A 48,939-nucleotide genomic window follows, 5' to 3' on the forward strand; every position below is an offset into this window, starting at 1 on the left:
GGCCTTACCGGCACCGCACCGGCGGTCAGCGGGCGGGGTGATTGCGAATTTCCGCGACGTAGGCGCGGGAGACGGTGCAGGTCAGCAGGTCCAGCATGTCGACCAGGAAGCTGCGATCGGCCACCGGATCGGTGGTTCCGGTGCCGCCGGCCGGGTCGATGCGGTTCAGGGTCAATTTCACCCCGTCGTGAATCGCGTGCTGCACCATATCGATCGGAATTCCGTCACGCGCCCACACCGCCGCGGCGTATTCCAGTCGCCGCAGCGCGCGCGTCGCCCCGGTGGGCGCGTCACCGAGCAGGATGAGCGCCAGTTCGAATCCCATCCGCATGACTATCGCGGGATCGGAATGCGTTGCACTCCTGGCATTTCCGGAATCGAATCCATCGCCCTCCGCGGATTCCGCATCCCAGGAGTCGTAGGCCGGCATCGCGCTCCTTCCGTGCGCCCGATCCCCATCGCACTGACGAAGGTATCGGTGACGCGCGGCGATTACGAGCAGTCGGCGCGGGTTGGCCCAAACATCCGAACCACAGGGGTCCGACGTTGTGAGATTTCCCAATAATCGGTCGAATTCGGGCGTTGCGTCCGCAATTCGGACGAGGTCGTCCGGCATTCGGGAATCGGCGGATATTCCGGCGAATCCGTTCGTCACGGTGGCTCCGGCCGCATTCGACTGGCGCCGAAACCGTGATAGCCTGAATGTGATACATGCTAGCGTGATTATCACGCGAAGGAAAGCGATTGGGGCGGAAGAGATTTCGTCGGGCGTATGATCATCACGCAGCAGTGCCTCGTTTCGTCGACCTCCCGGGCCGCGCGCCGCGCCGATACGCTGGCACCCATGGGAGCCCGATTACGTACCGCGCGAAAATTGCTGCTGGGCCGCGAGATCGACCACATGATCAGCGCGGCGGGGGTGAATCAGGCGGAGGCCGCCCGGATCATCGACACCAGCCAGAGCCGGATCGCGATGTTGATCAACGGCGCCAGCTCGATCACCGTCGGCGATCTCGAACGGCTCGCGGTCGCACTGGGTTTCACCGACCCCGGTTATCTGGAAAGCCTCGAGGCATTACGCCGGGACAACCACAAACGCGGCTTCTGGAACACCGGTCATCGCCGCGCCTATCTCGAGGAATTACGTCTGCTGGTGGATCTCGAGGCGCATGCCAGCCTGCTGCGGGTCACCGAGGCCGAGATCGTGCCCGGACTGATCCAATGCGAGTCCTATATCCGAGCCCTGCACGAACCCCCGCACGACGCGCAACCGGCGTCCACCGATCCCTGTGCGGTCACCGTGGAGGATTCGGTACGCGCGCGGCTGGCTCGCCAGGAAGTCCTCACCGGCCCCGATGCACCGCGATTCCACGCCGTGCTCTCGGAATCGTGCCTGCGCCGCGAATACGGCGGCCGCGCGGTGATGGCCGACCAACTGGAATACCTGCTCGAACTGTCGCATCGGCCCAACATCATCCTGCAGGTGCTGCCGTTCACCGTTGCCACCCGGGGCGCGGGAATGGAGGACCGCTTCACGCTGGTGCGGGTTCCCTCCCCCGGCGCGGCGGGCGACCTGGACATGGCGATCGTGGAGAGCCAGGGCGACATTCGCTATATCGACGACAAACCCGCGGTACGCGCCCGGGAGACCGTCTGGGACCGATTATCCGCGGCCGCAGCGGATCCCGATCGGTCGCGCGCGTTCATCGACCGGATCGCGCGTTCGTTCCGACGCGAGAGCGTCACCGGGACGTGACCCACCGTCCGTAATCTGCAAAGCCTAAGGAGTGCCGGGCAGCTATGAGCGACAACGACTTTCCCTCACGCGATATCGACACCAGCCGGCCCTCGGCGGCGCGGATGTACCACTACTACCTGTCCGGCCAGGCGCTGTTCGACGTCGACAAGGTCTTCGGTGAGCGGGTGTTCGCGGTGTTCCCGCACGCCGGCGCCTGGGCGCGGCACAATCGCGAATTCCTGCGCCGCGCGGTCGATTTCATGGCATCACGCGGGATCCGGCAGTTCCTCGACATCGGCGCGGGGCTCCCGACGGCGGACAACACCCATGAGATCGCACGGGCGCACGAGCCGCGGACCCGGGTGGTGTACGTCGACAACAACACCGAGGCGGTGGCGCGCTGGCTCGACCTGCTGCGCGGCACCGACGCCCTCGCCACCACCGCGGTCCTCGATGCCGATCTGCGATGTCCCGACGACATTTTCGACCATCCCGAAACCCGGCGCCTGATCGATCCGGATCAGCCGCTCGGACTGCTCATCGTCGATGTGTGGCCGTTCGTACCCGACAGCGACCGCCCGTACCGGCTCATGGCCCAGCTGCGTGATCGCCTCCCGCGCGGCAGCTGCGTGGCGATGAGCCATGCCGGCCTCGACGACGCGCCCGAGGATGTCAAGCGCGGAATGGCCGCCGCTGCGGAGCTCTACAAGCAGACCTCGGATCCGTTGACGCTGCGCCGCCGTGACGATTTCGCCGCCTTCTACGACGGCCTCGAACTCCTGAACCCCGGGATCGTGCACGCCCCGGATTGGCGACCCTCCGCACCGGTGGACATGGAGGATCCGGCACGGCCGTGTAATTTCGCGGCCGTCGGCTACAAGCCTTAGCCGGCACGGTCGGCGCGGCGGTCCGCGCATCGGTGCGCCGGCAGCTTTACTCCGTAGAAAGGGCATCCGATGACGCGGCCACCGACCTTCACCGTAGGCGAATTCCGAAAAGCCTCAGCCAGTTCCCCGCACCAGAACTGCGTGCGCGTCGCACGCAAACACGGATGGACCGCCGTCTGGGACGACAAGCGCGCAACCGCCGCCACCACCGCCGGCACGGCCGTTATCGGCACCGAGATACTGCTGCTGCGCGACGAACAGTTCGACAGCTACCAGGCCGGTATCCGCGCCGGGCGCACCGAGCGATTACCGATCACGCAGTTCCGGCGCCCCGACGGACGCTATGTGCTGCGTGCCGAAACCGACCGTCCCACAGCGGATGTGGAGCTGATCTTCGATCGAGCCGAGCTCGACGCCTTCCACCACGGTGTGCGGACCCACGAATTCGATCTGCACAGATTCACCGCACCGGCATTCGACGACACCGAATGCGATACTCGCGCAACGGGTCTCACGGATCGAATACCGGCCTAGCGGTTCACACGTTCCGGTGCCCGCCCATGCGGGCACCGCCACTCTCGAAAACCTCCGCGTCGCAAGGTATCCGGTTCAGTTCGAGCCGGCGGCGTCGTCCAGGTGCACCCGTACCCGGACCCGGCCCTTGTCGTCGCGCGTGGCCACGGCGCGACCACGGCGGTCGCCACCGTCCAGGTGCAGCGTGATGGGGCCGCCCTCGCCGGTGAAGTTGCGCCACCAGCTCTTGCGATCGGGCATCGCGACACCGATGACGATCGAATCGCCGGAACGCCGGTAGTTCACCGGTGTGCTGAACGTCTTACCGGACTTGCGCCCGACATAGCTGATCTCGACGAATCCCTTCCGCATCAGCGGGCCGAGAATCGGCGCCTCCGTCAGCGTGAGTACCACCGAATTGAAGCCGCGCACGGCCGATTTCACGTCCACCTGTTGCCTCCTGCCTGGCCCGACCGAGAGTTTTCACTCTACCGGCGGCCGGTGACATCGCCGGGCGGGCGAGGCCGTTCACCCCAGGCCCGGCCCGGAGCGGATCTCGGCCCCGAGCGGATGCCCGGCACGCCCCGGGGGCCGGCCGTATCCCCGGCACCCGGCCGCGCCGCGGCCTCCCGCGGCGGCGTCGATGACGCGGTCGGTCAATCGCTGCTGTCCGCGCACGGGCGGCTCCTCCACCGGTTCCGGCAGGGCCACCGCCAGACCGGCGCCGATTCCGAGCGCCGGCCCCGCGACCGCGCCCGGTGCGAACGCGGCGACCACCGCAGCGCGCCACGCGGGCCACGGGGAATTCGCGCGCAGCATCGCCCACCAGACACCGATGCCGTCGGCGGCCGCGTCACAGAGACGTAGGTGCGGTGCGGCGGCGTAACCGGCGGCAAGGATCAGGGCCGCACCGGCGGCACAGTCGAGCAGGTAGTGGTTCGCGGTCCCCATCACCACGAGTGTGATCAGAATCGGATAGCCGGCCCCGGCCCACCGGGTGAGCGGAGTGCGGCCGAAGCGGTACAGCATCAGCCCACACCACAGCGCCCAGCCGACGTGCAGACTCGGCATCGCCGCGAAATCGTTGGTGAGCGAATCCAACCCGCGCGGTGTGCTGGCATCGCCCTGCCACCAGCCCACCGAGGCGTGCAGGGCCATCACATCGATGAAGCCGTGGGAGTCCTCCAGCAGGCGCGGCGGCGCGGTGGGCAATGCGACGAAACCGAGCAGGCCCGCGACCGTCGCGATGCCCAGTTGGGTGCGGGCCACCCGGTACTGCTCGCGATGCGCCCACCACATCCAGACCAGGATCGCGGGAGTCACGACGTAGTGCAGCGTGGCGTAGGCGAAGTCGGCCGGTATCGCGATCCAGGAATGGCCGGCGAAGATCCGGTTCAGCCACAGTTCCGGGTCCAGCCGCAGCCGGTCCTCGATGCGCAGCAGCGCGTGCGCGTCGCGGCGGGCGTGATCGAGACCGCTGCCGACCAGCAGCCGGGCCCCGTCGTAGGCGAAATACACCACGACGACCAGCACCACTTCCCGCAACCAGCCCCCGGCTCGCGCCGGAACCTGCGCGAACGGACCCGAGATGGTTGTTACAGCCACGACCCGACCTCCACGACGAGGGCTGACGTACAACGTACGGTACGTCGTACGTGCATACTACAATGGCGTCGAGACCGGATTTCATCCCGACCGGAGACGTTGCCGTGACATCTGAGCCCGCCCGACGAACCCGCACCGGGGGCGGCCGACGCCGAGTACCGCGCCATACGCTGAGCGCCGAGGCGATCGTGGACGCCGCGCTGCGCATGCTCGACGACACCGACTGCGAGGGCATCTCCATGCGCGCCCTCGCCGCCGAACTGGGCGTCGGCACGATGACGCTCTACACCTACTTCCGCAGCAAGGACGAACTGCTGCAGGCCGCACGCGACCAGGTGCTCGACAGCTTCCATCCCCCCGCCGTCTCCGGTGACTGGGCCGAGCGCGTGCGGGCGTGCTGCCAGGCGCTGTACCGGCTGCTCGTGGAACGTCCGGCGGTGCTTCGGGTACTCGCGGTGAAACCCGACGGCGACGGCGATTTCGCCGATACCGCCACGGCCGCACTGGAATTGGTGCTCTCCCAGTTACGGGCCGCCGGGCTGGGCCGGCAGGAGACCGCGCGCGGTTACGTGGTGCTGTTGCAGTACACCTTCGGATCGGCGCTGCGCCACGTGTTCGCTCCGGCGCGGCGCAACGGCGAGAACATCCCCAGCCGCCTGCAGATGCTGGATCCGGTCGCCCATCCGACGATCGCCGATCTGATGCCGGAGCTGGTGATCACGCACGGCGGCGGCGAGGAGCAATATCTGTACGGCCTGGACCTCATCCTCGACGGGTTGCGCAAGGCCGCCGCGGCGGCCCGCTAGCCCTCGGTCATCGATCCCGGATTTGTAGGATTGCCGGAAAGTAGCAGGAGCTGCTTCGGCAATCGGGAGGCTCGATGATCGACCGGAACCGCACGGCGACACCGGTGCGCGGCCGCTGGGGAATGCTGGCGGTGCTGTGCGCGAGCCTGCTCCTCGTCGCGATGGACGCCACCGTGCTCAACGTCGCGCTGCCCTCGCTGATCGAGGATCTGCAGCCGGGCGCGGTCGCCCAGTTGTGGATCGTCGACATCTACGGTCTGGTCCTGGGTGGCCTGCTCATCACCTTCGGCGCGATCGGCGACCGGATCGGCCGCAAGCGGCTGTTCTTGACCGGATTCGCGCTGTTCGGCGTCGCTTCGGTGGTCGCGGCCACCGCTCAGGTCACCGCTCAGCTCATCGGCGGGCGGGTGCTGCTGGCGGTGGGTGGCGCGATGGTGATGCCCTCGACGCTCTCGCTGATCCGCAACATCTTCGACGATCCGCACGAGCGAACCCGGGCCATCGCGATCTGGGCGGCCATCGCCGGGGTCGGCGCGGCAGTGGGACCGATCGTGGGTGGCGTCCTGGTCGAACATTTCGGCTGGGCCGCGGCGTTCTGGATCAATGTGCCGGTGGTGGTGCTCACGCTGGTGGCCGGCCTCGGTTTGCTGCCCGAATACCGAGCGCCGTCGACCAGCCCGTTCGACTGGCCGAGTGTGCCGCTGTCGGTGCTCGGCATCGTCGGATTCGTCTGGGGCGTCAAACATCTCGCGCGCGGTGAGGACATCGTGGTGAACGTGTGCGTCCTGCTGGCCGGGCTCGCCATGCTGTTCTGGTTCGCGCGGCGGCAACTGCGGCTGACCGATCCGCTGCTCGACATCCGGTTGTTCCGCCGCCCGGTCTTCCTCGCCGCGGCCCTGGCGACACTGATGGCGATGATCGCGATCGGCGCCGCCCTGTTCCTGATCTCGTTGTGGCTGCAGTACATTCACGGCTACTCCCCCGCCGAGGCCGGTATCCGTACGGCGCCCGCCGCGGCCGCGACCCTGATCGGCTCGCTGACCACACCGGCGCTGCTGCGCCGGACCGGGGTACGCGGGGTGATGGTGACGAGCCTGCTCATCCTCGCCGCCGGGTTCGCGGTGCTGGCGATCTCGCCCGAGCCCACCAGCTACGCCGTGGTGGCGCTGGTGCTGGTCTGCCTGGGCATCGGCGACGGAATCGCGGTCACCGCCGCCGCGGCGGTTCTGGTTTCCTCGGTGCCGGCCGAACGCGCCGGGCAGGGCGGCGCGGTCGAGGAGACCAGCTACGAATTGGGCAACGGTCTGGGGGTGGCGCTGCTCGGCAGTGTGCACGGCGCGCTGTTCACTCACTACATGAGCGACGTCCCGCTGGCCGGGGCTCAGGGCGAGACGGCTCGTGAATCGGCCGGCGGCGCGATCGCGGTGGCCGGCGACATCGGCGGCGAATTAGGGGCGCGAGTGCACGAGATGGCCTCGGCGGCATTCGATTCCGCGCTCACGATCACCTCGTACGCGGCCGCGGTGGTGGTGGCGGCGGTCGCGGTCCTCACCGCGATCCTGATCCCGCGGCACACCAGCGTGACACCGCGGCACTGACACACGAGGCGCGGTCAGCCGCGCTTGCGACGATGACGGCGATGGGTGGTGTCGCAGAGCGGGTAGATTCCGGAGCGGCGGCAGGTGCACACCGCGACCACGAACCGATCGCAGCGCACCACGCGGCCGTCGTCGGTCACCAGCTCCACCGGCCCCTCGACGAGTGCCGGACCGTCCTTGGTCAGCGTGACCCGGGTGCGGCGGGCCGCGCCGGGCGTGGGGTCGTCATTCTCGATCGGCACGGATCACCACCAGCTCCTCTTGCCGCGCCCCGGGTTCGATGAGGCGCTGTTGCTCCAGCCAGTCCGCGCGCCGGCTCAGCACGGGCCCGAATTCGCACGTTTCGCGGACGACGATCGCGGCCTTGAGCCCACCGTCGCGCAGCTGGCGCACCGTCAGATCCGGATCGCACAGCGACGAGTGCACGATCAGCGCGATCCCCTTGGTCCGCAACAGCTCCGGCATCAACCGGCACAGCGGATCGAGCAGTGCCCGGCCGCGCGGTCCACCCTCCCAGGCGCGGGCGCGCCCGCGGGCGGGAATCTCTGCGGGCCCCGGCACATACGGCGGGTTCGCCAGCACCGCGTCGAAAGTGCGCCGATGAAGAACCCGGCCGAAATCGCCGTGCAGCAGCTCGAGCGGCACCCCGTGCAGCCTGCTGTTGAGCCACGCCGAGGCCAGCGCGCGGCGCGAGATGTCCACCGCGGTGACCGCGGACGCCCCGGACCGTCCCGCCTCGATGGCAACGGCACCGGTGCCGGTACACACGTCCACCACCTGGGCCCCCTCCGGGATGGCGGCGGCCCCCAGCGCTCTGATCAGCAGCCCGGTATCGGCTGTCGGGGCGTAGACACCCGGTGCGCGGAACAGTTTCATGATCGCCGAATACCCGCCTTCCGATGATCAACCCGCGCGATCTCGCGGGATCGCGTCCGGGTCGCGCAGTGAGCTGTTCCCCGCCGACCAGCTGTCGAGCATGTGCCGGTCGATGGCGTTCTCCAGCAAGGTCGTCGCCTGGATGCCGAAAACCATCGGTGCGATCAGCTCGGGCTCGCGGGTCGAGAGATCTCCGATGACGTCGCGGCGCATCACCTGTTCGTGCACCGCGTCGGCCTCGACATGTTCGGCGTAGAAGCGCACGCACGCCGGATGCGCGTCCAACCGCCGCAGCGTGTCGACCATCCGGCGCGAAGCGGGGGGCGAGCTGATCTCCACGCTCGCGAAATGGCCGACCAACTCGCCCCGGAACTGCCGGTGCAGGCCGAACAGCGACATCATGTTCACCAGCGCCAGCATCGGCGCGGGGACGGCGTCGAGGTAGTGCAGGTAGGTATCGTCGAGGCCGGCACCGGCCAGCAGATCGGCGAACAACTGCGCGTGGACGTTCTCACCGCGACCGGCGCCGAACTCGTCGTATTCGACCGCGACCAGCGCGGCCTTCGCCTGACCGCGCAGACGGGGGATCACCCACGCGTAGGGGTCGGCCTCCTTGTGGTGATAGATCGAGCGGTGCGCGAAGTATTCGCACACCTGCCACCACTGGCCCTGTTCGTGCAGGAAATGCCCGACGCCCGCGCCCTCGACCGGCTCGACGAGCAGATCGTCGAGTTCGCCGTCGAGGTCGTCGCCGCCGGGCACGTCGCGGCGCATCGCGGCCAGGAACCGGTCCTCGAGGTGGGCGCGCATCCGCAGCAACTTCGGGTCCCATTCCCACCGGGGGTCGACGGAATCGAAACCGCGGTAGTGCAATTCGTAGCACAGGTGCAACGCCAGCTGCAGGTCCTCACCGTACGGATCGGTGTTCGCGGTGTCGAAATCGACATGGCAGGCGGTGCCGCCGAGCAGGGCGCAGATACCTGCGGAGAGTTCGCCGCGCGGCTGCGGTAACGGCGGCGCGCCGGTATTCGCCGTCACCGGCGCCGGGGTGGGCCGATGCCGGGACGCCGAGAGAGGGCGGTGGCCGGATGTTCGGCGCACGCCGGGGTGCGGAATCTCCATAGGCGCCGCATACCCGGTGCCTGCAGCCTCAATCGGCGGTCCGCACCGGTTCGATCGGCGGCGCCGGCCGGCCAGGTTCGACCGCGGATCGGCGGGTATGCGCGAATCAGAGCATCCTGTCGCCCGTCGAAAGGAGCACACTGTGAACGACCCGACCGGTTCCCGAGCTCCCGGGGACGACCTCACCGCCATCGCGATCAGTTGCACGTTGAAGAAGTCACCGGATCGATCGAGCAGCGAGCTGATCGCCGAGCAGGTCCTGCGCGAACTGTCGAACCACGGCGTCACCGGCAAGACCGTGCGTGCCGTCGACCTCGACATCCGCCCCGGTATCACCGCGGACGAAGGCGACGGCGATCAGTGGCCACAGCTGCGCGAGCAGATCAGCACCGCCGATATCGTGCTGATCGCCACGCCCACCTGGCTGGGCCATATGTCCTCGGTCGCTCAGCGCGTACTGGAACGCCTCGACGCCGAACTCTCGGTCACCGACGACGAGAACCGGCCCGCCATGGTGGGCAAGGTGGGCATCGCCGCCGTGGTCGGCAACGAGGACGGCGCACACAAGATCTGCGCCGATACGTTCCAGGCGCTCAACGACATCGGCTTCACCGTGCCGGCCCAGGGCTGCACGTACTGGAACGGCGAGGCGATGAGCGGCGTCGACTATCTGGACCTGGACAACACTCCCGAGGCCGTCGCGACGACCACCGCGGCCATGGCGCGCAATGCCGCGCATCTGGCGCGGACCCTGAAGGCGGCGCCCTACCCGGCCTACCCGTCGTCGTAGCGCGGCGGCCACCGCGCGGCCGATCATCATCCGTTCGAGGAGTCGATATGTACACCGACAACGCCGGACCGCGACTGGGTGCCGGCGAGCCTCCGATTCCGGAACCGGTTCCGCCGCAGCCGGTTCCGGATCCCACGCCCGAGCATCCGATTCCGGCCCCGGACCCGGATCCGCGCCCGCCGATTCCGGAACCCGATCCCGTGCCGGGCCGCCCGCCCGAACCGGGCCGGCCGATTCCGGGGCCCAGCCCCGACCCCGTTCCCGGTCATCCGCCGCCCGATCCCGGTCGGCCGGTCCCGCCGGAACCGATCCCCGAGCCGCCTCCGGATCCCGGGCGGCCCATCCCCGGGCCCGCGCCCGATCCCGGCCCGGACGTACCCGGCCGCGACCCGCGGCCCCCGGTTCCGCAGGCCGGTGTTTCGCCCGCTGCCGGCCGGGCACCCGCCGGACATGACATCCGATGAGCAGACCCCTGGAACGCATCCGCAGGTCACCGCCGAGGATCTGCGGATGCTGCTGGACGCGGGCAGCCCCGGTACCCGCCTGGTGTTGTCGGAGGGCCGGGTAAGGCTGGCCACCGACAGCGGCGAGGACGGACTGGAGCTGATCCGGCGTCCCGAACTGGCCGACCGCATCGGCGACCACCCCGATCAGCACGAACTGGCCGAACAGGCCGAACTACTCAACACGCTGATTCGCCTGCAGGGCGCCTGAACGCCCGCGAGCCCGAGAAGGAGACGAGATGAGCCGACCCGACCGAGAGCCCGCCGTCCTGGTGGTGACCTCGCAGACCGGTGTGGAACGCGACGAGCTGCTGGAACCACTGAAGCAGTTGCGCGACAACGGTATTCGCGTCACCCATGCTGCCCCGTCCACCGATGCGGTGCAGACCTTCGTCCACGACACCGAGGCCGACACCACCGTCGACCCCGATACCGATCTGGCCTCGGTGTCGGTGAGCGATTTCGACGCGCTGGTGGTGCCCGGCGGCACCGTCAACGCCGACAAGTTGCGCACCACGAAGGAGGCCGTCGACCTGGCGCGCGGATTCGCCGACGCCGGAAAGACGATCGCCGCGATCTGCCACGGCCCCTGGCTGCTGGTAGAGGCCGACTTGGTCCGCGGCAAGACCATGACCTCGTATCCGTCGCTGCAGACCGATGTGCGCAACGCGGGCGCGCAGTGGGTCGACGAGCAGGTGGTCCGGACGCAGGACGGCTGGACGCTGATCACCTCCCGCAATCCGCGCGATCTGGACGCGTTCTGTTCGGCGATCGAGACCGAAGTGGGCGCGAAGTGACGAGAGGACGGTGAAGGCGCGGTCATGGTGAAGGCTCCGGGCGCAGCGGAATTCGTGCCGGACACCACCGATCTCGAGCGACTGCGCGAGGCCGCCTGCGGATGTCACGGCTGCGATCTGTACAAGCATGCGAACCGGACCGTCTTCGGGGAGGGCCCGCCGCACGCTCCGATGGTGATGATCGGCGAGCAACCCGGCGACCGCGAGGATCTGGCCGGACATCCGTTCGTCGGCCCCGCCGGAGCGCTGCTGAACCGCGCCCTCGCCGATGCCGGAATCGACCGCGACGCCGTCTATCTCACCAACGCGGTGAAACATTTCAAATTCACCGAGCGCGGTAAGCGCCGCATCCATCAGAAACCCGGGCGCACCGAGATCGTCGCGTGTACGCCCTGGCTGACCGCCGAACTCGACGCGATCCGTCCACAGCTGGTGGTCTGCCTGGGTGCGGTGGCGGCGCAGGCCGTCTTCGGCCCCGAGTTCCGGATCACCCGCGACCGCGGGCGGCTGATCCCGCACGACGATCTCCGGGCGCTGGCCACCATCCATCCGGCCGCCGCGCTACGCGCTCCCGATCGTGCCGAGGCCTACGACGGTCTGGTCGCCGACCTCACCGAGGCGGCCACCGCACTGTGACACGAGACGGCCGCCGCCGGTTGCCCGGCGGCGGCCGTTGCTGCTGGAGTGGAGCAGTCGGAGTGCGTCAGCTCAGCTTCAAGGAGCGGCCGATGATCTCCTTCATGATCTCCGTGGTGCCGCCGTAGATGGTCTGCACGCGTGCGTCCATGTACGCCTTGGCGATCGGGTATTCGCGCATGTAGCCGTAACCACCGTGCAACTGAAGGCATTTGGTGATGAGGTCGAGCTGTTCCTCGGTGCTCCACCACTTGGCCATCGCGGCATCCTCGGCCGAGAGGGTGCCGGCGTTGAGGGCCTCGATGAAGCGGTCGACCAGCACGCGCACCGCGGTGGTCTTGGTGGCCAGCTCAGCCAGGACGAACCGCGTGTTCTGCTGGGCGCCGATCGGTTTGCCGAAGGCCTTGCGGTCGCGCACGTACTGGATGGTGGTCTCCAGGCAGCCTTCCATCGCGGCGGCGGCCATCACGGCGATCGACATCCGCTCCTGCGGCAGGTTCTGCATCAGGTGGATGAAGCCCATGCCCTCGGTGCCGAGCAGGTTCTTGGCGGGAACCCGCACGTCGGTGAAGCTGAGCTCCGCGGTGTCCTGCGCCTTGAGCCCGATCTTGTCCAGGTTGCGGCCGCGCTCGAAGCCGGGCATGCCGCGCTCGACGACGAGCAGCGAGAAGCCCATCGCCCCCTTCTCGGGATCGGTCTGCGCGACCACGATCACGATGTCGGAGTTGATGCCGTTGGTGATGAAAGTCTTGGCGCCGTTGAGGACCCAGTCGTCGCCGTCGCGGACCGCGCGGGTCTTGATGCCCTGCAGATCCGAACCGGTGCCCGGCTCGGTCATGGCGATGGCGGTGATGATCTCACCGGAACAGAACCCGGGCAGCCAGCGCTGCTTCTGCTCGTCGTTGGCCAGCTCCAGCAGATACGGCGCGATCACGTCGTTGTGCAGCGAGAAGCCCAGCCCCGAGTACTGGCCCTTGGTGGTCTCCTCGGTGATCACCGCGTTGTAGCGGAAATCCTTGACCCCGCCGCCGCCGAACTCCTCGGGCACCGCCATGCCGAGGAACCCCTGCTTACCGGCCTCCAGCCACAGCTGCCGATCCACGACCCCGGACTGCTCCCACTCGGCATGGTGCGGCGCGACATGCTGATCCAGAAATTTACGGTAGGACTCCCGGAACAGATCGTGTTCGGGTTCGAAAAGGGTGCGCTCCACGCCAACCTCCTAGTGACCACATCGGCAATCGCCTGCCCCCTACGGTACCCGGAAGGGGAATCGCGGTTCACTTCAGATCCGAAAAAAGTCGCTTACCTGTGCGAAAAGCTTCGGAGGGTGGTCTCTGCGCACCCTGAACGCGGGTAAACCTCTAGAGCCCCACGGCACCGCGTACCCGGCCCCAGAGCGTGCGGCCGCGGTCACGGTCGCGCTCGGCCAGCAGGGCGGTGATCTCCTCCTCCAGCGCCTTGTGCACCACCTGCTGCAATTCCTCGGCGGCGGCGTCCAGATCGGTGGCGTCCTGCCACGGCGTGGTCTCGATGGGCGTACCGATCGAGTAGTAGAACCGTTCGGGCCGCGGCACGACGGTGGGGCCGATGCCGCGCATGAGCGGCGGGGTGAGGTTGGCGCGGATGCCGAGCGCCTCGACGGTCCAGCGCAGCGGGCTCATCACCGGATGGTCGCCGTCGAAGACCACGTCGAACACATCGTCGGCGCCGATCATCGCGGTCGGCAGGATCGGCGCGCCGGCCTCGATCGCCATCCGCGCGAAGCCGGTGCGCCCCTCCCACTTCAGGTGGTACTTCTCGCCCTTGCGGCGCATCGCCTCGCGGCCACCGCCCGGAAAGACGATGACCGCCTCACCGTTGTCGAGCAGGGTGCGGCAGTTGTCGCGCGAGCCGCGCACGCTGCCGATCCGGTGCACGAGTTCGCGCACCGGCGGTACCCGCATCAGCACGTTCTCCGCCAGGCCGCGCACCACCCGGCCGGTGCGGTGGTAGATCTCGTGCACCAGCAGCGGCGCGTCCACACCGCCGAGCAGCGTGTGGTTGCCGACGAGCATGACCGGACCCGTCTCGGGAATGTTGTCCAAGCCGTGAAAGACCGGACTGTTCCACAGCCGCACCGGCGTCGACAACGCGTCGAAAATCCGAAGATCGATGGCGGGCACCGTCATTCGCAACGGCGCGCCGTCACTGAGCTGCCGTACGGACTCCGCCGGCGAGCGCTCGGCGACGGAGTCGTCGGGCATGACATCGACAGGCGTGGACTCGGTCCCGGACATTTGCACCCTCCCTGCAGCCGTTCGGTGAAAGACGCGATTCTACCGAAAACGACTGTGGCACACAGACTACGAAAGCTTCAGTGCGGAGGCCCCGCTGCTTCCGCACTGCCGATGGTGCCCGCGTGCGCATACTGCGACAGGGTCGGCGCGAGCGCCCGGGGAACCCGGGCCCGCACCCGCGTACCACCCTCCTCGTGCGAGGAGCTGATGATGCGGCCGTCGGAGTGGATGCGCGCGAGCAGATCACCACGAGTGTACGGGAGCAGCACACTCACCTCGACATCGAGCCCGCCGAGGATCTCGCCCAGCCGTTCGCGCAACTGGTCGATTCCGCGTCCGGTGCGGGCCGAGACGAACACCGCCCCGGGCAACTGGGCCCGCAGATGCGCCAGCTGCGTCGCGTCCAGCGCGTCGATCTTGTTCACCACCAGCAACTCCGGCGGCCCGGATCCCTCGCCCTGCTCACGCAGCACATCGGTGATCACCTCACGCACGGCCTTGATCTGCTGATCGGGCAGCGCGTCGGAACCGTCGACCACGTGCAGCAGCAGATCGGCGCCGGTGACCTCCTCGAGTGTGGAGCGGAACGCCTCCACCAGCTGAGTCGGCAGATGCCGGACGAATCCGACGGTGTCGGTGAAGACGACCTCGCGGCCGTCGTCGAGCGCCGCCCGCCGGGTGGTGGGATCCAAGGTGGCGAACAGGGCGTCCTGCACCAGGATGCCCGCACCGGTCAGGGCGTTCATCAGGCTGGATTTTCCGGCGTTGGTGTAGCCGACGATCGCGACCGCCGGAATGCCGCTGGAGGTGCGCCGCGACCGTTTGGTGTCGCGTGCGGTCTTCATCTCCTTGATCTCGCGGCGCAGTTTGGCCATGCGCTCGCGGATCCGGCGGCGATCGGTTTCGATCTTGGTCTCACCGGGGCCACGGGTACCCACACCACCGCCCGCACCACCGGCCCGGCCACCGGCCTGCCGCGACATCGACTCACCCCAGCCGCGCAGTCGCGGCAGCATGTACTCCATCTGTGCCAGCGACACCTGCGCCTTGCCCTCGCGGGAGGTGGCGTGCTGGGCGAAGATGTCGAGAATCAGCGCGGTGCGGTCGATGACCTTCACCTTGACGACCTTCTCCAACGCGTTCAGCTGCGCGGGGGTCAGCTCACCGTCGCAGATCACCGTATCCGCGCCGGTCTCGAGCACCACCGAGCGCAGTTCGTCGGCCTTACCCGAGCCGATGTAGGTGGCCGGATCGGGCTTGTCGCGGCGCTGGATCAGCGCGTCGAGCACCTGGGAGCCGGCGGTTTCGGCGAGCGCGGCCAGTTCGGCCATGCTGGCGTCGGCCTGCGCGGCGCTGCCCTCGGTCCAGACGCCGACCAGCACGACCCGCTCGAGTCGCAGCTGCCGGTACTCGACCTCGGTGATGTCGGTGAGCTCGGTCGAGAGCCCGGCGACACGACGCAACGCGCTGCGTTCGTCGAGTTGCAGCTCACCGACCGTGGGCTCGGTCGCCCAGCCGTTGCCGGAATAACCGCCGCCCTCGGTTTCGTCGGCGTCGTAATCGGTCACGCCGGTATCGGCGTCGTCATCGCCGATGCTGTAGTCCTGGTCCGCGTAGCCGTCCGTGTCCGAGTCGAGTTGCTCGAGCGGGGTGAACTCGTACGTTTGTGATTTCCTCATACACCTCCATGGTCCCACGCCACAACCACCCGGCGCACTCGGATATTTCCGGCCCCCGCCGGGAACGGCCCGGTACGGCGCAGTTCACCCGGATTCAGGCGCCGGCCCACCATTCGCCGGCGAGATGTCCGGAACCGACCAGCACCGAGGGGCCACGCAACCACGCCTGCCCGTGATCGATGCCGACGGTGACCGCGCCGCCGGGTACCCGGACCCGCACCTGCGCGGACTCCGTCGCCGGGTCGATGCCCGCACGCGTGAGCGCGGCGGCCGCCGCGGCGACCGTGCCGGTGCCACAGGAGCGGGTTTCACCGACACCCCGTTCGTAGACCCGCATATCCACCGCGCCGTCCTCGCCGAGCGCGGTCAGGATCTCCACGTTCACGCCCTGCGGGAACAGCTCCGGATCGAATCCGGGTGGCACGGTGAGGTCGAGTGCGGCAAGACCGTCGGCGGTGAGCCCGGGATCGACACAGGCCAGATGCGGATTGCCGACGTCGACCCCGACCCCGGGCAGCGCGCTGCCGGCGACGGTGGCAGTGGAATCGCCGAGCATCCGCACCCGGCCCATCCCGACGGTCACCTCGCCGAGTACCTCGTCGAAGGAGTGCACGACCACCGACCGCGCACCCGCACGGGTTCCGACCACGAATTCGGTCTCCTGCTGCAAGCCGGTGGCGAGCAGATAGTGGGCGAAGACGCGGACGCCGTTGCCGCACATCTCCGCGATCGATCCGTCGGCGTTGCGGTAGTCCATGAACCAGTCCGCCGCGGCCACACCGTCGGGCAGTCCGGCCAGCTCGCCCCGCTCCACCAGCGCCCCCGCGCGGGCGACGCGCAGCACACCGTCGGCGCCGATACCCTGGCGCCGGTCACACAGCACGGCGACGGTCTCGGGCGCCAGGCGCAGGCGCGCGTCGGAGTCCGGCAGCACCACGAAATCGTTCTGGGTCCCGTGGCCCTTGCTGAACTCGATATCGGCCGCGCCGGACACCCGCTGCTGCTCGCTCATCGACGTCGATCCTCCACCTGTCCCGCACTATTCGCCGGCCGCGCCGGCGTTCACCTTCGATACCGACACCCGGCGCTGCCGGGATATTTCGTACAGCACGACCGATACGGCGCAGGGGGTGACCGGCATTGCACCCGCCGGAATCCGCACCATCTCGTCGCATGCGTCGCGCCACCGCGCGTCGAGCTCGCCATCGTCGGCGAACACCATGATCGTCGCATCCGCGAAGGTGTGCGCATCGACCGGCCGCTCGCCGGGTCCGGTCCCGACACCGACCAGCCGGGCCGGGGCTTTCGCGCCCGCCCGCAATTCGGCGACGGCCGCCGGCCCGGACACGCGCACCACCGGCACCGCGAACAGCGCACCGGCCGAGGCGCGGACACACCGCGGGTCGTATTCGTCCGCGCCCGATCCGCTGATCACGACCGCGGCGGCACCGAAGGCGTGCGCGGTGCGGAGCACGCTGCCCAGCCGCAGCGCGGAGGACGGACGATCGATCACGACCACCGGATGTGCCGGATCGAGGCGGATCTGCGACGGGTCCCGCCCGCGGGTGTGCGCCAGGGCCACCAGTTCCGGTGTGCCGGTATCGGGTTCGGCGAGTTCGTCGAGGGCGTCGCCCACCAGTCCGATCGCCGGCACCGCGTCGTTGTCGAGTATCTCGCGCGCCCACGGCGGCAGCGGAGCCCCGAGGCGGTACAGCACCGCTTCCAGGGGCCAGTTGTTCGCGACTGCCGCGGTAATCGGTTCCCGGCCGTGCACGAGAAAGCGGCCGTCGCTACGGCGCCGGGCACGGTTGCCGAGATAGGCGCGCCACTCCCCCACGGAGGCGTTGCGGGTGGTCGATGGGCGGGTCACTGCCGAATCGATTCCTGTTCGTCGAGCACATGGGCCAGTACCGAATCCGCCAGCCGCGGATCGGCGCCGTCGACCCAGTGCACGCGCGGGTCGCGGCGGAACCACGAGCGTTGCCGGCGCACGTAACGGCGGGTGCCGATCAGCGTGCGCTCACGCGCATGACTCAGGTCGTATTCGTTGTCGAGATGGGCCAGGACTTGTGCGTATCCGATCGCCCGGCGTGCGGTCAGGCCCGAGCGCAGGCCGCGGCCGATCAGTGCTCGCACCTCGTCGACGAGACCCTGCGCGAACATGGTCTCGGTGCGCGTCTCGATGCGCGCGTCGAGTTCGGCGGTCTCGCGGTCGACGCCGATGATCGTCGTGTTCCAGCGCGGCGTGCCGCGTTGCGGCTGCGAGGCCGCGAAGGGGCGGCCGGTGAGTTCGACCACCTCGAGCGCGCGCACGATCCGCCGCCCGTCGGTGGGCAGAATGGTCTGCGCCGCAACGGGATCGGCGGCCCGCAAGGCGGCGTGGACGGCCGCGACCCCCTCGCGTTCGAGAACCCCCTCCCACTTCTCGCGGACGCGGATGTCGGTGGCCGGGAACTCCCACTCGTCGAGCAGCGCCTGCACGTACATCATCGAACCGCCCACGATGACCGGCACGCGGCCGCGCGCGAGGATGTCCTCGACATCGGCGGAGGCCGCGGCCTGATAAGCGGCGACGGTGGCCGTTTCGGTCACCTCCAGCACGTCGAGCTGGTGGTGCGGGATGCCGCGGCGCTGCTGCGGCGGCAGTTTGGCGGTGCCGATATCCATGCCGCGATACAGCTGCATCGCGTCGATGTTGACGATCTCACCGTCCAGGCGAGTCGCCAATTCCAGCGCCAGATCGGACTTTCCGGTCGCGGTCGGGCCGATGACGGCGATGGGCGCCCTCATCGCGCACCCGCCGGATACCAGACCGACGCGTGATATCCGACACCGAAAGGCGCTGCGCGATACAGGGTTTCGACCTTCGGGTCGGCGGTGTCGATGCCGAACAGACCGGCCAGCACCTGAAAGCCGGGACGGCCGGCCACCTCGAGGTCGGCGCACAGCCGCGGGTCCAGCGCGCCGAGTGCCGCGCGGTCACCGGCGTCGAGAGCGTCGTCGATCCGCCGTTGTTCGCCCTCGGCCCGGGGATCGAGATATCCGGGTGAGATGGTCGACAAAGTCGCGGCGCCGTCGGCCACGACCAGCACGCCGTGTGGACGAGGGTCGGCGTCCAGCTCGCCGCGCAGCCGGGATCCCAGGTCCACACAGTGCGACGGGTCGGCGCCGGGGTCGACCGGCTGGGCCCGCGCCTCGATGTCGTCGCCGTCCTCGGCCGCGATCCGGCCACGCAGCCAGGCGCCCACCAGCAGTGCGGTCGGCCAGTCGAGTCGCGGCTCACCGCCGGGTTCGGTCGCCGACAAGGTGACCCGGACGTCGGCGCCGAAGCCGCGCAAACTACCCACACCGACCGGCGGCTCGGTCCCCGCGCCCACGATGGTCCAGTGCCGGGCCTGCCGGGCCAGCATCCGCCCGGCCGTCAGCACGGCCTCGCGCAGCGGCGGCACCTGCGCGGCCGGATGGGTGGAGTCGGTCAGCGGCGTCGCACCGCCCAGTTCGGGAATCAGCACGAGCGGCGAGGGAATCAACGCGGCGACACGAAACACTCGTCAACGGTAGCGGCCGCCGGGAAAACGGCGGCCGAGGCCGTCGCTCACCACGGGTGAGCGTGTTCCCACCACTCTCAACCGTCACTCGCTGCACGCCACCGTTCGCAAGAGAGGGCAATTCTGTCTATTGGCTGGTTGAATGGGATCTGCTAGGGCGTAACCAGGCAGCCGTGACGCGCGGCAGGGATGAGGAGCGATGACCGACAACAGCGGAACCGAGAAGGCAGTGCATCCGGAAACCGGCGCGGCGCAGCAGTCCAGCAATCCCGCCGCGAAGCGTCCGACTCCGGCCGATGCCGCCCCGAAACCCGGTGCGGCACCACGCCCCGGAGTACCCAAGCCGGGGGCGCCCAAACCCCCCTCGGCGCAGCGGACCGAACCGGGAGCCAAACCCGCGGCGACGCACCACGTCAAACCGGCTCCCGTCCCGGGGCCCGCCCACGAGCATCCGCATCCGGTGGTCGTGCCGACCGTCAGCGATCCCAGTGAGTGGGGCCGGGTCGACGACGACGGCACCGCCTGGGTCAAGACCGCCGGCGGCGAACGCGTCGTCGGTTCGTGGCAGGCCGGTGACGCCGCCGAGGGGCTGGCGCATTTCGGTCGTCGCTTCGACGATCTGGCCACCGAGGTCGCACTGCTCGAGGCTCGCCTCGCGGCCGGCACGGACGCCCGCAAGACCAAGGCCGCGGCCGTCGCGCTCGCCGACTCCCTGCCCACCGCGGCGGTGATCGGTGACGTGGACGGTCTGGCCCAGCGCCTGCAGGCGATCATCGAACATTCCGACGAGGCGGCCGCCCACGCCAAGGAGGAGAAGGAACGCACCCGGCACGAGCACACCGAGCGCAAGGAGGCGCTGTGTGCGGAGGCCGAGCAGATCGCCGCCGAATCCACCCAGTGGAAGGCGGCCGGTGACCGGCTGCGGGAAATCCTCGAGGAGTGGAAGTCCATCCGCGGGGTGGACCGCAAGGTCGACGATGCGCTGTGGCGGCGCTTCTCCAAGGCGCGCGAGGCGTTCAACCGCCGCCGGGGCGCGCACTTCGCCGAACTCGATCGCGAACGCGCCGCCGCGAAGGCTCGCAAAGAGGAGCTGTGCGCGCGCGCCGAGGAGCTGTCCGATTCCACCGATTGGGTGGGCACCGCCGCGGTCTTCCGCGATCTGCTGACCGAATGGAAGGCGGCCGGGCGCGCGCCCCGCGAGGCCGACGAGCAGTTGTGGCGGCGGTTCAAGAGCGCCCAGGACGTGTTCTTCGCCGCGCGCAATGCCGCCGCGTCCGAACGCGATGCCGAATTCGGGCAGAACGCGGAGGCCAAGGAAGAACTGCTGCGCCACTACGAGGACCGCATCCCCGAGCACATCGAACCCGATTCCGCCACACTGGATTCCGCCCGTGTGGCCCTGCGCGAACTGCAGGAGCGGTGGGATGCGATCGGCAAGGTGCCGCGCGAGCGCATGCACGAACTCGAGGGCAAACTGCGGGCGCTGGAGAAGCGGGTGCGCGAGGCGGTGGACGCCCAGTGGCGGCGCACCGATCCGGAGGCGATGGCGCGCGCGGCACAGTTCCGCGAGCGGGTCGCCCAATTCGAGGAACAGGCAGCCAAGGCCGAGGCCGCGGGCCGCCCGCGCGATGCCGAGAAGGCGCTCGAACAGGCCAAGCAGTGGCGGGAATGGGCCGATGCCGCCGAGGGCGCGGTCAGCCGGCGCTGAGACGTTCGTCGACGGCCGGCGGTGCCGAGTTCGCCGCCGGCCGGTGTGAGCCGCCCCTGCCCGCAGCGATCCGGACGAGGAGCCGACCATGGATGTCCGCGAGATCAATCGAGGCGTCATCGAGCAGTTCCGGGCCGGGGGCCCGATCGAGGGGATGCACCGGGAGCGTCTGGTGCTGCTCACCACCACCGGCCGCCGGTCCGGGACGCCGCACACCACGCCGATGATGTTCCATCCCGACGGCGACCGGCTGCTCGTCGTCGCCTCGAATGTGGGCGCCCCGCAGCATCCGGACTGGTATCTGAATCTCGTCGCCGATCCGGCCGTGACGGTCGAGGTCGACCGGGAGACCTATCCGGCCACCGCCGTACCGTTGCAGGGCGCCGACTACGACCGGGCGTGGACCGAGCTCACCACGTTGTATCCGTTCTTCGCCGAACACGCGAAGAAGACCGCGCGCACCATCCCCGTGGTGGCGCTGCGCCGCTGAAAACGACGCTCCCGCCCGCCGGTCCGGCTACTTGTCGTCGCCGAACAGCCGGCGCCGGTCCTGCTCTTCCTTTTCGGCGGCCGCGATGCGCCGGCGCTCCTCGGCCTCGAGCTGGAGCGCGGTCCGGCTCCACACCACGCGGATCCAGTGGAAGGTCAGCACGACGATCGCGATCGTGGCCAGGATCAGTCCGATGCCGGGTCCGGCACCGTGGTAGTTGCCGAGGCCGGGGGTCTGGCGGTGCCAGATCGAGAGCACTCCGAACACACTGCCCACCGCGGATCCGGCGACCGCCACCCACGCCAGTGCCCAGCGGCGGGTGACCAGCGCGAGCGACGAGAACCCGATCCCGAAGATCACCACGAACCATTCGAAGACCCGCGACGGCAGCCCGATGTGCTCGTCCTGCGCGTGGGCGTCGAAGGCCAGCACGTCGAGGCCGCGGGCGGCGCCGGCGTGCGGCAGGATCAGCGACAACAGCAGCACGAAGACCGCGATCGCGACCACCATGGCGCGCGTCCCGGGGTCGATCTCGCCGGCGATCTTGCGTTCGACGGCCTCGAGATCGCCGCGGAACTGCTCGAAGACCTTCGACTCTGCGGGGTTCATGCTCTCCTCATTCGGCTCGGTCGCAGGATTCGGCTCGGTCGCATCGTTCGGCTCCGGCGGCCGGTGCGGGTGCCGCGGCGCGGGCGAGGCATCGCCGGAGCGCTCCGGCGTGCCATCGCGATCGGCATCCTCGTCCCCGCGTTCGGCCATGTCAGACCCCACACCCGGTGTCACAACCGGCGGCCGCCGGCAGCGGTTCCGGCGCGCCGATCCGCGGCAGTCCGAGCCCCACTCCGATCGGTGCGGTCTTGGGCAGCACACCGCGTTCGTGCGCGTCGCCGGCGCGGGTGCGGCGGTGGCTGTGGATCGGGCCGTCGGCGATGAGGTGGTGCGGCGCCGCCGCGGTGATGTCGACGGTGACGATATCGCCGGGCCGGATCGCCTCCTCGCCGGGCCGGAAGTGCACCAGGCGGCCGTCGCGAGCTCGGCCGCTCATCCGCGCGGTGGCCGCGTTCTTCTTGCCGGCGCCCTCGGCAACGAGCAGTTCGACCTCGGTGCCGATCAGCGCGCGATTGGCTTCCAGGGAAATCTGTTCCTGCAGTTCGATCAACCGGTCGTAGCGCTCCTGGACCACCGCCTTGGGCACCTGATCGGCCATCGTGGCCGCGGGCGTGCCGGGACGGATCGAATACTGGAAGGTGAAGGCGCTGGTGAAGCGGGCCTGCCGGACCACATCCAGGGTCTCCTGGAAATCCTCCTCGGTTTCCCCGGGGAAGCCGACGATGATGTCGGTGGTGATCGCGGCATGCGGCATCGCGGCGCGTACCTTCTCGATGATGCCGAGGTAGCGGTCCTTGCGGTAGGACCGGCGCATCGCCTTGAGCACCCGGTCCGAACCCGATTGCAGCGGCATGTGCAGCTGCGGGCACACGTTCGGGGTCTGTGCCATCGCCTCGATGACGTCGTCGGTGAATTCCGCCGGATGCGGCGAGGTGAAGCGCACCCGCTCGAGCCCGTCGATGCTGCCGCAGGCGCGCAGCAGTTTCGCGAAGGCGCCGCGGTCCCGGTGCTCGGGCGCGAAATCGGCCGGATGTCCGTGCGGCAGTGCGGGTTCGGCGAAGTTCACACCGTAGGAGTTGACGTTCTGCCCGAGCAGCGTCACCTCGAGCACTCCCTGATCCACCAGCGCCTGCACCTCGGCCAGCACATCGCCGGGCCGCCGGTCGACCTCCTTGCCGCGCAGCGAGGGCACGATGCAGAACGTGCAGGTGTTGTTGCAGCCCACCGAGATCGACACCCAGCCGGCGTAGGCGGATTCACGGCGAGCGGGCAGCGTGGACGGGAACGCCTCCAGCGATTCCAGGATTTCGACCTGCGCCTGCTCGTTGTGCCGGGCGCGTTCGAGCAGCACCGGCAGCGATCCGATGTTGTGGGTGCCGAAGACGACGTCGACCCAGGGCGCCTTGCGCACGACGGTGTCGCGATCCTTCTGCGCGAGGCAGCCGCCGACCGCGATCTGCATACCGGGCCGCTCGGCCTTGATCGGCGCCAGATGTCCGAGCGTTCCGTACAGTTTGTTGTCGGCGTTCTCCCGCACCGCGCAGGTGTTGAACACCACCAGATCGGCGGTCTGCCCGCTCGTGGCCTTGGTGTATCCGGCGTCCTCGAGCAGGCCCGACAGCCGTTCGGAGTCGTGCACGTTCATCTGGCAGCCGTAGGTGCGCACCTCGTAGGTCCGCGGCGACTGCGGATCGGTGGCCGAACCGGGGGCGCGTCCCGCAGCCGAATGCGCTGCAACCTGCATGGACGAATTCACGGGTCCAGGGTAGACGCTGTGCGAAATCACACGCCCACCCCGGTCGCCACGATCGGGGAGCTGGTGACGCCGGTCACGTGGCCGGGCGCCCAGGTCACCACCGGGTTAAGCGCAGGCGGCGACGGCGCGACGCACGCGCCAAAAGTGCGCATTTCGCGCAGGACCGCTCTAGGGTCGACTGTCATGACCGATGCTGCCGACGCAACACCCGGCACCGCCAGCGCTGGGAACACCTCCGACCAGGGCGCTGCCGAGGCGTCCGCGGGCACCGCAACCGTTCCGCCGATGATCTCGATGTGCAACGTGGACAAGCACTTCGGTGATCTGCATGTGCTGCGTGATGTGAATCTGGAAGTGCCGCGCGGACAGGTGGTGATCGTGCTCGGCCCGTCCGGGTCCGGCAAATCCACGTTGTGCCGCACCGTCAATCGGCTCGAGCCGATCGATTCCGGCACCATCGCCGTCGACGGCGTCGAGTTACCCGCCGAGGGTCGCGCATTGGCGAAGTTGCGCGCCGACGTGGGGATGGTGTTCCAGTCGTTCAATCTGTTCGCGCACAAGACGATTCTGGACAACGTGATGCTCGGCCCGGTCAAGGTGCGCCGCATCGACAAGAAGCAGGCCCGCGCGCGGGCGCTGGAACTGCTCGATCGGGTCGGCATCGCCGATCAGGCCGACAAGTATCCGGCGCAGCTGTCGGGTGGTCAGCAGCAGCGCGTGGCCATCGCCCGGGCATTGGCGATGAATCCGAAGGTGATGCTGTTCGACGAACCCACCTCCGCCCTGGATCCGGAAATGGTCAACGAGGTGCTGGAGGTGATGGTCGCCTTGGCCAAGGAGGGCATGACGATGCTGGTGGTCACGCACGAGATGGGATTCGCCCGCCGCGCCGGAGATCGGGTGCTGTTCATGGCCGACGGCCGTATCGTCGAGGACGCGGCGCCCGAAACCTTCTTCACCGCACCCGCTTCCGAGCGGGCCAAGGATTTCTTGGGCAAAATTTTGAGCCATTGATCGCTGTTCACGACCGCGGCGGGAGCGATGACCGCTCCCGGCACCGCGGAGGACCCTTCACACTTCACGAGAGAGAAGGCATTCGATGAGGATCACCCGAGCGCTGCGGTTCGGCATCGGCGCGCTGGCCATCGCGGTCGTCGCGACCGGATGCGGCGGCGGCAGCAACAAAACCGCCACCGAACACGCGTCGGAAGGCAAACTCACCATCGGCATCAAATTCGATCAGCCGGGTCTGGGCCTGCGCAATCGGGACGGGTCGTTCTCCGGATTCGACGTGGACGTGGCGACCTACGTCGCCGGAAAACTCGGCGTGAGCCCGGACAAGATCACCTTCAAGGAGGCGCCGTCCGCGCAACGTGAGACGCTGATCCAGAACGGGCAGGTGGATTATGTGGTCGCCACCTATTCGATCACCGATCAGCGCAAGCAGAAGGTCGACTTCGCCGGGCCGTATTACGTTGCGGGCCAATCCTTGCTGGTGCGCGCCGACAACACCGCTATCACGGGTCCGGAATCGCTGAAGGGCGGCAAGAAACTCTGCTCGGTGAAGGGATCGACGCCGGCGCAGAACATTCAGAAGAATTTCGCCAACGATGTGCAGCTGCAGGAATACGACACCTATTCGCTGTGTGTGGAGGCGTTGAAATCCGGGGCGGTCGACGCGGTGACCACCGACAACATCATTCTGGCCGGTTACGCCGCGCAGTCGCCGGGCCAGGTGAAGGTGGTCGGGCAGCCGTTCACGACCGAGAACTACGGCATCGGCCTGAAGAAGGGCGACAAGGACTCTCGCGACAAGATCAACGATGCGATCGAATCGATGATCAACGACGGCTCCTGGAAAGCGTCGCTGGAGAAGAACTTCGGCAACACCTTCCCGATCCCGTCGCCGCCGCAGGTCGACCGGTACTGAATCGGCCCGGGTTCCGGCCGCGCCGCAACCCTGTCCGGCACAGCGAAGTAGGAGGGCGCGTCCACCGTGTTCGACTTGATCTCCCGATACGACAATCAGCTGTGGGACGCCTTCTGGGTGACCATCGAACTGACCGCGTTCTCCGCGATCGGGGCGCTGATCCTCGGCACCCTGGTGGCGGCGATGCGGGTGTCGCCGATTCCGGTGGCGCGGTGGATCGGGACGGCGTATGTGACCATTTTCCGCAATACCCCGCTCACCCTCATCCTGGTGTTCTGTTCACTCGGCCTCTACACCACCCTCGGCATCAAACTCGCCAGTGAGAGTTCGGGACTGGATTTCCTGCCCACCAACAACTTTCGCTTCGCCGTCCTCGGTTTGAGTGTGTACACGGCGTCGTTCGTCTGTGAATCGCTGCGCGCGGGAATCAACACCGTGCCGCTGGGGCAGTCCGAGGCGGGACGGTCGCTGGGCCTGACCTTCGGCCAGAATCTGCGACATGTGGTGTTGCCGCAGGCTTTTCGGTCGGTGATCGCGCCGCTGGGCAGCGTACTGATCGCCTTGACGAAGAATTCCACCATCGCCTCGGCGATCGGCGTGGCCGAGGCGGCGGCGCTGATGGCATCCATGAACGAGACAGAGGCCGACATTCTCGCCATCGGCGCGATCTTCGCCCTCGGTTTCGTCATTCTCACCCTGCCCACCGGATTGCTGTTCGGCTGGCTGGCCAAGCGATTCGAGGTGAAGCGATGAGCGCGAACGCCTCGGTCCTCTACGACGTCCCCGGCCCGAAGGCACGCCGGCGGCATGGGATGTATTCGGTGCTGGTGCTGGCGGCCCTGGTGGTGCTCGGCTGGCTGGTGTGGCGGGCGTTCGACGAGAAGGGCCAGCTCACCGCCGAAAAGTGGAAGCCTTTCGTGCAGCCGGAAGTCTGGCAGACCTATATCCTGCCCGGCCTGCGCGGCACCGTGGTCGCGGCCGCGCTGGCGATCGTGTTCGCGATGGCGATCGGCGTGATCTTCGGCTTGCTGCGCCTGTCCGACCATCGCGTCGTGCGGTGGGTGGCGGGGGCGATCGTCGAGGTGGCCCGGGCCGTCCCGGTGCTGATTCTGATGATCTTCCTCTACAACTGGTTCGCCAAGGACAATCTGTTCGCCTCCGACCAGCTGGCGCTGGCGGCCGTGGTGATCGCGCTGACCGTGTACAACGGGTCGGTGATCGCCGAGATCGTGCGCTCGGGCATTCGGTCGCTGCCGCGCGGGCAGACCGAGGCGGCGCAGGCCCTGGGATTGCGCAAGGGTCAGATGGTGCGGGTGATCCTGCTGCCGCAGGCGGTGACGGCGATGCTGCCGGCGCTGATCTCGCAGATGGTCGTGGCGCTCAAGGACACCGCGCTCGGCTACCAGATCACCTATCAGGAGATCGTGCGCCAGGGGCAGCAGCTGGGTGCTGCCGAACAGAACACCGTGCCGGCGCTGATCGTGGTGGCCGTCATCATGATCGCCCTGAACTGGGCGCTGACCTTCCTCGCCACCAGGGTGGAGCAGCGGCTGCGGTCGCGCCGCCGGGGTCGGACAGTGCTGGGTGTGGATTCGGTGCTCACCGACGCCGCGCCGGGCGTGGATCTGTCGCTGAGGCGGACCACCTCGCCGTAACCGGACAGTTCGGCGATTGCGCTCGCACCGAGCGCAACCCTCGCACCCGCCGGCTCGATGGCTGATCCTGGTCACGCACCACCCCGGTCGCCAAGCCACGCCACTCGCGGCGACCGGGGATGGGTGTCCAATCGGCCGCGGCGGTCTTCCCGCGGACTATCGGGCCAAGAAATGCCAGCCGAGCCATGCCCACAGGATCACCGCGACGATGCGGGCGGTTCGGGTCCGGGTCAGATAGCGCACGGTGTCGCCGAGGCCGGCGAACGACACGCGGCGCACACGGGCCGTTATCGCCGTACCGGTCACGATGACGGCCAGGACCGCAAACCCCGTGATCACCACTGCACGATCAGTCATTTCCGCACCAGCCACCATCCCGCGCCCAACCAGATCAGCCAACCGATGAAGCGTCCCGGCCCACCCTCCAGCGCAGGGCTGAGCAGTGTCGACAGGCTCGGATGGGAAGCGTCCGGCACAAGCAGTGCGGGCTGGGACAGCCAGGCGTACAGCTCCCACGCCAGGACGGCCGCCAGCAGGATCGACCACACCACGACTGCGCGCCGGATCGGCGGCGTGAACGAAATATGCCGTCTCCCACGATGAACAGCGCGGACGGCGACGACGACGGCGACAGCGGCGACCAACACCGTCGCGGCAACGCTGAACGGACGGGTGAACGACCCCGCCACCGCCACCCCCACCCAGACGGCCGCCGGACCGACGCATCGCCATCCATTGCCACGCACGTCGGTGGTCATCAGCGCAGCATAGGACCTGAGCCGGAGACCGGTCGAGTAACGCGGGCCGAATCACCGACGCGCCGTGCACGATGCCGACCTCGCCGCAGCAGTCGCCGCTGGCGCGTGCATGGATCTCGGATCCGGCCCGGCCCGGCCGCCGGAACGACCTCGATCCCTGGCCGAGTGCCGTCGGCGTCTTCGGCATGAGCGCGGGGTGCGGGCGGAATCTTGGCATCGTCGGCGCGCCGCGGCTTCGAGGCCGGCGCAGTGAGGGAGCACGCGACCCTCGCCGTCGTCTTTCGGATCGACGGAAATTGGGCGCGCAGGAGACGTCGCCGCGCACCGTCGTGTTGAAGCTCGTTCCGGCACGTCCGACCTGTCGTGCTGTGCCATCGGCTCGCCAACAAGTCGATGGGCGGGCGGCAGCGGCAGGATCACCCTGCTCGGGCGCGCGGGGGGGCGACTTCGCACCGTTCACTGCGAGCGAGGGGCGGGCTGCGAGATTCAGTCGGGCGGGTAGCCGTGTGCGAGCTCGGCGCGGACCGCGGCGTAGGCGGTCGACTGGCGAAATCCCTGGCGGGCGAGCATGCCGACGAGCCGGTTGACCACCTTGTCCTCGGACAGACTTCGCGGCATCGTGCGCAGTTTGCGGCGGACCAGTTCCGCGGCTCGCTCCGCCTCATTGTCGTCGGAATCCGCCGCTACCGTCTCCGCGTCGGCACCGTCCTCGGCGAGGACTGCTTTCTCGGTCCGGTTCGGATGTGCCGCACAAGGCTTCGCGGTCGCGGCAATTTCGTCCTTCACCACGGCATAGGCCATGGACTGCGGGAAACCGCGGCGGGCGAGCATGCCGACCAGGCGCGCCATGACCTTGTCCTGCGGGATGGCACGGGACAGCGATGCGAGCTTTTTCCGTACCAGCTGGGCGGCCTGCTCGGCGTCGTCGGGCTCGAACTTCCGCGATGCCGAGCCGGTCGTGGCGAGGCCGGCACCTTTCCAGACTCGCTCCTTCGGCGAATGTTGTTCCGCTACAAGGGGAACGGAACCGTCGGCCGGTTCGTCGCCCGCGACGTGATCTGTGTGGTCGGAACGGTCGAGCTCGCAGCTCGAGGTGGCGGCTGCGGCGAGCTCGTCTTTGACCACGGCGTAGGCCATGGACTGGTTGTAGCCACGGCGGGCGAGCATGCCGACCAGCCGGTTGGTCGTTTTGTCGGTGGGGAGGTCCGCCGGCAGGGTGGTGAGTTTGCGGCGGACCAGTTCGGCGGCGCGAGCGCTTTCGTCGGCGGGAGTAATGGCGGCCAGCGCGGGCCCGGCATCGGCGTCGGACACGCCTTTGCGTCGAAGTTCTTGCGCGAGAACCTTTTTCCCCTTGCCGGAGAAGGTGTGGCGGGAGTGCACCCACTGTTCGGCGAAGGCGGCATCGTCGATCAGCCCGACCTCGGCGAGGCGGTTCAGTGCCCGTTCGGCGACCTCGGGCGCGAACCCTTTGGCTGCCAGTTTGTCCGCCAGTTCGGCGCGGCTGCGCGCGCGATCGGTGAGCAGGCGCAGGCAGAGGTCCTTGGCCTGCGCCTCGGTCCCCGCCTTCGGCGCAGCGGACTGCGCGGCGCCGGAACGCTTCCCGCCGTCGGTATCGGATCGACGCCGCGAACCCCGGCGCCCTCCCCCGTCGCCGCCGGCTCCGCGTGACCGTCTTCTCGAGCCGCGGTCGTCCACCCCGGCATCCGATCGCGGATGCGACACGGCGCTGTCGTCCGGAACGAACGAGCCGCTGTCGCCGCCCTTCGGCTGTCCCTCCGCCCGATGGGCACGGCCGGGCCGACGATCCCCGTCGGCACGCTCGCCCCGCCCCCGCTGCAGCGCGTCGACCTCTGTCTGCAGTGCGCGAATTCGATTGCGCGCCTGGAAGTCCCGTGTCGCAGAGCCATCACCCGGACGACCCGAGATTGCGTTTTCGACACTCGACCGCATCCGCCCCTCGACCTCGGAGCCGACCCGGTCCGCGAGCCCACCGCGAGGCCGAGCGTCGGGCTCGGAACCGGACCGCACCTCCGACTCCAGGCGGGGCGGAAGCTCGGGCTCGAACACCGGCCGATCTGCGGGTCCGGATGCCGTGTCATCGGCCGAATCATGCTGGGGCACCGGCCCGTCATCGGAACGCCATACACCGGCGGGCGAATCCTCTGCGCCAGGCTTCGATCGTCGGCGACGGGGCGAACCACCCTGTCGGCGAACGGGTTTCGACCACGACTCCTCGTCCGGGTCGCCGGTGCGCCGGGAGCGGGATTCGATTTCTTCCAGTTGCCGCCGCAGGCGTTCGACGGCGTCGAGCCGAGAGGCGCCAGGGTCCGGGAGGGGTGTGGACCCCGGCGCTTCCCGGTGCGGCATCGGTTAGAAGTCGACGGGCGCCTCGGCACCCGCGTCTGCGGTGACGTCGGCACCGATGCCGAGCTTCTCCTTGATCTTCTTCTCGATCTCGTCGCGCACGTCGGTGTTCTCCAGCAGGAACTTGCGGGCGTTCTCCTTGCCCTGGCCGAGCTGATCGCCCTCGTAGGTGTACCAGGAGCCGGACTTGCGGATGAAGCCCTGATCGACACCCATATCGATGATCGAGCCCTCCTTGGAGATGCCGTGACCGTAGAGGATGTCGAATTCGGCCTGCTTGAACGGCGGCGACACCTTGTTCTTGACGACCTTGACACGGGTGCGGTTACCCACCGCGTCGCTGCCGTCCTTCAGCGTCTCGATGCGGCGCACATCCAGACGCACCGAGGCGTAGAACTTCAATGCCTTACCACCCGTGGTGGTTTCGGGCGAGCCGAACATCACGCCGATCTTCTCGCGCAGCTGGTTGATGAAGATGGCGGTGGTTCCGGAGTTGTTGAGCGCACTGGTCATCTTGCGCAACGCCTGGCTCATCAGACGGGCCTGCAGACCGACGTGGCTGTCGCCCATCTCGCCCTCGATTTCCGCGCGCGGCACCAGCGCCGCGACGGAGTCGATGACGATGATGTCCAGCGCGCCGGAGCGCACCAGCATGTCGGCGATCTCCAGCGCCTGCTCACCGGTGTCGGGCTGCGACACCAGCAGGGCGTCGGTGTCGACGCCGAGCTTGCGGGCATATTCCGGATCCAGCGCGTGCTCGGCGTCGATGAAGGCCGCGAGTCCGCCGTTGGCCTGCGCGTTGGCGATGGCGTGCAGGGCGACCGTGGTCTTACCGGAGGATTCCGGACCGTAGATCTCCACGACGCGGCCACGCGGCAGACCGCCGATGCCCAGCGCCACGTCCAGTGCGATCGAACCCGTCGGAATGACCGAGATGGGCTGATGCGCCTCCTCGCCCAGGCGCATGATCGCGCCCTTACCGAAACTCTTCTCGACCTGCGCCAGAGCGAGCTCGAGCGCCTTGTCACGGTCGTAGGCCTGTGGTGCCATCGTCTGTTCCCCTTCTGACGGGTAAGTCTCGTTGTGTGGTTGGCCCCCACGGTAGAGGGCGGCACCGACAAGTTCTGATGGCAAGCTTAGACGAACACGTGTTCGAGGCAAGCGACGCGCCCGCCGACACGCACGGCGCCCGTACAGCCGCACCCCGTCCCCGGCAATCGCCGCGCTATCCGGCCGGTCACGCGGCCCCGATCCGGCGGTGCCCCGTCATCGAGTCGCCGTCGGCACCACCGCGATCCGGTCGGTCTGCATCAGCGCCTGCGCCTGTTTCAGCATCCGCAGTGTCGGCGTCACCTCCACGTCGACGATCCCGTCCAGAGCCCCCAGCCGCTCGGTGAGGTAGCGGTACAGGTGCGAGCTGTCGCGGCAGACGATGGAGACGACCAGATTGGTGGGCCCGGTGGTGGCCGCCACGAACGCCGTCTCCGGATGGGTGGCGATCGCCCGGCCGATGGCGTCGAGCTCGGCAGGATGCGTCCGCACCCACAGCGACGCCCGCACGGCGTACCCCATGCGCTCGATGGCGAAATCGAGATCGAAATACAGCACGCCGGCCGCCGTCAGCTCGGACATCCGCCGCGCGACCCGGGTTGGGCTCCAGCCGGTTTCGGCCGCCAGCCGGGCATAGGAGGCGCGCCCGTCGCGGGCCAGCAGGGCGAGCATCGCCTCGTCGGCCGCGGACAGCTCCATCGGCGAGTCGGGTCCGCGCTGATCGTTCATCGCGGGCCTCGGTCCCAGCTGCCGCAACTGTTCCGCGGTCAGCAGCCTGCTGTACCGTGGCCACTCCTCCGCCAGCGGGAATCGGTGGATGATCTCGTAGGCCATCAATCCGGTGACCTGACTGGCTCGCGGAAGGACGTTGAGCAGCAACGCGTCTCGTTGTTCGATCGAGCGCGGGCGGCTCACGCAGGTGACCTCCGAACCGGTCGACAGCAGCGCCACCCAGCTCACGTCCGGCAGCCGCGCCAGCGATTCGGCGAGCCGCCACGCCTTGTCCGGGGTCGACCGCACCCGCAGCATCCAGCGCGTATTCCCCAGCGGCATGGCGTTGACCTGGCCGGAGACGTGCAGGATGCCGCGTTGGCGCATCGACCGGAAGCGGCGGGCCACGGTCTGTTCGGAGACACCGAGGATCGCGCCCAGCGTGGCGAACGGGATGCGGGCATCGGTGACCAAGCCGTGCACGATCTGCTTGTCGAGCGGATCGAGAACGGAGGATTCGAGTTCGTCTTCGGGGTTCACAGGCGGAATCTCCGATTGATGGCCGGGTAGCTGGATGAATATTCCAGCATCTCGCACGCTTGGCGTCGATATCGTTCGCCCTACCCGGAGGTCGCCATGCGGAAATGGCTCCCCTTGTTCGCGGCGTGCCTCGGCACGCTGATGCTGCTCATCGACGTCACCATCGTCAACGTCGCACTTCCCGACATCGCCGCCGATCTCGGCACCGGACTGTCGAGCCTGCAGTGGGTCGTCGACGGCTATGCGCTGGGCCTGGCCGCACTGCTGCTGGTTCTGGGTTCGTTCGCCGATCGGTTCGGCGCCAAACCCACCTATCTCGCGGGCCTCGTGGTTTTCGCCGCCGCCTCACTGGCGTGCGGACTGGCCCAGTCCTCGGCCCTGCTGGTGGCCGCGCGGGCCGTGCAGGGCATAGGCGGTGCGGCCATGTTCGCGACCACGCTGTCGCTGCTGCACGCCACCTACACCGGCCGTGATCGCGGCACCGCCTTCGGCGCCTGGGGTGCGGTCGCGGGGGCGGCCGCCGGCATCGGTGTGGTGCTCGGCGGGGTGCTGACCGACCTGCTGTCGTGGCGTTGGATCTTCCTGGTGAACCTGCCGATCGCGGCCGTCACCATCGCGCTGTCGCTGTACGCCTTCGGCCCCTCGCCACGCCGCCCCGGCCGTGGCGTGGACCTCGCCGGAATGGCCGCCTTCGCCGTCGCGGCCACCGCGCTGACCTACGGCATCATCCGGGGCGGGGAGGACGGGTGGGGCGACGGCGCGGCAGTCGCCACGCTGATCCTCGGCGCGATCGCGGTCGGCTGCTTCCTCCTCGTCGAATCACGCAGCGCCACACCGATGTTCCCGCTCGCACTGTTGCGCAACCGGGAGTTCGCGGCCACCCTCGTCGCTGCGGCGGGCTTCAATTTCGCCGCCTTCGCGAGCAGCCCCCTCATCTCCCTGTGGCTGCAGCAGCCGTTGCAGCTCAGCCCGCTGCGCGCCGGACTGTCCATGCTGCCGATGGCGGCGACGGCGTTCGTGGTCTCCGGCGCGTTCGGGCGGTGGCTGCACGACGTGGCGCCCCGCTGGACCATCGGCGGCGGATTGGTGATCACCGGTATCGGGGCGGGCCTGCTGGGCGTGATCGACACCGGATCGACCTGGAGTGCACTACTTTTCGGTTACGTGGTGATCGGCATCGGCATCGGCGTGCTCGCGCCGCCGCTGGTGGCGGTCGCGATGGCCGCGGTGCCCCCGCAGCAGAGCGGCACCGCCGCCGGGGCGGTCAACACCGCACGTCAACTGGGCCTCGCCCTCGGGGTCGCGGTACTCGGCACGGTATTCCGCAGCGCGGCCGGCGAGGGCCGGATCACGGTGTCGCGGTTCGTGTCCGGGCTCGACGCCGCCGTCGCGGTGGCGGCGGGGGTGGGCATCGTTCTCGGCCTCGTCGCCTTCGCCCTGTTCCGTCCTCGTACCCGGAGCGCCGGGACAGCGGAGCCGGCCGCCGCCGAGATTCCGGTCGGCTGAACCGGCGCCGCGGCACAGTGCCGATTCCCTGGAGAGGGTGCGGTCACCCTTCGGGCCCGAGCCCCGCCGGCAGTCGCGGCGGGGTTCCCTGAGTCCAGGTGATGCGCAGCGACGACGCCCGGATCCGCCAGCCGTCGGGCGTCCGGGCCAATTCGGTGTCGGCATGCCCGGCGGAGATGAAGACCGCCTCGGAACCGTCGGCGAGGACATGAGTGCTCAGCTGAGCGCCGCGCGCGGTGGCGCGGTCGCCGTCGAGTTCGATCACCGCGTTGGTGCCCAGATGGACGGTCCGGTCGAACAGCGCCATTCCGCGCCGGATATGCGCGAGTACGGCGTCGCGGCCGCGGACGGTGCCGATCGGCATTTCCGCGGTCGCGTCCTCGGTGTAGTAGGTCCGCGCCCACCGATCGTCGAATACGCCGTCGTCGAGTGACCGCAGATAGCGGTCCAGCAGGTCGGTTATCTCGGACCGGTCCAGTAGTTCCCGAATCCGGTTCTCGGTGATCTCGGTATCCATGCGACAAGCCTGCAACCTCGACCGAACTCGAGGTCAAGATCGCTGTGACGCAGCCGACGGCCGCCGCTCACCAGCGGCTCTTCGGTATGTCGAATTCGGCGCACAGGGCACGCCAGACCTCGCGGGGGTCGATACCGTCCTCGATCGCCTGGGAGCCGGTACGGCCGTTCATCGAGGGCAGGACATGATCAGCCAGCAGCAGGTCGCCGCGGGCGACGCCGAATTCGGTATGCAAGAGTTCCTGAAATTCAGTCAACCGCACCGTGCCGAGGGTACCGGTCGCCCGCGAACCGCCGGCGGTGGCGCGGTCAGCTCGCGCGCGCCCGGTCCAGTGTGCGATGACAGATGTCGATCGGATCGGCGACCTCGGAGGCGGTGGCCGCGGCCGCCGCGGCGGCCTTGCGATAGGACTCGTCGCCGAGGACGGTATGCACCGCCGCGCGCAGCGATTCGGGCGTGAACGGCCGCACCAGCAGCGAACTTCCTTGGCGGACCGCACGATTGGCGAGTTCCCACTGATCACCACCACCGGGCACGGTGACGATCGGCACGCCGGCGAGCAGAGTTTTGGCCAGCAACCCGTGCCCTCCGCCGCCGACCACCACGGCGGCATGTCGCAACAGCTCGTCCTGCCGGCCCAGCCCGGCCGTCGCCCACGGCGGAAGGTCCGCCGGCGGCGTATCGAGCATCGAGATCGCCACGCGCACCTCGCTGTCCGCGAGCGCCTCCAGCGCACCGGTCGCCAGATCACCGAATCCGGTCCGGGCCGTGGACGGCGCGACCACGACCAGCGGCCGGTCACCGGGTGGCGGCGCCAGCGCCTCCGACGTCGGCTCCCACAGCAGAGGCCCCACCACATGCGCGTCCTGCGGCCAATCCGGCCGCTCGACCTCCAGAGCGGGCAGTGTGGCGATCAACCGGGCATCCGGGCCGGGATCCAGCTCCGGCAGCCCCACGCTCGCTCGTGCCGCACCCCGCTGGCGATCGCCGCGGGTGATCGCGCGCGCGGTCAGCCCGCGCAGCACCGTATCGCGCATCCGCCCACGCAGGCCCTCGCCCGGCGCGAGCCCACTACCGATGGGCGGCAACGCTTTCGACGGCAGATACAGCGGATGCGGCGACAGCTCGACCCACGGCACCCCCAGCCGCTCGGCGGCCATCCCGCCGCCGGCGGTGAGCACATCCGAGACCACCAGCTCCGGCAGCATCGCACTGAGGTCGGGCAGGATCTCCGAGGAGATGTGGGCCGCTCGGTCATGGATGCGCGCACCCGCATCGGCGTCGTCGTCCTGCGGGCGCGGCGCCAAACCCTTCAACCGCCGCACCGCGATCCCCGCCTCGCGCGCCGCATCGAACCAGCGCGGACTGGTGAACAACACAGGATCATCGCCCGCCTGGAGAAACCGCAGACACAGCGCGATCGCCGGAAACGCATGACCCGGATCCGGACCCGCGACGACAGCCACTCGCATGCGCCCCACCATGCCATACCCCGCCACCACCCGATGCCGGGCGGGCACAGCTACCCGACGGTCATGAACGCCGCCGGAACCGATCGTGGCCGCTCACAGTACCGGCGGTCAGTCGGCGAAGTGGTACAGCTCGAACCCGACCGCCCGCTCGGCAGCGAAACCGGCGTGCGGTCCCGTGGCCCGATCCACGATGGCGCGAGCCCGATCCGCCACCGGCTCGTCACTGAGCGCGCTCAGGTAGCGGCTGTGCTGCATCAGCGAATCCACCGCGGCCCGAACGGTATCGGTGACGTCCACCGCATGCGTCACCACCGGACCCACCACCGCGGCCCAGCGCGGCGTCCAGATCGGCAATTCGGCCAGCTCCGGAAAGATCCATTCGTTGCCCGCATCCGAGATAGCGTCCAGCGCACTGCGCCCCACCGCGCGATGATCGGCGCTGTTCGCATAGCCGGGCGCCCACGTATCGCCGAAATTGAACAACACCACCATCTCCGGACGATGCCGTCGGATCGCGGCGGCCAGATCGCGGCGCAAACCGAGCCCACCCTCGACCCGCCCGTCCGGATAGCCCAGGAACTCCACCTCCTCGACGCCGACCGCACGCGCCGAGGCGATCTCCTCCTGCTGCCGCAACGGGCCGCACTCGGCCGGTGGCAGGCCCGCGATGCCGGCCTCACCGCTGGTGGCCAGCAGATACCGGATGTCCTTACCCTGTTTCGTCCAGCGAGCCACCGCGGCCGCGGCACCGTACTCGATATCGTCGGGATGGGCGACGATCACCAGACCGCGCTGCCAATCCTCGGGTAGATGGGCTGTAATTTTGGCCTCCGCTTCGCTCCGGCGGGTTCTCGGCCCTGTGCCTCGATTTTTCCCTCCTCCGCTCGGTCGCTGCGCTCCCTCGCTCCGTCGGTCCAAAATCGAGGCGGCCGAGAACCATGAAAGTTCACCGCTTGCGAAACGCTAACACAGCAAGTCTTCTCGGCTTCGTAGTCGTGAAACAGCAACGGGCCGTTCGGCTTTCGTACCGAACGGCCCGGGTGTGGCTCGCTACAGTTTGGTGACCGTCGACTTGTTCGAGCCGGAGACGGCCTTGTACAGCAGGTACAGGCCGAAGACCACGACGCTGATCATCAGGATCGGGAACAGCGCCTTGACCAGCGCGCCGATCACGATCAGCGCCAGCCACACGAGCGCGACGACGCCCAGAATCTTCCAGAACATGTCCATTCCTCCCGAAGGTTTCCGAACCGCCGTCAGCGCGATCCGACTCCTCCATACTGTCAACTCGGCGCCGGAAAATCACCAGGTCACGACCGATATCCGGGAAATCTCAGGGTGAACCCCTAGCCGGATCACCCGCGAGGATCGGTCCGCGAACCGGGATATCGCCCCCGTGCGGCCGTAAAGGTACGGATGCCGCCGCCGCGTTCAGCGCCGGTCGGCGAGGTCGGTGAGTGCCTGGGCCCAGCCGTCCAGACGGTCGGCCGCCTCGCGCACGGTGAACATGGCCCAGCCGAAGTCGTCCGCCGGTGTCGCCGCTGTGCTCGCTCCGGCCGCCAGCATCTCACCGGCGGCGGCGACGAGCTGCTCGTATTCGGTCACTCCGGCGTCCAGCCGATCGACCATCGCGCCCGATTGGTGCCGCAACCGCGCCCCGGCATGTGAGGTCGCGACCACCTCGAGCGCCTTCTCCATGGCCACGATGTCCCCGGCGAGAGCGTGCAGGGCGGCGGCCCCGGATGCCGCGGTTGCCACGGTGTCGGCGAAATCGTCGGCCGGCACTCGTCCGCTCGCCTCGATCTGACGGCCGAGGGCGTAAAAAGCTCGTTCCGCCCGGACCAGCCGGGCGATGGGCGCCCGCGCCGCGGACTGCACCGCGGGCAGCCGACGCGGGACGAACGCCGCGGGCGGCAAGGGGTTTCGACGTAACTCGAGGTATCGGCGGGTACTCACCGCCGCGCCCGTCACCAGCGCGGCCGCACCGCCACCGACCACGACAACCGCCCACACGGGGGCCGAGATGGCGACCAGTCCGGCCGTTCCCAGCGCGGTCACGCCCGAGGCCGCACTCCAGCGGAGGCTGCGCCGCCGCACCCGCCGTCGGCGGCGAAGTTCCCGCTCCCGCGGGTCGGCCCACTTCCGGACCGCGTGCAAGGCGAATTCCCCGGCGTCGCGCAATGCGCCCGGAACCCGCCTGGCGCGTGCCAGCTGATCGTCCTCGGTCGGGGTGTGGGTCGAAGAATTCCGAAACGCGCTCGGGCTGTCCGTCTCCGATGCGGGAGCGAATGTCGGTCGGCCGGACGGGACCGTACCGGAAACACGATGCCGCTCAATGGATTCGGCGATCGACTGCCACGCGGCAGCGTCGCCGACGGGTGGCGAGGCCGAGGGTGGCGTCCGCGTCGTATCGGCCGACGGTGCGGCGGAGGCGGGCGGCGCGGACGCGGCGCTGCGAGCAGATCGGGACCAGGGCCGCGCACGAGTCGACGCGGGCTCGTTACCTGCCCGCGTTCGCCCCATCTGCCCAGCCTTCCGATCGACCCGCGACGCGCTTACTGCTGCGCGGCCTGGCCCTTGTTCACCTGCGGCTGAGCCGGGTTGGGGATCGACTGACCGGCGGAGTCACCCGACGGCAGCGCGTCGCCACGCATGGAGGCACGGATCTGCTCGAGGCGGTTGTGGCCGGCCATCTGCACGCTGGCCTGCTGCACCTCCATCATGCGGCCCTGCACGGTGTTCTGCGCGAGCTCGGCGGCGCCCAGCGCGTTGGCGTAACGACGCTCGATCTTCTCGCGCACCGCGTCCAGGCTGGGGGTGCTGCCGGGGGCGGACAGCGTCGAATCCATCTGCTGCAGCGAGGCGGAGACCTGCTCCTGCATCTTGGCCTGCTCGAGCTGGCTGAGCAGCTTGGTGCGCTCGGCGACCTTCTGCTGCAGCAGCATGGCGTTCTGCTCGACCGCCTTCTTGGCCTGGGCGGCGGCCTGCAGCGACTGGTCGTGCAGCACCTTCAGGTCCTCGACGGACTGTTCGGCGGTGACCAGCTGGGCGGCGAACGCCTCGGCGGCGTTGGTGTACTGGATCGCCTTGTCGGTGTCGCCGGCGGCGTTGGCCTGGTCGGCCAGCTGCACGGCCTGGCGGGCATTGGCGTTGAGCTTCTCGACCTCGTCGAGCTGACGGTTGAGCTTCATCTCCAGCTGGCGCTGGTTACCGATCACCGACGCCGCCTGCTGCGACAGGGCCTGGTGCTGACGCTGGGCTTCCTCGATAGCCTGCTGAATCTGCACCTTCGGATCCGCATGCTCCTCGATCTTCGAATCGAAGAGGGCCATCAGGTACTTCCAGGCCTTCACGAACGGATTAGCCATCGATTGATCCCGCCTCCATCTGACTACGCCGCGCCCCAGCACGGCGGCGGTGCGCGACCGTCACGCACCCCTGTGTCCCTATCCTCCACGGCGTCGGATCCGGGCTGCCGAACCGCCCGTAACCGACGCTTACAGAGAATCTATCGGTTTCCGCTCCGTCGTACAGCCTTGCCGGCGCCGATCCGGCGCCGGCAGTCGTGATCGCCGGGTCGCGGCGAGTCACTTCGCTTGCACCAAGACCAGTTTCTCGGCCTTCGGGGCCGGAATCACGATCCGGGTGTCTCCGGCGATCCCGGCGCGCGCCGACACGCTCGCCGCGGGTGCTGCGGCGGCCGTCTCCGGCGCGGGTGCCGGGGCGTCGGCATCGGCCATCGTGGCGCTCACGTCGACCAGCACCTGCGACAGCGGCACGTCCAGCGCCTGGCAGATCGCGGCCAGCAGTTCGCTCGAGGCCTCTTTCCGGCCGCGTTCCACCTCGGACAGATAGCCCAGGCTCACGCGTGCCGACGTCGACACCTCGCGCAGGGTCCGGTTCTGGGCGATCCGAGCGCGCCGCAGACTCTCGCCGATGGCCTCTCGAAGCAGCGTCATCTCGTTCTCCTCACGTTCTCGCCTCACCGGGCCGAGCGCGACCGCCGTCGAGCGTGACGCACCCCTCCGTCTACAGTGCCAACGTCGCATGCCACCCCGTTGGTTCCCGCCCGCGGGAACCGATCGGCATCCATCGGGCAGTCGTCGTCAGCCGGTGGTGTCCGGGTCGCCGCCACCGACGCGGCGCAGCAGCTCCGCGACGGCCGTACGCACCGCGTTCATCCTGATCGTCCACCGGTCTCCCGCGAGCTGCAACCGCATCACCTCGGTCCCTCCGGGACCGCTCAGCCCCAGGAAGACGGTGCCGACCGGGCAGCCGTTCTGCGAGTCCGGCCCGGCGACACCGGTGAGCCCGATTCCCCAGTCGGCCCCGCACTCCGTGCGCGCGCCGACGGCGAGCTGTTCGGCGGTCCCCGCCGCGACCGGCCCGTCGGCGGCCAGGGTGTGTTCGCTCACGCCGGCCAGGCGGTGTTTGAGGTCGGTGGCGTAGACGATCAGCCCGCCGCGCAACACCAGGCTGGCTCCCGGCACCCCGGCGATCGTGGCCGCGAGCAAACCTGCGGTCAAAGATTCGGCGGTGGCCACGGTCTGTCCGATGCGGGTCAGCGTCGCCACCAGCTCGACGGCCTCGGGCGCAGCGGTCAGCGGATCGGCGGCGGCCACATCGGTGCCCAGCGCGGTCACCGCCGCTCGACCGGCCGCGCCCACAATCGGGCCGCCTGCACCACGTAATCCAGTCCGGTCACCACGGTCAGCACCACCGCCACATACATCAGCGCCATGCCCGCGCTCGCCCACGCGTCGGCGAGGGGCAGCAGCAGGACGCCGATCGCCACCGACTGCACCAGGGTCTTGGCCTTACCGCCGCGGCCGGCGGGAATCACGCCGCGGCGCACCACGGCCAGCCGCAGCAACGTCACGCCGATCTCGCGGGCACAGATCACGACGGTGATCCACCACGGCAGATCGCCCAGTGCCGACAACCCGATCAGGGCCGCGCCGATCAACGCCTTGTCGGCGATCGGATCCGCCAATTTGCCGAAGTCGGTGACCAGTCCGTACTTGCGCGCGAGTTGGCCGTCGATGCGGTCGGTGACCGCCGCGATGCCGAACAGGGCGGCCGCGGCGATCCGCCATCCGGTGTCGTGGCCGTCCCCGGCGAACAATGCCAGCAGGAAGATCGGCACGATCAGGATGCGCAGAACCGTGAGGATGTTGGCGATGTTCATCAGCGGCACCGCGGAGGGCTCGACCGTCCGGTTGGGTTGCGGCGGAACGAGATTCGCCCGCGCTCTGCCGGCCTCGGCCCAGGTCCGGTCCATATCGTCGCTCTGCACGCTCACCGGCACCCCCGGCCGGAACGCACGCAGCCGCGGCCCCCGGCGAATCGAGGCAAGCGGGCGGACGAGATGTGCGGCACTCCACCAGACTATCGGTTAACGACCCGACTACTGTGCACCCCATGACCACGCGGGCACATCAGAGTGATTCGATCGGCGCCACGGACCCCGGCACCGTGCGAGTCCGACGTGCCCGCACCTCGGATGTGCCCGCCATCAAAAACCTCGTCGACGTCTACGCCGGCCGCATCCTGCTGGAGAAGAATCTCGTCACGCTCTACGAGTCCGTGCAGGAATTCTGGGTGGCCGAGGTCGACGAGAGCCTCGTCGGATGTGGCGCATTACACGTGCTGTGGGCCGATCTGGGCGAAGTGCGCACCGTGGCGGTCCACCCCGACGCCAAGGGCCGCGGCGTCGGGCGCCTGATCGTGGATCAGCTGATCGCGACCGCCCGCGAACTCCAGCTGCAGCGACTGTTCGTGCTGACTTTCGAGGTGGAGTTCTTCTCCCGGCACGGGTTCGCCGAGATCGACGGCACGCCCGTCACCGCCGAGGTCTTCGCGGAGATGTGCCGCTCCTACGACACCGGCGTGGCCGAATTCCTCGACCTCAGCTACGTCAAGCCGAACACCCTCGGCAATACTCGAATGCTGTTGACCCTCTGACCCTTTCGGGAGCGCCCGTGCCGATCTTCGCCGTCCACTACACCTATTCCGACGCCACCGTCGCCGGGCGCGACGAGCATCGGCCCCGGCATCGGGAATGGCTGTCGAATCTGGTCGACCAGGGTGTGGTGCTCACGACCGGGCCGTATGCCGACGGATCCGGCGCGCTGCTGGTGTTCCGCGCCGAGGATGCCGCGGCATTGGACGAACTGCTCGCCGCCGATCCGTTCGCGCGGGAGGGGCTCATCGACGCGAAGCGATTCCTGGAATGGACCCCGGTGATGGGCGCCTTCTCCGCACAGCCGGCGCCGAACCCCTAGGCAGGGGCGGCGAACGCCCGCTACGATGCTCGGCATAGTCAACCAGTTGCATATGCGAGGTGGCGATGCAGGCATTCCGACAGGCCGTGGAGGCACGTGACAGCGCGGCGATCGAGGCGTTGCTCGCCGAGAACGTCGTGTTCACGAGTCCGGTGGCGTTCAAGCCCTATCCCGGCCGGGCCATCACCGCGGCGATTCTGCGCGGTGTCCTGCGGGTGTTCGAGGATTTCCGCTACGTCCGCGAGATCACCGACGCCGGCGGGCACGACTCGACGCTGATCTTCGAGGCGACGGTCGACGGGAAGCGCGTGACCGGCGCCGACTTCATCCACACCGACGAGGCCGGCCGGATCGACGATCTGATGGTGATGGTGCGCCCGCTCTCGGCGGCCAATGCCCTGGCCGCGGCGATGGGTGCGCAGTTCGAGCGCATCCAGGCCGAGGCGGCCGAGCAGATCGAGCGGGAGAACGCGCCGCTGTAGGCCACGCCGTCGCGTCCGGCGATCTACCGTGAACCGGTGCGTTTGGATCGGAATACCGCGCTCGCGCGAGCACGCGCGGCTCGCGTGGCCCGGCTGGGTACGACCGACCCGACGGGGCGGCCTCATCTGGTGCCCGTGACCTTCGCGCTCTCGCCCTCGGGCCGGATCCTGGTGACCGCGGTCGATCAGAAACCGAAATCGACGACCGACCTGCGGCGGTTGCGCAATATCGCGGCCGAGAACCGGGTCTCGGTGCTGGCCGACGACTACGACGAGGACTGGACCCGGCTGTGGTGGGTCCGGCTCGACGGCACCGCCGCCGTCGCCACCACCGACACCGAGCGTGCCGAGGCGATCGCCTGGCTCACCGCGAAATACCCGCAGTACCGGGACAACGCCCCGCGCGGACCGGTCATCCGGGTCGAGATCCGGACCGTCACCGGCTGGGCATACACCGGGTAAGACCTACGCCGGAAACCTAGGCGTCGATCGCATCCGGTTCGGCCGCTTCCTCCGCCTCACCCCCACCGCGGATCGAATACAGCAGTCCGTCCAGCTCATCGGGTTTGACGAGCACGTCGCGCGCCTTGGAGCCCTCGCTCGGGCCGACCACGCCGCGGGTCTCCATCAGATCCATCAGGCGGCCCGCCTTGGCGAATCCGACGCGCAGTTTGCGCTGCAGCATCGAGGTGGACCCGAACTGCGAGGTGACGACCAGTTCGACGGCCTGCAGGAAGACGTCGAGGTCGTCGCCGATATCCGGGTCGACGTCCTTCTTCTCCCCGGCCTTCGCCGTGGTGACGCCTTCCTGGTACTCGGGTTCGGCCTGATTCTTGGCGAAGTCGACGACGGCCTGGATCTCCTCGTCGGAGATGAACGCGCCCTGCAACCGGGTCGGCTTGGACGCGCCCATCGGCAGGAACAGACCGTCGCCCATACCGATCAGCTTCTCCGCTCCCGGCTGGTCCAGGATGACGCGGGAGTCGGTGAGCGAGGACGTCGCGAACGCCAGCCGGGAAGGGACGTTGGTCTTGATCAGACCGGTCACCACGTCCACCGAGGGCCGCTGGGTCGCCAGCACCAGATGGATACCGGCCGCGCGCGCCTTCTGGGTGATGCGCACGATCGCGTCCTCGACATCGCGCGGCGCTGTCATCATCAGGTCGGCCAGCTCGTCGACGATCGCGAGGATGTAGGGGTAGGGCCGGTACACGCGCTCGCTGCCCAGAGGCGTGGTGATCTGGCCCGATTTCACCTTCTTGTTGAAATCGTCGATGTGGCGGACCTTGCTGGCCTGCATGTCCTGATATCGCTGTTCCATCTCCTCCACCAGCCAGGCCAGGGCGGCGGCGGCCTTCTTCGGCTGGGTGATGATGGGCGTGATCAGATGCGGAATGCCCTCGTACGGCGTGAGTTCCACCATCTTCGGGTCGATCAGGATCATCCGCACCTCGTCCGGGGTGGCGCGGCCCAGCAGCGAGACCAGCATCGAGTTGACGAAACTCGACTTACCCGAACCGGTGGATCCGGCGACCAGCAGATGCGGCATCTTCGCCAGATTCGCGGAGACGAATTCGCCCTCGATGTTCTTCCCGAGTCCGATCACCAACGGATGGTGGTCGTTTCGCGTGGAGGGCGCCTTGAGCACATCCGCCAGGCGGACCAGTTCGCGGTCGGCGTTGGGCACCTCGATACCGACCGCCGACTTGCCCGGAATCGGTGCGAGCAAACGCACATTCTCGGTGGCCACGGCATAGGCGATATTGCGGGCCAGGGCGGTGATCTTCTCGACCTTCACACCGGGCCCGAGTTCGACCTCGTATCGGGTGACCGTCGGACCGCGGACGAAACCGGTGACCGCCGCGTCGATCTTGAACTGCACCAGCACCTCGGTGATCGCCTCGATCATCGATTCGTTGGCGGCGCTGCGCTTCTTCGGCGGATCACCGTCGGTCAGCAGCGTCAGCGGCGGCAGCTGATAGTCGCCGTCGACCTCGCGATCGGTGACGAATTCCAGCTGCTGCGCGGGCGGCGGCTCGGGTGTCTGATCGACGACCTTGGGTGCCTTGCGCGTCTTGGGTTTGGCTGCGGGAGGCGGTGTTTCGTCCGCCTCGGCGATATCCTTCGCATCGCGCAGCGGCGGTTCGCCGAGGACCTCGGTGACCGCGTCGGCGCCGCCGAATTCGTCGGCCGGGTAGTTCTCCTCCGGGGTGCGGCCGCGCCGCGACGAACGGCTCTTGTGCACCGGAAAACCGTCGGCGTCATAGTTTTCCGGGTCGTAGAGCCCGTATTGCCCGTCGTCGTCGGCGAATTCGGCATCGGGCAGGCCGAACAGTTCCCGCAACCGATGCGGAACCTCACGCACCGTCGTACCGGTCACCAGCAGCAGTCCGAAGAGCATGGCCAGCAACAGCAGCGGCACCGCCAGCCACGCGGTGAGCCCGTTGCGCAGCGGCCCGCCCAGCACGTAGCCGACGAAACCCGCGGCATGGGCGCGCCCGTGCGCGTCGGCCGGCGCGCCCGCGAAGATATGCCAGATTCCCAGCGCCGGCAGACCCACCAGCAACCCGCCGAGGACCAGCCGGGGCCGGATCTCGGGCCGCGGTTCGGTGCGCATCAGCACCACCGCGATACCGGAGGCCACGAAAGGCAGTACGGCCGCGGCGGATCCGGCGATCGCCCGCACCGCGGTGTCGACCCAGTGCCCCACCGGGCCGCCCGCCGACAACCAGACCGCTGCCGCGATGACGACACTGAAAGCGACCAGCGCCAACGCGATTCCGTCGCGGCGGTGACCGTGTTCGATCTCCCCCGCGCGGCTGATGGTGCGCGTGGTGGCGCCGAATCCGCGCGCCAGCACCGACCAGCCGTTGCCGATACCGCGTCCGATCACCGCCAGCGGTGCGGTCTGCGGTGACCGCCGCACCGGCCGGCGGGTCGCGGTGGTGCGGCCGCGCGGCGCCGATCGGGCGCGCGAGCCTCCCGAGCGAGTCCGCGCCGGAGCCCGCCCCCGGGTGGATCCCGCCCGCGAACTCGACGTCGTGGTGCCGCGGGACTTACCTGCCATGACCTCAGGCTAGCCGCAACAGCCCCATCGGGACCATCCGCAACACCCATCCCAGCCACATCATTGCCGACCTCACAACGCCGTCAACGGCCGGAAACGCCGCGCGCGAGGGCCTCAGACGCTGCGATCGGAGGCGAAGACCGCGGCCACATCGTCGACGCCGCCGGCGGCATCGACACGGACCTCGTTGCGGCCGAACGCGTGAAGCAGCAGTTCGGAGGGCTGCCCGGTGAGCACCACCGCATCGCCGCCGACGTTGTGCGCCGTCACGCGTTCACCCTCCGGCGTCGCCAGCACGACGGTGACCGGCGATTTGCGATACGCCATCCGCGCCATCCGCCGCGTCGCCGACCACAACTTGCGCTCGTCCTCGGGCGGCAACGGGCGCGGTTTCCATTCGGGGTGGGCGCGGCGCACGTCCTCGTGGTGGACGAACATCTCGGTCAGGTTGACCACCGCGTCGACCGGCTTCAGGGGCGACCACCACGGCGGCCCGGTGCGGATCTGCTCCAGCAGCTCGGTGAACGGCTTCTCGGACACCTTCGCCTGCACCGAATCCAGGTACCCCGCAAGGGGTTTCAGCAAGATCCCCGGTGCGGCGGCGGGATGGCGCTCCCGCACCACCAGATGCGCGGCCAGGTCGTGCACCGTCCAGGTGCCGCACAGGGTCGGGGCATCGGGACCGACCGCCGTCATGGTCGACACCAGGGCCCGGCGTTCCCGTTGAGCCATACTCATGGGCCGAGCGTAATGGGTCGGAGCCCGGAGGCGGTAGCGGAGCACGGCCCCGCGGACGCCCCCGGCAGGCTCAGACGCCGAGGACGGTCGGCACGATCATCGGGCGACGGCGATAGGTGTCGGCGACCCAGCGGCCCACCACGCGCCGCACGCCCTGCGCGATGCGGTGCGTATCGGTGACGCCTTCGCCGGCCAGCCGGAGCAGTTCCGCCTCGACGACCTCCTGGGCACCCAGCAGCGCAGTCGGATCGTCGGAGAAACCGCGACCGCTGACCTCGGGCGCGCTCACCGCCTTACCCGTGGTCTCGTCGACGGCCACGGTGATCGCGATGAAACCGCCCTCACCGAGCACCAGGCGATCCGACAGCGTCGATTCACCGACGTCGCCGACCGACAATCCGTCGACGTACACCTGCCCGACCGGGTAGCGGCCCACGATCGAGGCGATGCCGTCGACCAGGTCGACCACCACACCGTCCTCGGCGAGCATGACCCGCTCCTCGGGCACGCCGGTCGCCACCGCGAGCGCGCCGTTGGCCCGCAGATGCCGCCACTCCCCGTGCACCGGCATGGCGTTGGTGGGGCGGACCGCGTTGTACAGATACAGCAACTCGCCGGCCGACGCGTGCCCGGAGACGTGCACCTTCGCGCTCTGCTGGGTCACCACGGTGGCGCCCAGCCGGGCCAGGCCGTTGACCACCGCGAACACCGCGTTCTCGTTGCCCGGGATCAGCGAGGAGGCCAGCACCACGAGATCGTCGGCGCGAATGTTGATCTGACGATGGTCGCCGCGCGCCATGCGTGACAGTGCCGAGAGCGGTTCACCCTGCGAGCCGGTCGAGATCAGCACCAGTTTGTGCACGGGCAGATTCGCGGCCTGATCCAGATCGACCACGATGCCCTCGGGAATGTTCAGATACCCGAGATCCTGCGCGATCTGCATATTGCGGACCATCGAACGCCCGACGAAGCACACCCGGCGGTTGTAGCGCTGGGCCACATCGACGACCTGCTGGATGCGATGGACGTGGCTGGCGAACGAGGCGACGATGACGCGGCCCTTGGCCTTGCCGATCACACTGTCGAGGACCGGGCCGATCTCGCGTTCCGGGGTGACGAAGCCGGGCACCTCGGCATTGGTCGAATCGACCAGGAAAAGGTCCACACCCTCGTCGCCGAGGCGGGAGAACCCGGCCAGGTCGGTGAGGCGGCCGTCGAGCGGCAGTTGATCGAGTTTGATGTCACCGGTATGCAGGGCCAGTCCGGCCGGCGTGCGCACCGCGACCGCGATCGCGTCGGGAATGGAGTGGTTGACCGCGAAGTACTCGCAGTCGAACGGGCCGTGGGTGGTCCGCTGGCCCTCGGTGACCTCGATCAGCTTGGGCTGCAAGCGATGTTCGCGGCATTTCGCGGCGACCAGCGCGAGGGTGAATTTCGAACCCACGACCGGGATGTCGGGACGCAGCCGCAGCAGGAACGGCACCGCGCCGATGTGGTCCTCGTGACCGTGGGTCAGCACCACGGCGGCGACCTCGTCGATCCGATCCTCGATGGGCCGGAAGTCGGGCAGGATCAGGTCGACGCCGGGCTGCTGGTCCTCGGGGAACAGCACACCGCAGTCGACGATCAGCATCGCGCCGCCGTATTCGAACACGGTCATATTGCGGCCGATTTCGCCGATGCCGCCGAGCGCGTAGACGCGCAGGCCCTGCTTCGGCAGCTTGGGCGGCAGGCCGGTCGGCAATCCCGTCGAAACAGGTTGTGGTGCGGACTGTTCCGCACGCCCACGACTGCCCGACTGGCGGCCACGGCCGGAACGGCGGGAACGGCCCCGGTCGCCGGCCTGTTCGCCACGGGGGGCAGCAGCCGATTCGCCACGCTGGGCGGCGGGAGCCGATTCGCGTGGCGCGGGAGCCGATTCGCGT

General features: G+C 68.9%; 54 protein-coding genes and 1 pseudogene. 21 read left to right on the forward strand and 34 right to left on the reverse strand.

Going from position 1 to position 48,939, the window contains the following annotated elements:
- Positions 1-25: 25 nt before the first annotated feature.
- The gene (locus NK1_RS29090) at positions 26-430 is read right to left on the reverse strand and encodes an RsbRD N-terminal domain-containing protein (protein ID WP_063013861.1); all 405 of its coding nucleotides are present in this window, start codon (positions 428-430) and stop codon (positions 26-28) included.
- Positions 431-844: 414 nt separating this feature from the next.
- On the opposite strand from NK1_RS29090, the gene NK1_RS29095 reads away from it, so the two are divergent.
- From NK1_RS29095 to NK1_RS29105, 3 genes are all read left to right on the forward strand, one after another.
- Positions 845-1,756: a helix-turn-helix domain-containing protein gene (locus tag NK1_RS29095; RefSeq protein WP_063013932.1), complete on the forward strand. Its 912-nt coding sequence runs from the start codon at positions 845-847 to the stop codon at positions 1,754-1,756.
- Positions 1,757-1,800: 44 nt separating this feature from the next.
- Complete coding sequence (locus NK1_RS29100; protein ID WP_063013863.1) at positions 1,801-2,625, forward strand: SAM-dependent methyltransferase; 825 nt, start codon at positions 1,801-1,803, stop codon at positions 2,623-2,625.
- A 141-nt stretch (positions 2,626-2,766) separates the two neighbouring features.
- Positions 2,767-3,159 (forward strand): hypothetical protein, encoded by a 393-nt coding sequence (locus NK1_RS29105; protein WP_063013865.1) that lies wholly within the window; start codon positions 2,767-2,769, stop codon positions 3,157-3,159.
- 75 nt (positions 3,160-3,234) lie between these two features.
- Here NK1_RS29105 and NK1_RS29110 read toward each other — a convergent pair whose 3' ends face one another.
- Both NK1_RS29110 and NK1_RS29115 read right to left on the reverse strand, forming a co-directional pair.
- Positions 3,235-3,588 carry a PNPOx family protein gene (locus tag NK1_RS29110; protein WP_063013867.1) on the reverse strand — a complete coding sequence of 118 codons (354 nt, stop codon included), beginning with the start codon at positions 3,586-3,588 and terminating at the stop codon, positions 3,235-3,237.
- A 78-nt stretch (positions 3,589-3,666) separates the two neighbouring features.
- Complete coding sequence (locus NK1_RS29115) at positions 3,667-4,743, reverse strand: phosphatase PAP2 family protein (RefSeq protein WP_167354315.1); 1,077 nt, start codon at positions 4,741-4,743, stop codon at positions 3,667-3,669.
- Between the two features lie 104 nt (positions 4,744-4,847).
- On the opposite strand from NK1_RS29115, the gene NK1_RS29120 reads away from it, so the two are divergent.
- Together NK1_RS29120 and NK1_RS29125 are read left to right on the forward strand one after the other, a co-directional pair.
- Positions 4,848-5,549, forward strand: coding sequence for a TetR/AcrR family transcriptional regulator (locus tag NK1_RS29120; RefSeq protein WP_167354316.1), 702 nt, complete (start codon positions 4,848-4,850; stop codon positions 5,547-5,549).
- 74 nt (positions 5,550-5,623) lie between these two features.
- A complete protein-coding gene (locus NK1_RS29125) occupies positions 5,624-7,147 on the forward strand; it encodes an MFS transporter (RefSeq protein ID WP_063013873.1) in 1,524 nt (507 codons plus the stop codon).
- A gap of 14 nt (positions 7,148-7,161) precedes the next feature.
- On the opposite strand, the gene NK1_RS29130 is transcribed toward NK1_RS29125, so the two are convergent.
- The 3 genes from NK1_RS29130 to NK1_RS29140 are packed head-to-tail and all read right to left on the reverse strand — an operon-like array spanning position 7,162 to position 9,061.
- Complete coding sequence (locus NK1_RS29130) at positions 7,162-7,383, reverse strand: CDGSH iron-sulfur domain-containing protein (protein ID WP_218023191.1); 222 nt, start codon at positions 7,381-7,383, stop codon at positions 7,162-7,164.
- A complete protein-coding gene (locus NK1_RS29135) occupies positions 7,373-8,023 on the reverse strand; it encodes a HemK2/MTQ2 family protein methyltransferase (protein ID WP_063013877.1) in 651 nt (216 codons plus the stop codon). The genes NK1_RS29130 and NK1_RS29135 overlap by 11 nt, the downstream gene beginning before the upstream one ends.
- Positions 8,024-8,050: 27 nt before the next feature.
- Complete coding sequence (locus NK1_RS29140; RefSeq protein WP_063013879.1) at positions 8,051-9,061, reverse strand: iron-containing redox enzyme family protein; 1,011 nt, start codon at positions 9,059-9,061, stop codon at positions 8,051-8,053.
- Positions 9,062-9,287: 226 nt separating this feature from the next.
- Here NK1_RS29140 and NK1_RS29145 point away from each other — a divergent pair, with 226 nt between their 5' ends.
- From NK1_RS29145 to NK1_RS29165, 5 genes are read left to right on the forward strand one after another with little or no spacing between them, the layout of a single operon-like run.
- Positions 9,288-9,935 (forward strand): flavodoxin family protein, encoded by a 648-nt coding sequence (locus NK1_RS29145; protein ID WP_063013881.1) that lies wholly within the window; start codon positions 9,288-9,290, stop codon positions 9,933-9,935.
- Positions 9,936-9,982: 47 nt separating this feature from the next.
- Positions 9,983-10,399: a hypothetical protein gene (locus NK1_RS29150; RefSeq protein ID WP_063013883.1), complete on the forward strand. Its 417-nt coding sequence runs from the start codon at positions 9,983-9,985 to the stop codon at positions 10,397-10,399.
- On the forward strand, positions 10,386-10,649 hold the full coding sequence (locus NK1_RS29155; protein WP_063013885.1) for a hypothetical protein: 264 nt from the start codon (positions 10,386-10,388) through the stop codon (positions 10,647-10,649). The genes NK1_RS29150 and NK1_RS29155 overlap by 14 nt, the downstream gene beginning before the upstream one ends.
- A 28-nt stretch (positions 10,650-10,677) precedes the next feature.
- Positions 10,678-11,235, forward strand: coding sequence for a type 1 glutamine amidotransferase domain-containing protein (locus NK1_RS29160; RefSeq protein WP_063013887.1), 558 nt, complete (start codon positions 10,678-10,680; stop codon positions 11,233-11,235).
- A gap of 24 nt (positions 11,236-11,259) precedes the next feature.
- The gene (locus NK1_RS29165) at positions 11,260-11,871 is read left to right on the forward strand and encodes a UdgX family uracil-DNA binding protein (RefSeq protein ID WP_063013889.1); all 612 of its coding nucleotides are present in this window, start codon (positions 11,260-11,262) and stop codon (positions 11,869-11,871) included.
- 67 nt (positions 11,872-11,938) lie between these two features.
- Here NK1_RS29165 and NK1_RS29170 read toward each other — a convergent pair whose 3' ends face one another.
- The 7 genes from NK1_RS29170 to NK1_RS29200 all read right to left on the reverse strand — a co-directional run bounded on the left by NK1_RS29170 (position 11,939) and on the right by NK1_RS29200 (position 19,377).
- Complete coding sequence (locus NK1_RS29170) at positions 11,939-13,084, reverse strand: acyl-CoA dehydrogenase family protein (RefSeq protein WP_063013891.1); 1,146 nt, start codon at positions 13,082-13,084, stop codon at positions 11,939-11,941.
- Between the two features lie 151 nt (positions 13,085-13,235).
- A complete protein-coding gene (locus NK1_RS29175) occupies positions 13,236-14,150 on the reverse strand; it encodes a lysophospholipid acyltransferase family protein (RefSeq protein ID WP_245660909.1) in 915 nt (304 codons plus the stop codon).
- A 77-nt stretch (positions 14,151-14,227) separates the two neighbouring features.
- Positions 14,228-15,829: a GTPase HflX gene (gene hflX, locus NK1_RS29180; RefSeq protein WP_084461739.1), complete on the reverse strand. Its 1,602-nt coding sequence runs from the start codon at positions 15,827-15,829 to the stop codon at positions 14,228-14,230.
- Positions 15,830-15,923: 94 nt separating this feature from the next.
- A complete protein-coding gene (gene dapF / locus NK1_RS29185) occupies positions 15,924-16,805 on the reverse strand; it encodes a diaminopimelate epimerase (RefSeq protein ID WP_063013938.1) in 882 nt (293 codons plus the stop codon).
- 63 nt (positions 16,806-16,868) lie between these two features.
- On the reverse strand, positions 16,869-17,699 hold the full coding sequence (locus NK1_RS29190) for a TrmH family RNA methyltransferase (RefSeq protein ID WP_063013893.1): 831 nt from the start codon (positions 17,697-17,699) through the stop codon (positions 16,869-16,871).
- On the reverse strand, positions 17,696-18,619 hold the full coding sequence (gene miaA, locus NK1_RS29195; RefSeq protein ID WP_063013895.1) for a tRNA (adenosine(37)-N6)-dimethylallyltransferase MiaA: 924 nt from the start codon (positions 18,617-18,619) through the stop codon (positions 17,696-17,698). Before miaA ends, NK1_RS29190 begins: the two co-directional genes overlap by 4 nt.
- A complete protein-coding gene (locus tag NK1_RS29200) occupies positions 18,616-19,377 on the reverse strand; it encodes a class III extradiol ring-cleavage dioxygenase family protein (protein WP_063013897.1) in 762 nt (253 codons plus the stop codon). Before NK1_RS29200 ends, miaA begins: the two co-directional genes overlap by 4 nt.
- A 199-nt stretch (positions 19,378-19,576) precedes the next feature.
- Here NK1_RS29200 and NK1_RS29205 point away from each other — a divergent pair, with 199 nt between their 5' ends.
- The gene (locus NK1_RS29205) at positions 19,577-21,085 is read left to right on the forward strand and encodes a DUF349 domain-containing protein (RefSeq protein ID WP_063013899.1); all 1,509 of its coding nucleotides are present in this window, start codon (positions 19,577-19,579) and stop codon (positions 21,083-21,085) included.
- An 88-nt stretch (positions 21,086-21,173) separates the two neighbouring features.
- Positions 21,174-21,575, forward strand: a complete 402-nt coding sequence (locus NK1_RS29210; protein WP_063013902.1) for a nitroreductase family deazaflavin-dependent oxidoreductase — start codon at positions 21,174-21,176, stop codon at positions 21,573-21,575.
- 27 nt (positions 21,576-21,602) lie between these two features.
- Here NK1_RS29210 and NK1_RS29215 read toward each other — a convergent pair whose 3' ends face one another.
- Together NK1_RS29215 and miaB are read right to left on the reverse strand one after the other, a co-directional pair.
- Positions 21,603-22,184, reverse strand: a complete 582-nt coding sequence (locus NK1_RS29215; protein ID WP_063013940.1) for an Rv2732c family membrane protein — start codon at positions 22,182-22,184, stop codon at positions 21,603-21,605.
- A 151-nt stretch (positions 22,185-22,335) separates the two neighbouring features.
- Positions 22,336-23,928 (reverse strand): tRNA (N6-isopentenyl adenosine(37)-C2)-methylthiotransferase MiaB, encoded by a 1,593-nt coding sequence (gene miaB, locus NK1_RS29220; RefSeq protein ID WP_063013904.1) that lies wholly within the window; start codon positions 23,926-23,928, stop codon positions 22,336-22,338.
- A 297-nt stretch (positions 23,929-24,225) separates the two neighbouring features.
- On the opposite strand from miaB, the gene NK1_RS29225 reads away from it, so the two are divergent.
- From NK1_RS29225 to NK1_RS29240, 4 genes are all read left to right on the forward strand, one after another.
- On the forward strand, positions 24,226-24,954 hold the full coding sequence (locus NK1_RS29225; RefSeq protein ID WP_063013942.1) for an amino acid ABC transporter ATP-binding protein: 729 nt from the start codon (positions 24,226-24,228) through the stop codon (positions 24,952-24,954).
- An 85-nt stretch (positions 24,955-25,039) separates the two neighbouring features.
- Positions 25,040-25,870 (forward strand): glutamate ABC transporter substrate-binding protein, encoded by an 831-nt coding sequence (locus NK1_RS29230; RefSeq protein ID WP_063013906.1) that lies wholly within the window; start codon positions 25,040-25,042, stop codon positions 25,868-25,870.
- A gap of 66 nt (positions 25,871-25,936) precedes the next feature.
- Positions 25,937-26,623 carry an amino acid ABC transporter permease gene (locus tag NK1_RS29235; RefSeq protein WP_063013908.1) on the forward strand — a complete coding sequence of 229 codons (687 nt, stop codon included), beginning with the start codon at positions 25,937-25,939 and terminating at the stop codon, positions 26,621-26,623.
- Positions 26,620-27,525 (forward strand): amino acid ABC transporter permease, encoded by a 906-nt coding sequence (locus tag NK1_RS29240; protein ID WP_063013910.1) that lies wholly within the window; start codon positions 26,620-26,622, stop codon positions 27,523-27,525. Before NK1_RS29235 ends, NK1_RS29240 begins: the two co-directional genes overlap by 4 nt.
- Positions 27,526-27,681: 156 nt before the next feature.
- On the opposite strand, the gene NK1_RS29245 is transcribed toward NK1_RS29240, so the two are convergent.
- The 6 genes and pseudogenes from NK1_RS29245 to NK1_RS29265 form a co-directional block, all read right to left on the reverse strand.
- Complete coding sequence (locus NK1_RS29245; protein WP_157104492.1) at positions 27,682-27,882, reverse strand: DUF6186 family protein; 201 nt, start codon at positions 27,880-27,882, stop codon at positions 27,682-27,684.
- A complete protein-coding gene (locus NK1_RS29250) occupies positions 27,879-28,283 on the reverse strand; it encodes a hypothetical protein (protein WP_063013914.1) in 405 nt (134 codons plus the stop codon). Before NK1_RS29250 ends, NK1_RS29245 begins: the two co-directional genes overlap by 4 nt.
- Before the next feature lie 486 nt (positions 28,284-28,769).
- Positions 28,770-29,408, reverse strand: coding sequence for a regulatory protein RecX (locus NK1_RS36375; RefSeq protein WP_245660914.1), 639 nt, complete (start codon positions 29,406-29,408; stop codon positions 28,770-28,772).
- Positions 29,382-29,978, reverse strand: a pseudogene (gene recX / locus NK1_RS36380) (recombination regulator RecX); the annotation flags it as partial. The pseudogene recX and the gene NK1_RS36375, both read right to left, overlap by 27 nt.
- 675 nt (positions 29,979-30,653) lie before the next feature.
- Positions 30,654-31,697: a recombinase RecA gene (gene recA, locus NK1_RS29260; protein ID WP_063013915.1), complete on the reverse strand. Its 1,044-nt coding sequence runs from the start codon at positions 31,695-31,697 to the stop codon at positions 30,654-30,656.
- Between the two features lie 216 nt (positions 31,698-31,913).
- Positions 31,914-32,948 carry an Lrp/AsnC family transcriptional regulator gene (locus tag NK1_RS29265; RefSeq protein WP_063906138.1) on the reverse strand — a complete coding sequence of 345 codons (1,035 nt, stop codon included), beginning with the start codon at positions 32,946-32,948 and terminating at the stop codon, positions 31,914-31,916.
- Positions 32,949-33,044: 96 nt separating this feature from the next.
- Here NK1_RS29265 and NK1_RS29270 point away from each other — a divergent pair, with 96 nt between their 5' ends.
- Entirely contained in the window at positions 33,045-34,454 is a 1,410-nt protein-coding gene (locus tag NK1_RS29270) for an MFS transporter (protein ID WP_063013916.1), read from the forward strand.
- Between the two features lie 43 nt (positions 34,455-34,497).
- Here the strand turns inward: NK1_RS29270 and NK1_RS29275 are convergent, their stop codons facing one another.
- The 10 genes from NK1_RS29275 to pgsA form a co-directional block, all read right to left on the reverse strand.
- Positions 34,498-34,971 (reverse strand): nuclear transport factor 2 family protein, encoded by a 474-nt coding sequence (locus NK1_RS29275; protein ID WP_063013917.1) that lies wholly within the window; start codon positions 34,969-34,971, stop codon positions 34,498-34,500.
- A gap of 67 nt (positions 34,972-35,038) precedes the next feature.
- Positions 35,039-35,233, reverse strand: coding sequence for a DUF3046 domain-containing protein (locus NK1_RS29280; protein WP_063013918.1), 195 nt, complete (start codon positions 35,231-35,233; stop codon positions 35,039-35,041).
- A gap of 46 nt (positions 35,234-35,279) precedes the next feature.
- Entirely contained in the window at positions 35,280-36,443 is a 1,164-nt protein-coding gene (locus tag NK1_RS29285; RefSeq protein ID WP_063013946.1) for a glycosyltransferase, read from the reverse strand.
- 108 nt (positions 36,444-36,551) lie between these two features.
- Positions 36,552-37,265 (reverse strand): PIG-L deacetylase family protein, encoded by a 714-nt coding sequence (locus NK1_RS29290; RefSeq protein ID WP_063013948.1) that lies wholly within the window; start codon positions 37,263-37,265, stop codon positions 36,552-36,554.
- Between the two features lie 228 nt (positions 37,266-37,493).
- On the reverse strand, positions 37,494-37,667 hold the full coding sequence (locus NK1_RS35185; RefSeq protein ID WP_030513209.1) for a hypothetical protein: 174 nt from the start codon (positions 37,665-37,667) through the stop codon (positions 37,494-37,496).
- Between the two features lie 207 nt (positions 37,668-37,874).
- The gene (pspM, locus tag NK1_RS29300; protein ID WP_063906139.1) at positions 37,875-38,624 is read right to left on the reverse strand and encodes a phage shock envelope stress response protein PspM; all 750 of its coding nucleotides are present in this window, start codon (positions 38,622-38,624) and stop codon (positions 37,875-37,877) included.
- Positions 38,625-38,998: 374 nt separating this feature from the next.
- Positions 38,999-39,811 carry a PspA/IM30 family protein gene (locus tag NK1_RS29305; protein WP_063013920.1) on the reverse strand — a complete coding sequence of 271 codons (813 nt, stop codon included), beginning with the start codon at positions 39,809-39,811 and terminating at the stop codon, positions 38,999-39,001.
- Positions 39,812-40,030: 219 nt separating this feature from the next.
- Positions 40,031-40,402 carry a helix-turn-helix domain-containing protein gene (locus tag NK1_RS29310; protein ID WP_063013922.1) on the reverse strand — a complete coding sequence of 124 codons (372 nt, stop codon included), beginning with the start codon at positions 40,400-40,402 and terminating at the stop codon, positions 40,031-40,033.
- A 147-nt stretch (positions 40,403-40,549) separates the two neighbouring features.
- On the reverse strand, positions 40,550-41,086 hold the full coding sequence (locus NK1_RS29315; RefSeq protein WP_374726662.1) for a CinA family protein: 537 nt from the start codon (positions 41,084-41,086) through the stop codon (positions 40,550-40,552).
- Entirely contained in the window at positions 41,083-41,745 is a 663-nt protein-coding gene (gene pgsA, locus NK1_RS29320; RefSeq protein WP_374726661.1) for a CDP-diacylglycerol--glycerol-3-phosphate 3-phosphatidyltransferase, read from the reverse strand. The genes NK1_RS29315 and pgsA overlap by 4 nt, the downstream gene beginning before the upstream one ends.
- Positions 41,746-41,864: 119 nt before the next feature.
- Here pgsA and NK1_RS29325 point away from each other — a divergent pair, with 119 nt between their 5' ends.
- The 4 genes from NK1_RS29325 (at position 41,865) to NK1_RS29340 (ending at position 43,671) form a co-directional block, all read left to right on the forward strand.
- Positions 41,865-42,407 (forward strand): amino-acid N-acetyltransferase, encoded by a 543-nt coding sequence (locus tag NK1_RS29325; protein ID WP_051024760.1) that lies wholly within the window; start codon positions 41,865-41,867, stop codon positions 42,405-42,407.
- 17 nt (positions 42,408-42,424) lie between these two features.
- Positions 42,425-42,727 carry a YciI family protein gene (locus NK1_RS29330; RefSeq protein ID WP_063013924.1) on the forward strand — a complete coding sequence of 101 codons (303 nt, stop codon included), beginning with the start codon at positions 42,425-42,427 and terminating at the stop codon, positions 42,725-42,727.
- A gap of 65 nt (positions 42,728-42,792) precedes the next feature.
- Entirely contained in the window at positions 42,793-43,209 is a 417-nt protein-coding gene (locus NK1_RS29335) for a nuclear transport factor 2 family protein (RefSeq protein ID WP_036503311.1), read from the forward strand.
- 36 nt (positions 43,210-43,245) lie between these two features.
- Complete coding sequence (locus NK1_RS29340) at positions 43,246-43,671, forward strand: TIGR03668 family PPOX class F420-dependent oxidoreductase (RefSeq protein ID WP_063013926.1); 426 nt, start codon at positions 43,246-43,248, stop codon at positions 43,669-43,671.
- A gap of 16 nt (positions 43,672-43,687) precedes the next feature.
- On the opposite strand, the gene NK1_RS29345 is transcribed toward NK1_RS29340, so the two are convergent.
- From NK1_RS29345 to NK1_RS29355, 3 genes are all read right to left on the reverse strand, one after another.
- Positions 43,688-46,276 carry a DNA translocase FtsK gene (locus tag NK1_RS29345; RefSeq protein WP_063013929.1) on the reverse strand — a complete coding sequence of 863 codons (2,589 nt, stop codon included), beginning with the start codon at positions 46,274-46,276 and terminating at the stop codon, positions 43,688-43,690.
- A 114-nt stretch (positions 46,277-46,390) separates the two neighbouring features.
- Complete coding sequence (locus NK1_RS29350; protein WP_063013930.1) at positions 46,391-47,014, reverse strand: TIGR03085 family metal-binding protein; 624 nt, start codon at positions 47,012-47,014, stop codon at positions 46,391-46,393.
- Between the two features lie 70 nt (positions 47,015-47,084).
- The coding region (locus NK1_RS29355; protein ID WP_063013956.1) for a ribonuclease J at positions 47,085-48,939 on the reverse strand (1,855 nt) is incomplete at its 5' end.

The sequence above is a fragment of the Nocardia kruczakiae NBRC 101016 genome (assembly GCF_001612965.1).
In the GTDB taxonomy this organism is placed as follows: Bacteria; Actinomycetota; Actinomycetes; order Mycobacteriales; family Mycobacteriaceae; genus Nocardia; species Nocardia kruczakiae.

Coding starts and splice junctions, on each gene's coding strand:
- NK1_RS29090 (WP_063013861.1), bottom strand. CDS start 430: ATGCCGGCCTACGACTCCTGGGATGCGGAATCCGCGGAGGGCGATGGA.
- NK1_RS29095 (WP_063013932.1), top strand. CDS start 845: ATGGGAGCCCGATTACGTACCGCGCGAAAATTGCTGCTGGGCCGCGAG.
- NK1_RS29100 (WP_063013863.1), top strand. CDS start 1,801: ATGAGCGACAACGACTTTCCCTCACGCGATATCGACACCAGCCGGCCC.
- NK1_RS29125 (WP_063013873.1), top strand. CDS start 5,624: ATGATCGACCGGAACCGCACGGCGACACCGGTGCGCGGCCGCTGGGGA.
- NK1_RS29135 (WP_063013877.1), bottom strand. CDS start 8,023: ATGAAACTGTTCCGCGCACCGGGTGTCTACGCCCCGACAGCCGATACC.
- NK1_RS29150 (WP_063013883.1), top strand. CDS start 9,983: ATGTACACCGACAACGCCGGACCGCGACTGGGTGCCGGCGAGCCTCCG.
- NK1_RS29155 (WP_063013885.1), top strand. CDS start 10,386: ATGACATCCGATGAGCAGACCCCTGGAACGCATCCGCAGGTCACCGCC.
- NK1_RS29160 (WP_063013887.1), top strand. CDS start 10,678: ATGAGCCGACCCGACCGAGAGCCCGCCGTCCTGGTGGTGACCTCGCAG.
- NK1_RS29165 (WP_063013889.1), top strand. CDS start 11,260: ATGGTGAAGGCTCCGGGCGCAGCGGAATTCGTGCCGGACACCACCGAT.
- NK1_RS29175 (WP_245660909.1), bottom strand. CDS start 14,150: ATGTCCGGGACCGAGTCCACGCCTGTCGATGTCATGCCCGACGACTCC.
- hflX (WP_084461739.1), bottom strand. CDS start 15,829: ATGAGGAAATCACAAACGTACGAGTTCACCCCGCTCGAGCAACTCGAC.
- miaA (WP_063013895.1), bottom strand. CDS start 18,619: ATGAGGGCGCCCATCGCCGTCATCGGCCCGACCGCGACCGGAAAGTCC.
- NK1_RS29205 (WP_063013899.1), top strand. CDS start 19,577: ATGACCGACAACAGCGGAACCGAGAAGGCAGTGCATCCGGAAACCGGC.
- NK1_RS29210 (WP_063013902.1), top strand. CDS start 21,174: ATGGATGTCCGCGAGATCAATCGAGGCGTCATCGAGCAGTTCCGGGCC.
- NK1_RS29215 (WP_063013940.1), bottom strand. CDS start 22,184: ATGAACCCCGCAGAGTCGAAGGTCTTCGAGCAGTTCCGCGGCGATCTC.
- miaB (WP_063013904.1), bottom strand. CDS start 23,928: ATGCAGGTTGCAGCGCATTCGGCTGCGGGACGCGCCCCCGGTTCGGCC.
- NK1_RS29225 (WP_063013942.1), top strand. CDS start 24,226: ATGATCTCGATGTGCAACGTGGACAAGCACTTCGGTGATCTGCATGTG.
- NK1_RS29230 (WP_063013906.1), top strand. CDS start 25,040: ATGAGGATCACCCGAGCGCTGCGGTTCGGCATCGGCGCGCTGGCCATC.
- NK1_RS29240 (WP_063013910.1), top strand. CDS start 26,620: ATGAGCGCGAACGCCTCGGTCCTCTACGACGTCCCCGGCCCGAAGGCA.
- NK1_RS29245 (WP_157104492.1), bottom strand. CDS start 27,882: ATGACTGATCGTGCAGTGGTGATCACGGGGTTTGCGGTCCTGGCCGTC.
- NK1_RS29250 (WP_063013914.1), bottom strand. CDS start 28,283: ATGACCACCGACGTGCGTGGCAATGGATGGCGATGCGTCGGTCCGGCG.
- recA (WP_063013915.1), bottom strand. CDS start 31,697: ATGGCACCACAGGCCTACGACCGTGACAAGGCGCTCGAGCTCGCTCTG.
- NK1_RS29270 (WP_063013916.1), top strand. CDS start 33,045: ATGCGGAAATGGCTCCCCTTGTTCGCGGCGTGCCTCGGCACGCTGATG.
- NK1_RS29275 (WP_063013917.1), bottom strand. CDS start 34,971: ATGGATACCGAGATCACCGAGAACCGGATTCGGGAACTACTGGACCGG.
- NK1_RS29285 (WP_063013946.1), bottom strand. CDS start 36,443: ATGCGAGTGGCTGTCGTCGCGGGTCCGGATCCGGGTCATGCGTTTCCG.
- NK1_RS35185 (WP_030513209.1), bottom strand. CDS start 37,667: ATGTTCTGGAAGATTCTGGGCGTCGTCGCGCTCGTGTGGCTGGCGCTG.
- NK1_RS29305 (WP_063013920.1), bottom strand. CDS start 39,811: ATGGCTAATCCGTTCGTGAAGGCCTGGAAGTACCTGATGGCCCTCTTC.
- NK1_RS29310 (WP_063013922.1), bottom strand. CDS start 40,402: ATGACGCTGCTTCGAGAGGCCATCGGCGAGAGTCTGCGGCGCGCTCGG.
- NK1_RS29325 (WP_051024760.1), top strand. CDS start 41,865: ATGACCACGCGGGCACATCAGAGTGATTCGATCGGCGCCACGGACCCC.
- NK1_RS29335 (WP_036503311.1), top strand. CDS start 42,793: ATGCAGGCATTCCGACAGGCCGTGGAGGCACGTGACAGCGCGGCGATC.
- NK1_RS29345 (WP_063013929.1), bottom strand. CDS start 46,276: ATGGCAGGTAAGTCCCGCGGCACCACGACGTCGAGTTCGCGGGCGGGA.
- NK1_RS29350 (WP_063013930.1), bottom strand. CDS start 47,014: ATGAGTATGGCTCAACGGGAACGCCGGGCCCTGGTGTCGACCATGACG.